Raw genomic sequence first — 57,671 nt, 5'->3', positions numbered from 1 at the left:
TCAAGATGGCACAGCTATCACTTACGGCATTGACGGCTCAGCTATTATCGATGAAGAAGCAACAAAATATGAAACAACAAATGGTATTGCCAAAGCCAGGCTACGTGGCGCAGCGCTCGCTCAAATTGATAACACCTTGACGATACAAGTTAATGATATACAACAATCAGTGCCATTTATTGTTAAGCCACTAACAGTAGAAATTGACCCCTTACCTCAATCTGTTGAACAAGAGGAACTGCTTTTAGTTACGGCTCGCGTACTTGATGATGAATCAAATTTAGTTGAAGGCATTGAAGTTGATATCAGCTCTACTTTTGGCAGAGTGACCGAACAAATTGCGATAACCAATCAACAAGGTGAAGTACAAGTTGCAATCCATACTGGGTTTTATCCCAATGATAATGCTCAAATTGTTGCAACAGTGGGTTTATCCTCGTTGCAAACTGCTCAAACTATTGTCAATAAAAAGCCAGGGCAAATTGTAAGCACTCACGACACCCTAATAGTGGGAGACCAAGCCCAAGCTGGGCAAGCACAGTTACAACGTTTTGATGGTTTAAACGTAGGTATGGATTACGCCATTTCTAGAACAATAGACATACCAGGGATACAAGGACAAAGCCATACATTAACCTTAGGTAGTTTGCTAGAGCCTAACTTAGTACCTGTCGCCAGTTGGGGATTGCACGAACTAGATGAAGAGAAAACGTACGCCCTAGAGCATAACAACTTACATCTGGCCCTAATTAATTATGCAGAGCATACCCGAGTGCACCCGAATGGCGTAGGCAAAAGCCTCTACTTTAATCGAAATGCCCACCTAAAATCTGAAAATAAAGACACAGGCGAAAAAATTTACCTACCTTCGAGCTTATCTGTATTAAATCAATCACAACTGCGACCTGATAATGGCTTAGGCATTCGTTTAGATATGCGCCCGGGCTTACTAAAAGATGAAAGTTCGAATGATACCTTTATCCAAAAAGGCGGAATGCTAGTCGATATTGCGGGGGGGACACAAACCTTAAAGTTGAATGATGCCTTTGAGCTTGAATTCACAATACACAACAACACAGGTAAGCACCAAGTTAAATCAGCCCCCCTTAGTCATGATACTTGGTACAAAGTTGCCGCTCGTTACTACCAAGGTCAATTAACCTTGCAAGTTAACGACACAACATACGAACAAAGCACAGATGGTAGCAATCTTAATTACTCAGTCACCACCAAAGGTGTTGTAATTGGTGAAAATTTTACTGGCCACTTAAGCCGAGTAAAAATATACGATTGGCGCAGCCAGCCACTTGTTGCATTTGCCGATGGCAGTTACAGCAAAACATTAACATACACACAAAATGATACCCAAAGTGTTACCTTAGTCAGTTCAGGGCAACTGCACCAGCAAACAGGCAGCCAAATAAGCTTAGTTCGAGTGGGTTTTAATCAAAACCAATACCAAGGGTTTATCGGAGTAATGAGCCTTGCCCATTACGAAGCGGTAGGCACTCAAATGATAGCCAGCAAGATAATTAAAAACGCGCCAGAATATGCCTACTTTAATAAACAATACAATAGTAACCCGAACATACCTCAAATCCCTTTTATTGCTCAAGCCCATGCTAACTGGGTAGTTGATTGGGTGGTGGATAATGCGTATGACATTGTAGTGGGCACAATCGGCTTCTTAATTCCGTATGAAGAAACCATCAGCATGTTTAAACAAGTGTATTACTTGGCAACAGGCGATGAACAGTTTGATTCAATGCAACTATCCATGGATACCTTAGCTGTGATGACTGTATTTCCAGCAGCAAAAGTGTTTTCTCCTGTGATTAAGTCATTACGCAGTTTTATGAAAACCGCCAAATCGCTCAACCCCAAATTTGTCAATTCGCTGGGAGGGGTTATTGGAAAAATCGGCAAAAAGTTGATGAAAGGGGATATTGATGCCTTACTTAACATATTGCCAATGGTGATCATTATTGGAGATATGGTGAGTGATGAAGAATCACGGCAAGCATTGGCAATACTGATTAAGTCAGTGCAAAGTGATGAAGATATTTTTACTTGGGCGGAGTATTTGGGCTTACCAACAGATGGATGGGAGGGGGATGAAGTACCGCCTGTCGTGTTAAATCGCTATATTGAAAAAGATAGTTATCCAAGCTTTCCGCTTATGTCTGTCGCTTACGCTTCTAGAAAAAAGACAGATAAAGGCGGTTTAGTCGAAACAAGTAGGCTAACGAAATCACTTCGTTTAGCCGCTCAGCAACTGAGCAAAAATGGCTTAGTAGAAATTGATGGTAAAAAATTAGTATCTTCTATAAAAGGCGTGACAGAGGGTATCAAGAAAACTGATTGGCCAAGTGTACGTAAAATGGCACACTCTCCTATTACTTTAACTGGCGTGCTTTCTGCCGGTCGACAAGGCGCGCAGAGAATTCTTAGCAGATCACGAAATCTGCGCATGTCGCCTTTGTCGATAATGGCAATTTTAACCTACTTGGAAACGAGAAACGTTGACACATGCTCTAATCAAGACCCCATTTGTAAGCCTTTAGAACTTAGAGTAAGAGAAGAATTACCAAAACTATATGCTAGGGCTTTTACACCATCATTGGTGCAAGATGATAAAGAGTATGTGTCGGCCTATCGGGAATCCGGTTATTTGTTTCAGATTGCCATGTTAGCGGCTCGCCACTTACAATATGAAATTAGCGGGCTGCCTGAAGATAGAGTTGTGGCCATTGAAGCTCCTCGGCAAATTAATTTATTTAAATACAATCGAAGGGCAACCCTATTAGGAGTGGAATTCACTCGAAAAGTTGATATTGTTCTAGCTGGGAAGAACTCAAACTCCGTAGATGAAAATAATGTTTGGTTGGAGTTGAAATCTTATAAATATCAATCCAATAAAACGACCTTTAAATCGTATTGGAAGCAATGGAACATAAATAAAAGTACTTACAGTAACCATCGAGAATTTTTCTTTGATCGAGTGGGAACGACCGATAATGAGTTAAAAGGGGTTGAAGAAGAAGGAGTTGCTGTTGCTACAAACTTTGAATGGTATTTTCAGGATTTTAAACGTCGGACAATACGGGGTTATTCGAGTAAAGAGCTTGATAGTGTGGCTGAGTGGGTAAGAAGATTACCTAAAAGCAAAGAGGGTATACAGCATGCTAGCTTGGGCTACAGAGATGGAACAGAAAACCGTACTAAATTTACCCAAAAGGATGCGCGGAAAAAACTGAAACAGCACAATGTTAAAACGTGGCTTTTAGGCACAGCTAAAGGCGTATTACTTGCCAACGTGAATGATGAGTTAATTGAAGAGTTGATCACCAACAGCGATCAGTTTTAATTACAAGAGATATAAAATGAGTGAAAACACAAATAATACAGAAACCTTGCAACAGCGTAAAAAGCGCTGGAAAGAATTTGCCAAGTTAATAGATAAAATTGGTAGTAACAACCGTTACCATTACAAATATCTTGAGCAATTTTACTTAACAGGGGAACAAGATGCAGAACACCCGGTAGATTCTTTTCACGGAGCCCCATTAATTGAAATGTTACTTACGCCAGACCAGTCTATTTCCAATTTGTTGAAAATCAAAGAAAAATACACCCCGCACCCTAGATGGGGAGATGGGCACTGGAGCGATGCTGAACGCTACTATAAAGAGAGAGTGTCAACGTGGCGAGTTAAAGATAATTTTTTTAAAAATGGGTCGTTATTAGGTGGGGGGGATATTGAGTATGAATTATTTAAACTATTTTATCCCCAAAAGGTAGACCCAAATGAGTTTAACAACACTGAAGAATTTCAAATTTGGGTGGAGAAAAAGTGCGTCAATTTAGCATATGTTTTACTTGATTTTTTTGAATATAAAAATCCAAGTTCCAGCTTTTATATGAAATGGTGGTTACCTTACTGGTGTGATTGCATAAATTATGGCTTTAAAGAAGATGAAGTCTATGAATGGATGATCGAAGCTATGCTGGCAGTTCAAGCAAAACCTGATAAGTTTACGCCGCTACAAGTAGAGCTAGCGGATAAGATATTTGCGATTGCTGAAGATGATTCGATAAACCCAGAATTTAGGAAACACTTTGCGGACTGCAAAGCTGCGTTGAGCAAATAATAAATTTAAAGGACATAATGATGGAACATTACTTGAGTTTTTACGTAAAAACAGAACAATCGATTAACGCTATCAAACAAATACTATCGGTAACCACGGAGTGGGAAAAAAGAAACGTAAAGGCAGGCATTGTCAGTTTTGGTTTTATGTCAGGCTCAGATTACGAAATTTATATTGAAGATGTTTGTTGTGATTTAAAAGAGTTTGGCATTTCGTCTATACGAATAGCGGTAACGGGTGACGAAGACCCTTGGTTGGAACTAACGTCAATTGAAGGTGAGGAGCAAACAACCTGTCAAATTGAGTTTGGATTATTCGACCACCTTTCTGAATGTGAAGACGAAGACGAGTTAACACCAACATTGAAAAAAGCACTGGCGTTAGGTCCTGATGCTTATTACCACCCCATGTATCAACAATGGAAAAAAGGCTTTGAAAAAGCGAATTTTAAATCACTAGATGAAATCTATAAACAGATAATTGAAAGCTGTGAGGGTATTTAATTCAAAAAATTAGAAGTAAGTAGCTCAGTCATGCCGTAAAGTATGACTTTATAGCAACGCGCTGGTTGCAGCGGGTGAACAAAACCTCACTCAGCCAGAAACCCAATATCAATATCGTTAACAAAAATATTGAGCCCATATCCTTTTTAGGAGTTGGGCAGGCTATGACAATATAGTGGACGATGGCGCTATATATGTTATTACGCATGCCCACCTAAAATCTGAAAATATAGATACAGGCGAAAAAATTTACCTGCCTTCGAGCTTATCTGTATTAAATCAATCACAACTGCACCAGCAAACAGGCAGCCAAATAAACAATACAATAGTCACCCGAACATACCTAAAATGCCTTTTATTGCTCAAGCCCATGCTAACTGGGTAGTTGATTGGGTGGTGGATAATGCGTATGACATTGTAGTGGGCACAATCGGCTTCTTAATTCCGTATGAAGAAACCATCAGCATGTTTAAACAAGTGTATTACTTGGCAACAGGCGATGAACAGTTTGACTCAATGCAATTGACCTTAGATACCTGAGCTGTGATGACTGTTTTTCCAGCAGCAAAAGTATTTTCCCCTGTAATTAAGTCATTACGCAGTTTTATGGTGACCTTACGGCAACATAGCGCAAATAATTAAAATCAACTTGGCATACTTGATTGCAACCTAAACAAACCAAGGCGCAATCAAATGAACACCACCTTATCGTTAGAACAAACCAAAGCACAATTTGCCCACTGGCGCGACAACAAAGAAACTTTAGGCACAATCACACCAGATAAATTACGCAGGCAAGCTGTTGAGCTGACACAACACTATTCCACCACTAAAGTCGTGACAACTCTAGGATTAAGTGGCTCAGTGATTAAACGTTGGCAATCAGACTTAAAACTCACTCAAACAACCGACGCCCCCATTGACGCATTTGTTGCTTTGCCAAACAGCCAGGCGGTTTATTCAACTATTGCACAAGCATCAATTGTATTAAACGATGGCTCTAGCATTGTACTCAATGGCGGTGCCAGTACTCAGTTATTGTCCGTTATCGCACAAGCTTGTAACACTGCCAATCAACTTTAACAGGTGCGTTTATGTTACAACTCTCTGCTCAAACCGCCATATTGTTAGCCACCCAGCCGCAAGACTTCCGCAAAGGCATTGATGGCTTTGTTGCCGTATGTCGTGATTCATTACAACAAAACCCCAGGGCGGATATTCGCTTTGTGTTTATTAACAAAAGTCGAACCATGCTACGGGTATTAACCTATGATGGCAGTGGCTATTGGCTGATGACTAAACGTTTGTCTAAAGGACGCTTTCAAAACTGGCCAAATTCACAAAATAAAGTATCGCCCATGTTGGCGACTGAACTTAGGGTGCTGTTAAAGGGTGAAGCCAACCCAACTTATAAAAAAGTATAAAATAAATTGAACTAAATGAAATGCCTGTGATCTGATCTGGCAACTAAACAAAATAACCATGCAAAATAACCATGCAAAATAACCATGCAAAATAACAAGATAATGACTCAAACTTTTACCGACATCAGTAGCCAAGCATTGGATGCATTGATTGAGCGGGTGACACAAGCCAAAGAGCACCAATTAACACTTTCATCAGAAGATTGTGCATTACTCTTAGATGCCTTAGTCACCCTAGCCAGTATGCAAGAGCGGCTCAATGACAATGACATCACCATAAATAAGCTAAGAAAACTGGCAGGCATGGTTCAATCATCCGAGCGTTTAAAATCGAACTTAACGAAAAGCAAAAAACCTAAACAGCATGGGCGAAAAAACAAAGTCCAACCGACACAAATAAAACCAGAAGTGATTCACCACAAACACACCGATTTACAAAAGGGTGATAGCTGCCTTGAATGCCCAACGGGCAAACTATACAAATTTGAACCTGCAACCTTTTTAAGAATTACCGGACAAAGTCCATTCAAACCAGAGCAACACGTCATGGAGCGCCTGCGCTGTAATGCCTGTGGCGCTTATTTTACTGCCGCGGTCACTGACGATGTACTGGCCGATGGTGATGTACACCAAAAGTATGGTTACACCGCGCGCTCGTTAATGTGTCTATATAAATATTTTGCAGGCTCACCTTTTTATCGCCAAGGCAGCATGCAAGATTTATTAGGGGTCTCTATCAGCGCATCGACCATCTTTGACCAAATAGAGCATGTCGCGAATGCAATTTACCCAGTACACAAATATTTAACCGAGCTGGCAGCGACAGCCGAACATTACCATTTGGACGACACAACGAATCGAATTTTAAACCAAACCTCAGTGATGAAAAAATCACGAGATGGTAAAACCAGAGCGCGCACAGGCATTTATACATCAGGGTTAATTGCCAAAGTAGCAGAGTACAACATCGTGCTATTCCAAACCAACATAGGCCATGCTGGTGAATTTATCGATGAGATATTACAAAAACGGCCAAACGATTTAGCTGAGCCCATATTAATGAGTGATGCACTTTCGGCCAATCAACCGAGCAAAGTAAAAGTTAAAATGAGCTTGTGTAATAGTCATGCTAGGCGGCAATTTTATGATGTACACAGTCATTTTCCAGAAGAAGTGGCTTGGGTCATAGAAGAGTATGGCAAAATCTGGCATCACGAAAGCATAGTTCAACAACAGAACATGTCAGCACAACAACGGCTTGTTTATCACCAGCAACACTCGTTGCCAGTGATGTACAGTATTGCCAATTGGGGGAAAGCGCATTTAGACAAGGGCACAGTAGAAGCCAATAGTGGTTTAGGTAAAGCAATTAATTATTACTTAAAACATTTTGCTGGACTGAGTGCATTCTGCAGCACAGAAGGTGCACAACTAGACAACAACAAAATAGAAAACCAATTAAAGTTAATTATACGCGATAGAAAAAATGCGATGTTCAAAAAAACGCAAGTGGGCGCAGACATTGGTGATGTATTAACCTCACTCATTGCAACCTGTGTTGAAGCAGGCGCCAATGCGCTAGAGTATTTGACTGTGCTGCAGCGCGAAAGTGAACAAATTAGATTAACGCCAGAGCTTTACTTACCTTGGAATTATACGGCTCAAAACCAAAGCTCAGATTAAATTCTGGGCTTAAACACATTTCTACGGCTAAGTTGCGCTAACTTGCCGTAAGGTCACGTAGTAAAAGCAATCCACAACAGTCCTGACAGAGTACAAGCACGCCAAGCGTTTATTGACCAGTTATATCATGAATTAGAAACGCAAGAACTGGCGGACTATTTGGCGCATTGGTGGCATATCGCCAAAACCAGCAATTCATTAGCAGAAGCGCAAAAACGAGCAGAACCCGTATTTAAAGAGCCTGAACCAGAACCTGCACAAATTCCAGAAACGCCAAAAGAAAGAATGTTAAGGGAACGTGCAGAAAGAGAAACGCAAAAATTAGATCCAAGAAAAGCAAGAAGAAAAGCCAAACGAAAATTGGTGTAACACTACCAAAACTGGGCGGTTTGTGAGTCACTACGTAAGAAGCCAGCTAACCCATATCTTCATTTATTCTGCTTAACGTATACATTGATGTAATCTAAAACCTGTTTACATCCTTGTTCTGTGTTGATTAATTCAATCGGTTTCTCTCCATTTAAATATTCGCAAGGGGCTTCCATCCATTTAAATAGCATTCCTATTTTGGGTTTGACTGATTTTGCCGCTTCAATGATTTTTTGGAGTTCCATTGGGTAAGGATACCAAGAAATGGGTTTGCTATTTGCTTTTCGTTTTCCTTGTATAACTCTAGGTAATTGGCTTGATTGGAGTTCAGCATCAGTAATATAGGTTCGTTTCCAATCAGCTAAGTCAACAAGCTCTTTGTTAGGATTTCTTGTTTTGTCGCTTGGTATAATTAAGCCGATTTTGACATCGGTGTTTTGTTTTATCATTGACAGAGATGGTGCAATATCGGTGTCATTTGTGATAAAAACAGCATGGTCAATTTGGCCAGTAATTGAGTCATGATAGGCTTGTAACGACAAATTGACGTCAGATTTTTTTTCTTCAATCTTCCATATTTTGACTTTATTACAGTTTTTTGGCCATGTATCTTCGTCAATTGGGTCTACTTGCCAAGCTTCTGTTTTGGCTATTGAGTAATAGCCATTTATGATTTCTATATTGTTTTTTAGGTGATTACGTAAAGCAGAATGGTAAGTGGCTTGTGAGGATACAGAGTCTTTATCTCGCGCTGCTTTTTCTGAGATAACCGCAGTAAAATAGTTAATAGCTGGTTCATGTGCCTCAAAGGTACACTGGTGCTCACCTTCTCTAAGTAAGGCGCTTGGTAATATCTGGTTAAAAACAAGCGCATGTACATTTAGCCATTTAAATGGTGTGCCTTTTAGCCTTCCATAGTAAAGGTTATAACCATCAATATAAACTCTTGTTTTAAGCTTCAAGCTAATCCTTTGTGTCGAATAGGTATTCTAGAAACGAAAAAACCGACTTTCGTCGGCTTTTCCCCCCAATCTCAAGGCGGCTATTCCGCACCGAAGAATGGGTCAGTTGTTAATTGTAATTATAGGTTTTATGAAGTGATTTACAACCATTTTTTTCATCAACCCTGCATTTCAATACAGCCATTTATGTATTTCGCAGCGGCGATAGCTGATTACGGTTTTACTGGCAAATACCGCCCTAAACACTATGTACCCTTTAAAGTGCCGGTTTACGATGAAATACTCGACACCTACCGTAAAACCGAATACAACGCACTGGTTGCAGCGGGTGAACAAAACCTTACACCACCTGAAACCCAATACCAATATCGCTACCGCCCAGAGTATCAATTTAGCTTATTGGACTTTGAGCTAAAAAACTTCAAGCGACAAACGCAAGACCAACAAGTGGTCGAAATTAATAACGATAAAAGCAACATGATATCCAGCGATGATGTTGCATTAGATATCCTATTTAGCATTAGTGATTATCAAAATCAAAATATAGAGCCTTTACCCTTTTTAGGCGTTGGCCAACAATTAGTCATGGAAGTTGGCGGCAAAGAGGTTGAACTTACCTTAGGCCAAAACCAACAACTAACCTTTAACAACCCAGCCGATTTACACCAACTAGAAGGCGAAGACTTTCTATTTCTGCAGCTATACGACAACCAAGACCCAGATAATATTTTATGGGAATATGCGTTTCAAATGCTCACCGCCGATACACGTTGGGCAGGCTATGACAATATAGGGGAAGATGGCACTATATATGTGAGTGCGGATGAGTTGGAGGTGCCTCTACAAGGGCTGATTGTTGGATACGACGAAGACCAAGGCCCAGCTAACTTATCATGGAAAACAATAGGCGCTGGCGGTGGTGCCACCCAAGCCGATAGCCCAAACAGCGCCTCACTCGGTTATAGCGCTGCAACCTTCACCGCAGATTGTACCGCAGGTGCCAGCAACACCGCTGTTGTGCAATATGGAGACACTCAAGCCAGCGTTGGCCCCATTGAAACTGTGCCAGGCAAATCCAGTTTAGCCATTGTTAAACTAAATGGCACAGTGGTATCAGAAAGCACAACTGGTTTAAAAACCTATATTCAAGGCCATAAACCTTTATCGATAGAAGTTCAAGTTCAAGACCATTGCGGTAACTTAGTCAGTGACGGCACCAGTGTTGAGATAAGTGTTGAAGGCCAAGCCATCATCACAGTGGATGAACCCGGCACAGTAGATGGAAAAGTTTATGCAACGCTAATCGGCGCCTCGTTACCGAGTACAGATAACTACCTAGTGGTAAAAAGTGGTGAAGCACCACAAATTAAAGTGCCATTTGTGGTTAACCCATTAACAGTACAAATTAGCGACTACATAGTGTCAATGGAAGACAGAAGTGTACAACCTATCACAGTCATAGTGACTGATGATGAAGGAGACAAGGTTGTAGACCAAACAGTCACATTTGAAAGTAACGGCGGTAAATTTAAGCAAAACTTAGCAACTACTAACAGTGAAGGTATTGCCATAGGCTACCTGCACACAGGCTTTCACCCAATTGACGATTTGCAAATATCTGCAAGAGTGGGCTTAGCCTTTGGTGATACGGTAACGGCAAGCGTTACACCCAATACTCAAGATGGCAGCTACCTACAAGCCAGCAATGCAGTGGTGGTGGGAGACGAAACCCAAGCAGGGCACGCAGAATACACCCGCTACGATGGTGCCAATATCGCTTTAGCCTATGACACCCAAGCCGATTTAACCATTAACGGCACAATAGGGCAAAGCCATGAAATCACCTTAGGTACCTTAGCCGACCCCAACTTAATGCCATTGGCGGCATACCACTTAAACGAAGCGGCCGATGATGCAGACACCATCACCGAAGCCACAGGTACGCTAGCGACCAATGCCTATCATACCCAGTTATCAAACGACCACCCAAGTGCAGGTTACAGTACCTACTTTAATCAGCAACAAAGCAGTTATCTATCAGCCCCCCTAACGGACAGAATAAAGCCGACCGACGGCGTTAGCTTTAGGGTAGATATTAAACCGCAAACCCAAACCAATAATGCACAACAAACGGCCGATATTTTTAGTATGGCGGGCGGCGCACATAAGCTGACGCTCAACCAAGATAACACCTTAAGTTACACCTTATATAACGATGCAGGTGAACAAACGGTTACCTCAGCGCCTATTAACCAAAACCAATGGCACCAAGTGGCAGGGCAATACCATAATGGCCAGTTAACACTACAAGTAAATGGCACCCAATACCAACAAGCCACAGACAACAGCGCGTTAAACTACGGGATTACCAATAAAGGATTAACGGTAGGAGAAGGCTATACCGGACATATTAGTAGCTTAAAATTCTTTAACCCTAATAGTGCGCCGTTAGTCACCTTTGAGAACAATCAAACCACTCAAACAGTTAATTTAAACCAAACGAGCCAAAACTTAACACTAAAAAGTACCGGCTTACTGAATGCCAATAACCAACAACTTAACCAACTGCGTATAGGGGTAAACCACCAAGGGCAACAAACCTATGTGAGTGTGATTAGTAAATCACTGTTTACCCAACTCTCCAGCTATCAATTTAACGCCTTACAACCACAAGGTTACCCAACGGTTTATCAACGACAGCAATACCAAGGTATCCCGTTTATCCCCATGGCACACGCCAGCTTTTTTGATTTTAGCTGGGATGACGCCTTCGACAGTTTAAAAAGCGTGGCAGGGTTTATTTTACCGTTTGAAGCTATCGGGACCTTTTACGAACAAACCAACTACTTAATAGATGGCGACAGCCGCTTTGATGCGCTAGAGTTAAGCCTAGCTGGTATAGAAATACTCACAATTATACCGATAGCCAAACCGCTACTGGCGCTAACCAAACCGTTAAAGCTGTTTATTAGGCCACTGAAAAACAGTAATCCTAAATTCATTAAAGCACTGGGTGATGTAATTGGTAAACTGGGTGATGACATTGTTAAAGGCAAGTTTGATAAGGCGATAAATTTACTGCCAATGATGTTAATTATGGGAGAAATGCTCAGCGATGAAGAAGCACGGCAAGGGTTAATGGTGATGGTTAACTCAATAACCAGTGCCGATGATATCTTTGCGTGGGCGGATTATTTGAGTTTGCCAGCTGATGGTTGGGAGGGGGATGAGCCACCGCCTGTGGTATTTAATGCAACTTATGACAGCCCTGTAATGAATAGTTTGCCATTTATCAGCTCAGCATATGCACTACCAAAGAAAAACAAAAAAGGTGAAAAAGTCGACGGTAGTAAAATAGGTAAAATATTCGCGTCATTTGCTGACGATGTAAAAGATAACCCTGAATTACTTTCTAAGTTAGTTAAAGCCATTGGAGGTAGAAAAGGCAAACCTATCATTTCTGGTTTTAGGTCGCTTTTATACAACCGCACATTGTTAAAGTCGGGTATTGGTATACTCAACATTGTAGGAGCAAGGCATTTACGCGATTTGCTGCGCAATAAAAACACGACGCAGCGAGTCTCTGGCCTGACTATTATCGCTGTGATAGCTTACTTAGAAAGCCGTATTAATGGGGCTTGTGATGACTGTAAACCTATCGAGGATTTTAACGTCCAAACTCGAATTCGTGATCGCTATGGCAGTGCACTTGGCGAGTTTTTATCAGGTGGGAAAGGCTTTTTTGACCGTCATAGTGACAGCGCATTATTTGAACTACTAATGATAGCAGTTAAACACCTAGACTATGAGTTAGGTATAGGCGGTAAAATTCTAAATGTTAATGACCCCGTACAAATTACTCTATTGAAGTATGACGGTACTAATCGTTCGTCAGTGGAATCAACAGGAATTAAATTGGAGCGCCGACCTGATATTGTATTGCAATCGACCGATGTTCACGGCAAACAAGTATGGATTGAAGTCAAATCATACAAATCTCCCTATGATGGTCGTTCGTGGGCAACTTGGCATGCCAGGAAGCAAACCGGCGGTACAAATATGAAACAACTGTTGGTTGACCGAATTGCCAGTACGGATAACCAGTTGGATGGTGAAAGCGATCTGTTAGATGGAAATTTTCAAGCAGCGCGGTTTGAATGGTGGATGCATGACTTTGATAAATCGCCTACGTATCATAGTTTTACCGCTGCTGATTGGAAAAAGCTGCGTAATCAGTTTGGCCAATTAAAGGCGGGTGATAGTTATTCACATGCTTCTTTAGGTTACAAAAAAGCTAAAGACAATAAAACCTTTACCGACTATGTAAAAAATAAAGGCTGCATTAGGCCGTTTAATATTCAGAATTGGATTTTAAGCCCTGCTGCAAAAGATAAATTATTATCGGCGTTTAAAGATGAGTTAACCACATTTTATGGTTATGATTCTGCGCCAGAATTACCTAAATTGGATTTTACAAAACAATGTTAACACAAGAGCATCTAGATTTAGCCGATTGGCATCCTGGAGACAAAGAATGGCTGAAGCAACGCAAAGCTGAATGGGAAGTCATTGCACCAAAAGTTAAAAACTCAACTTGGATAAAAGCCAAAGAGCTGCCGAAGTTAAAAAAATATTTTTTGAAGGGTGAATTGCCTCAATATGGTGATATTTATTCATACAATCATGCTTGTTTTTTCTTTTTATTACTACATCCGGTACAAACTATGGATAATATTCATAGGTTAGCGATGTGTATGAATGAATATCAGTTTAATGAAATGAAGCGACCTTATTTTGAATGTTGCAATAATTTAATCACTGACGGTTCACTTAAGATTGATTTATCTGGAGATAATTTACAATACCCGCCGTTTGAAGTTATTGAAGCAGAGTTTGAGTTTGGTAAAGAAGGGATATTCAATGGTAATGGTGAAATTTATGCTAGGTTATTTTTCCGTAAGCCTTTTGAGAAAGCAGCATTGGATAAGGATGAGCAAGGCCGCTGGTATCACATGAAAAACACTAAAGAAGTAACAGGTGGCTTTGCATCTAGCGGTTTGCGGTTTGCTCTATATACGAACCTCACGAAAAAAGATACACCTATGCAGTTCATTCCTGATATCTGGTTATCAGCTCTACCATATGAGTGGAATACAGGTAAAGAGGGAAGAGCGTTAAAATCGGCAAAACAATTTTTACACTGTGTATATTATTATGATGTGCTTGACCCATTCCCCGGCCAAGATACTAAGCAACGTCGTTTTATCGAAAAAGTTCGAGAGTTGCTAAGCGATAAAGAAAACATCCATCCACCAGTTTATGAATTTTGGCAATGGTTGCATACAGACGAAGGCCGGTTAGATAAAGAGCTAATATCTTCTTACCCTAATTACATTATTGATAAGTTACAGTACGTAGAAGGCGCGGGAAAAATCTCAACTCTCGCAGCTTCGGCAGCAACAGCTAATAGCTTTTCGCCCGTAAAAGCAACTTCCCAAAAAAAGATAACTCAACCCGCAGTTGCCGGTAATGGGCTAACTGTATTATTTAAAAGCAAATTAGATGTGGCTGAGTTTAACGCATTAACCGAGCTAACATTAGACTGCTCAAATTTAGCTGAACAAGATGGTGTGTTTAGTTTTAACGCAGATGTTGATTCTGACTATCAAGAAGAGGTTGATCATATTATCGCAGAGCTTGCTCAACATGATATTACTTCTGTACGTTGTTGCTATATGGGTGATGACAGTTACGCGCACTTAATCAGTATTGAAGGTAATAAACAAACCAAAGTCGAAATTGACGACTCGTTGTTTTTACACCTGTCTGGTTGTAAACCAGCAGATTTAAGTGAGCGTGATAAACAAGCAAAAAAACTGGGAGCACAAGCGTATTTTACCCAGCATTATCAAACATGGTTGAAAGGCTATGAAGGAGTAAATTCGACAGAATTGGAAAGAGTCCTTCGCAGTACTATTGAATCCAGCTTGACGTATAAATAGAAGATTATTAGGCCGCAAACCAAAACCAATGGCACCAAGTTGCGGGTCAATACCATAATGGTCAGTTAACTGTCCCGTTATCCCGTTCATACCGTTTGGTCAATGCCCTGCTCATTATTTAGGCTGATTTTTAAAATAAATCAGCCTTTATTATTCAAAATGAACCGCCAATATTCGCAAATTGATCTCGAACTTTACAATGACATATTCCGGAGAGGCTAAAAATCAAACGACTTTCAAAACCTAGCCATGCGGATTCCTCGCAAACTACGAACACAACCAAAACTGGGCGGTTTGTAAGTCACTACGTAAGAAGCCAGCTAACCCATATCTTCATTTATTCTGCTTAACGTATACATTGATGTAATCTAAAACCTGTTTACATCCTTGTTCTGTGTTGATTAATTCAATCGGTTTCTCTCCATTTAAATATTCGCAAGGGGCTTCCATCCATTTAAATAGCATTCCTATTTTGGGTTTGACTGGTTTTGCCGCTTCAATGATTTTCTGGAGTTCCATTGGGTAAGGATACCAAGAAATGGGTTTGCTATTAGCTTTTCGTTTTCCTTGTATAACTCTAGGCAATTGGCTTGATTGGAGTTCAGCATCAGTAATATAGGTTCGTTTCCAATCAGCTAAGTCAACAAGCTCTTTGTTAGGATTTCTTGTTTTGTCGCTTGGTATAATTAAGCCGATTTTGACATCGGTGTTTTGTTTTATCATTGACAGAGATGGTGCAATATCGGTGTCATTTGTGATAAAAACAGCATGGTCAATTTGGCCAGTAATTGAGTCATGATAGGCTTGTAACGACAAATTGACGTCAGATTTTTTTTCTTCAATCTTCCATATTTTGACTTTATTACAGTTTTTTGGCCATGTATCTTCGTCAATAGGGTCTACTTGCCAAGCTTCTGTTTTGGCTATTGAGTAATAGCCATTTATGATTTCTATATTGTTTTTTAGGTGATTACGTAAAGCAGAATGGTAAGTGGCTTGTGAGGATACAGAGTCTTTATCTCGCGCTGCTTTTTCTGAGATAACCGCAGTAAAATAGTTAATAGCTGGTTCATGTGCCTCAAAGGTACACTGGTGCTCACCTTCTCTAAGTAAGACGCTTGGTAATATCTGGTTAAAAACAAGCGCATGTACATTTAGCCATTTAAATGGTGTGCCTTTTAGCCTTCCATAGTAAAGGTTATAACCATCAATATAAACTCTTGTTTTAAGCTTCAAGCTAATCCTTTGTGTTGAATAGGTATTCTAGAAACGAAAAAACCGACTTTCGTCGGCTTTTCCCCCCAATCTCAAGGCGGCTATTCCGCACCGAAGAATGGGTCAGTTGTTAATTGTAATTATAGGTTTCATGAAGTGATTTACAACCATTTTTTGCATCAACCTTGCATTTCAATAGCGACATTTATATATTTCGCAGTGGCAATGGCTGATCACGATGGATGTTATTTGGTGATCACGATGCGTGGTAATATGCACCCTTTTAAAGGTGTTGATGAAGAGCGCTATCAAGCTGCTTGGAACTTAGTCAATCAAGTACGCGAAAAATTACAAAGTGAAAACTTACCTGATGAATTAAAAACGCGCTGGCAATATGCACAAACGCCAGAAGGTAAAGCGCAAGAATATGAACACTTTCAAGAAAAGTACCCGTTGTTAAAACAATTAACTAAGAGCGAATCGGTTTAGAATGGAAAACTGGGGCTTTCTATATGCAGTGTTTATTGATAACACTGCATTAAATCAATTTTGTTGGTATATCGATAATGAAACTCGGCCAGCATTTGCTGAAGAGGTGCCAGATGGAGAACATAAGTTATTTGAGTTAATAGAGCCGTTAGAAATCCCAGAAAGTAAACAGCAACCGCATAAAAACGCGGTGTTGTATAGCTTCGAAATGATGGATGAAGTAGAAGATGATTATGCTGCATTGCTAAAAATTGCAACCATGTTAGGTGCGAAGACAGTAATTAGTCATTGGTTTAGCGAATATGAAACCGATGAGTTACAGGTGTATCACCAAGGAAAACAAAAGCGCTACACATCAGAAAACCAGCCATTTATCAAAGATGCTGCTTTAAGTGAATTAAATGACTTAGAAATCATAGCGTCGGTTATGGATAAATTGAACTCGCTCTAGAATAGTTTCACTCACTCTAAACTGACAAAAAGAGCTCAATATTTAGGCTGGTATTCAAAACAATCAGCCTTGCTTCTATAGCCCCGTATTGAAAATGTGCAAATACCCACAGACCATGAACACAGCGAAACCTGATTTAGAAGTTTATCCACCATATTACGATTAGAATTGAAAATAGCCTGACTTAGACAAAATTTTACAATTTTTTCCGTCTCTTGAAACTCATTTGGTTTATTAAAAATATTCCATTTATACTTTAAGTGTTAATTTGTGCTATATTTTAAACCGCTTGTTTGTTTAATTGGTTATATTCATACCTAGAGTGTTAAAATGTCATCAAAATTAAACTGGCTGGTGTCACACACTTCGCCAGGTTCATTGGTTTTACAAAAATGGTTAACTGAAAACAGTGTGAGCCATTCATTAGCTCAAAAATATGCTACTTCTGGTTGGTTATGTAAAATTGCATCCGGCGTTTATTATCGGCCAAGTGCCGATTCTCTAACCAAGCCAGGTTGGATTGAAGCGATGTACGCAATTGAAACACAGCTAAAGTTACCTGTGCATCTTGCCGGTTTAACAAGCTTAACTTATCAAGGCTTGAATCATTATGTTCAGGTAGCAAATGCGCAAGTTTGGCTAGGTGTTGAGCGCAAACAAAGTCTACCTAAATGGTTTCATGAGTTTAACGGGCAAAAGTGGTTATATTGCAGCAATAGTAAACTAACAAAAGCAGACAGCGACTATAAAACTATCGAAATAAAAAATAAGCTTATCACTGCAAGTACGCCAGAATTAGCAGCGTATGAAATAGTTGAAGCTATAGGTAAACATATTACTTTTGAGCATGTCGCTGAGCTGTTTCAAGGACTGGTCAATCTCAGTCCTAGGAAAGTGCAATCCATATTGGCGCGAAGCGTATCAATACAAACGAACCGAGTGTTTTTATTTTTAAGCCATTATTATCAACATCCATGGGTTAAGAGACTGGATGAATCACTTATAAACTTGGGCGCGGGCAAACGACAAGTTGTTAAGAATGGTTATTATGATGAACGCTATCAAATAACAGTGCCACACAGCCTACCAAAATCAGAAGAATCAAACTAATGGATAAAAGTAGCTCGTACTACAAGCAGGTTTCTTTATTGATAAAAATGTTGCCCGTTGTCGCGACTGAGCCAGTATTTGCGCTAAAAGGCGGGACAGCAATCAATTTATTTATACGGAACTTTCCACGTTTATCGGTTGATATTGATTTGGCTTATTTGCCGTTAGAACCAAGAGATGAAGCTTTAGCTAATGTGCGAGCTGCGTTAAAGCGAATTACCGACAGAATAAATGCTCAGCCGAAAATAAATGCTATCTTTCAGGACAACCGAAGTGATGAATTGCGCATTGTTGTTACTTCTGAATTGGCGACGATTAAAATTGAAATTTCTCCCGTAGCGAGAGGTACTTTGCACGAGCCTCAGCTTTTAGCTGTTCAGGAGTCGATTGAAGACGAATTCGGTTATGCAGAAGTCCCCGTGGTCAGTTTACCTGATTTATATGGCGGTAAATTATGTGCGGCTATGGATCGACAACATCCAAGAGATTTATTTGATGTTCGGCTTTTATTGCAGAATGAAGGGATCACAAGAGAAATTTTTATCGGTTTTTTGACTTATGTTTTGGGGCACCCTCGTCCAATAAATGAAGTTTTGTTACCTAATTGGCAACCACTAAAAGATAAGTTTAATTCTGAATTTTCGGGTATGACGATAGATCACGTTAAATTACAGGATTTAGAAGATACTCGCCAAGCCATGCTTGACGCATTAAAAGAGCAGTTTACAGAGCAAGATAGAGACTTTTTAATTTCCTTTAAAAAAGGAATCCCTGACTGGACTTTGTTTGATTACCCAAATGTTGCTGATTTACCAGCAGTACGATGGAAGCTGCTAAATTTGCAAAAGCTAATGGGCAGCAACAAAAATAAACATGATAAATTAATACTGAAATTGGATCAGGTAATGAGTAGTTGGTTAAAGGTAGGCTAAATTGAATGAAACGCCGCCTAAGGGGAAGATGGATTATATATGTTATTACGCATGCCCACCTAAAATCTGAAGATAAACTGTGACACAGGAAAGATATCGATCGTAACTATCTATACATCCATAAAATGACCAATAACCTTTATTATTGGACATAGTGGATTTGTCAATTTAGAATAGGTTTATCGTATTTTTTGTTTTCAGCTCATCATGACAATACCAAAAGCTATTCCTTTGTTTCCATCCTATCAAGAGCTTAAAGAATTCGATTGGAAAAACTATCCCCAATTAATTGAGTTTTTTAATGGTCATCCTGACTGGTATCGCCAGCACTGGAATTGGGCAAAAGACTATTTAATTTATCTCGGCCGCAACAAGTCTGAGCATACATACATTCGCTTTCGCTCTGATGTTGAAAAATTGCTTCTGTGGTGCTTTTTAGTTTCTCAGAAACAGCTTATTGATTGCCGTAAGTCAGACATACTCGATTACTCTGAGTTTTTCTTTAAACCACCACAATCTTGGATAGCTTTAGCCAACGTGGATAAGTTTATATTGACTTCAGGCTTCTTTAAAATCAATCCTCAGTGGAAACCTTTTCGGTATATATCTGATGGTGCAGACGCCGACAAAAAGAAATATAGACCTTCACAACAGTCCATACGTGCCATGTTCGCCGCTATCAGTGGATTTTATACCTATTTGATGGAGAATGAAATTTCACTCGGCAACCCTGTGTTGTTAGCTAAAAAAGACTGCAAGCGTTTAGTTAAAGATGCTCAGATAAAAGAAACAAAACGACTTGATCAAGCTCAATGGGCATTTTTATTACATACAGCTGAAAGTATGGCATCAGATGATGCGATATATGAGAGAAACTTATTCTTGATTGCGGCAATGAAAACCATGTTTTTGCGAATTTCAGAGCTTGCAGAGCGCGACGATTGGATCCCAACTATGAATCATTTTTGGCAAGATGATGATAAAAACTGGTGGTTAAAAATATTTGGTAAAGGTAAAAAAATTCGCGACATTTCAGTACCGGATAGTTTTCTACCTTATCTGGGACGTTACCGCCTGTGGCGTGGATTGCCCGCTTACCCGGGGCGTCAAGAGAAACAACCGATCGTGGAAAAAATCCGCGGCGTTGGTGGCATGAGTGGACGTCAATTAGCTCGATTAGTTCATCAAGTACTGGATACAACGTATGATATTGCAAAATCTAAATATGGCGAAAAACATGCTCAAATCTATAAAGATGTTTCACCACATTGGTTAAGACATACAGGTGCAAGCATGGAGATTGAAAGAGGTCGAGCTTTGAAAGATGTGTCTGAGGATTTAGGTCACTCAAGCATGGCAACCACAGATTCAGTTTATATACAAAGCAGTGCCAAAAAGCGAGCTGAAAGTGGTAAATTTAGAAATGTATAGCTAAATAGTTTAACTTTTCAACTAAACAGTGATGAACCACGAAAATCTCAGATTGTATTCAAAGGCTGTCCCTGCATATAAACCACGATATTGAGGGGATTGTTAGCTAATAGTAAAGGCTATTCACAGGAGATCATTATATCCACACAATTATTGACTTAAATCCAAAATTTGACAATGACACACCTTTTTGCTTTTTAGATTGTGAAGCTTCAGCACTGAAAAACGGGTATCCGATTGAAATTGCATGGGGAGATCAGAACGGTCGATTTGATAGTTTTTTAATTTGCCCTTGCGCTGAATGGTCTATCGCTAAGCGTTGGTCGGTTGAGTCGGAAGTAATTCATAAGATCTTGCCGTCGGATCTTGAATTCGGGCTTTCTATCAGGGATGCCGCGATACGATTAAACTCAGATTTGTCTGGAAAATTGGTTATGTGTGATTCGGTTTTATACGATGGTGCGTGGTTAAATTTGTTATTTACTTCAGCTCAGATCCCGCCAAAGTTTACATTGACTGATATTCGATACTGGTATCAAGTAATAGGATCAAAAAACTCGATACTTTTTCAAGATTATCTAAACGAGAGCCAGCCAACTCACAGAGCCTTGGGTGATGTATTGCGGTATGTTAGAGCTGCCAAAAAATATATAGACGCATGTTCAGGTTGAAAAAAAATCTAAGATTGTGGTTATCTATTTACTGGTAGTATTTCTGCTTCGAACGAGCCTTCTGTCGAAACAGGATTTTATTTTTACAGAGCGTTTTTTGGCTTCAAAATAATTTTTTTCAATTTCTAGAGTAGATATTTTGTCGTATAAAAAGCGCACGTTAACGATTGCTTTGCCTGTTGGGTTTATTTTTAAATAAACTCGGGGGATATACCAACCCTGTAAACCTATCTGCAATGGAAACGGTAGGTCACCATGTTTATCGATCATATGTTGCCAGACAATAGTCTCTGCAGCATATCCGAATAACGCATATAAAACGGACATACGTTTCACGTAACCATGATAAGATTTTTTATAGGTGTGGTTACGTAACTCAAACACCAAGATACGATAACTTGGAATTACATAGTCAAAAGGCCTACAGTGTACCCTTTCATTTCTCGGGATCCAGACTAATCCCCCATCGGATGAAAGATGTAGCTTTTCAATATCAAGGTAATGTACAATCTGCTGCTCAAATAGTGTTTTAGACCTTATCAATAGGTCCTTTGAAAGTTCTAAACCGCTTATTTGATAAAACCACTTTCGCCGTGAGTGAAATAATTTACTCCAAGATCTGAGTAAACTTTGAACTAAAATTTTAGGTTTATTGTCTGAGACTTTTTGCCGGTAACAATAGTCAAATGAATTATTAATGACTAGTGGTTGCTCGATACCTTTTGAATAGTAGTGAACCAATGCTTCTACCTTTTCTATGTCTCTTGTGTGATTTAAATACGCATCTGGTATTAGAACTAATGTTGATTTTCTAGCTTTCAAAAATTGCACTCTGTTTTTGAGTATTTCGTAATGCTCGAAGCTATATCGCTCGAACATTTTAGTCGGCTCAAGCATTTTCTGGGGTATACAAAGTAGAGAACCACATTTTGAGCATCCATAACCATGATTGATTGTTTTGAAATTTATAGTTGTTTCAATAGTTGACCCACAAGTTGGACAGTGACATTCTAGGTCGACATTGTGTATTGGGCACTGATTGTTGTTTAATAGTTGGAAATAAATTGAATGGTAACTGTGCTGTAAACAGATAGGACAAAATCTGAGTGTTTTCTTCTTTGTGATAGTTAAGGGCCCTTCGATTTCTCTAATAGCACGAGATGGAAGTTCTTTAACCATTAGTATTGATGATAATAATGTTAAATACATTGAGTCTTGAGGATCTGGAAGCAATATCGGATTTATTTGACGCATACGGGGAATATCTCTGCCTATAAGCTGCTTCCATTCCTCTAACGAGGGTAAGTTTATGTAAATGAAGCGGTTTAATATGGACCAAAGTGATTCTTCTGATCTAACAAATTTTTCGCACCATACAAACCTCTTGGGGATCGCGTAATTGTAACGAACATTAGTTTTCATTATTCTTTACCACAGGATTTACCTAAACATAGTGGACATATATGAATAGAATTGGGTGTGTTGAATCGCTTCTTTAACTTGTTTAGAGTTGAAAACTACTGATTCAGCGTTTTGTGCTTGGTATGTTCTAAAAAGATAGTTAATTGCTTTACCAATATGCTCCATTGATACTTCAAGCTTTTTTACAGTATTAATTTGCGCATAAATATCCTGATATTCTTGCCAAAATAGTTCCGCGTAATCTTTTAACCTGAATCCTCGCTTAAATGCAGCGGTGAAGAAGTGTTCAGTATAAGATATCTTTGAATTAATGGGCCACTCACTATACTCATCATAATTTGTAAAGATATATTCCAATTCCTCCAATGTCCTCACACCACTAAACCTATAGTCATACAATAGAAAGCGGCCGATAATATGTGTCTCGTTTGCTGAGCAATACATAGTTTTTAGAGCATTCAATTCTTCTGTTCCAACTAGCACATAAGTCAGTCTACAACCGAAATCATCAAGCATATTCTGTATGTTGGTTAGCCATTTAAACTCATTGTCTTTTAGGTTTTGAGCTTCATCAATAACAAATAAAGCTTGTACAGATTTTAAGTTTCTTAATTCAGTTGCCATGTGGTTATAAACCAGGTCGTATCTTTTTGCCTTTGAATTGGTATTTGATATTTTTACGTACTGTCCTTTAAGCGCAACAATGATCTCATCCAAAAATCCGTTTTCTGATAACGCTGCGCTATTTTTTTTGATTAAACGAAATACTTTGACTTTTTGTCCTGTTGAGTTGTTGAAGTGATTGACTAGCCAATATTTCATGGCACGTGATTTACCAACTCTAGGGATTCCATACACATAAGCACCCGGCACCATGTTATTTACCCAAATTGACAACTGATGTAGAAAATTTTCAGTTTCAACAGTAAAAATTGCGTAATCGTCTCGCAAGATTGGGTGTATATGTTGATTCATTGTTATTTAAACCTAGCTATTTTGGGGGGGGCAACGGTTTATTGGGTTCGATTTTATCGAGTGTTTTGGTATTATGTTTTATCAGCTGATCATGTGCTTGTTTTGTGTTTGTGAGTTCATTTACATATAATTCTGAATAACGGCGGGCTTGCAAATAATTGTTGTTTTCGATGAGAGTCTGTTTAGATGTTTTTTCAATGTATTTCAAATATTCTTCGATTGGGTTAGTATTATTTCCTAGAATGATTTTTTTTTGTTTTATTAATGAGTAAATAGCCTTACGCAGGGTTATTGAATGTGGTACGTTGTTCCAAGGAAAGCTAGCTTTCAGTTTCCCAATAGGTTCTCCATTATGGTAGGCCGAGACGACTCTCAAATCTTCTTCGTCAAATTCGATTGTGATCTTTTTGTTTAAAAATTTATATGAGCTTCTTAGGACATCTGAATGATATTTAGTGTAACAAAAGTTTATATATGGGCGTACCCCCTTATTTAAATTACCTTTTACGGTAACTTCCTGAGATTGTGTGCTTAACACAGTTCCATAGTTTTCTGGAACTTTTTCCGGAAGTTTATTTGCAGACTCCATCAAAAATTGAAAATATTCCAATGGCGTGCGCATCCCAATACCTTGGTGTTCACTTGCGTTATAACCTGCAATGATTGTGTCGATTAAATAATTTAAGTCATCCACTTGTATATAATACTTTATCGCTGCTTTTTCTGGTAGGTTTCGCAACGGGTCGCTTGTTTTGGAGCCGGTTGTATTAGGCAACTTATGAAAGCTGGTTTGTTCAAGTGTTAAAAAAAATCTCTCCACAAACGGGCGATCATCTTTATTGTGACGTTTTCCAACCTTAGGAGTTATACCCATCAATCGGTGTAACTTGTTTGCAGTTGTTGCACATGTGTTTGCTAGTGCTCCATCCACTTTAAATTCTTTCCAACAAAGCCCTGCGTAACACTGGGAGAGCGCAGAAGGAAATCCCGCGTTTTGGGAATACCCTTGATATTTTCCCTCGAGTTTTTGCCAAGGCGTCAATGCATGTTTAATGCATTTCAGGACGTCACTAGACGTTACTTCTTGATTTAGAGATAAGTGATATCCGAGTATTGCGCGTGAGCAAATGTCCTCTATGGTTATTAGCCAAAGTCTTTTACAGATATAAGGCTCAACTCCACCGAAGGGATTGGGAACTAATACACAAAATATTGCATCAATTAAGTGTGCGTCACACTCTACACTATCGAGTAACATTAGTTGCTTCCTACCTGTACCGTCTGTAATTGCTAGTTTTTGCTTCGCTGACTTGCCAACTAGCTTGTAAAGATTGGGAGTGCTTGAGTTGCACTTTATTGATAGTATGTAGCTACATAGAGAACGGTAGCCAAGTGATATAGTATTAAACGGATATTGAAGCCCATTATCTAACCCAAGTTCTCTACATTTCGCAATGAACTTGAGATGAATTTCTCGATTGCTCAAGCATTTCTTACTCAAATTTTTTTTGGTAACATTCCTGAATACAAGCTCATCTACTAATTCAGCTATGTCGGGATAATTAGATAATAGTTTAGTAAAAGCACCGCTGAGACCTCGACAAACTAGCGGTTGTATATTTGTAGTCGATTGCCGTCGATATTTTTTTACCCTAAAGTATGGTAATAGTGCACAAAATCCATATATGTTGCCGTCGTCATCAACTTGTAAGCACTTCTTGACCAACCTCACAACATATGCGTTTTCAATACCTGTGGAAGATTTAATATCTGCGAGTGGCACATCACGAAAATACATGGATACTGCTTGTGCTTTCATATTGAAAGTTGATAATTGCGCGTCACTAAATCTACCATTGTCAATTGCCGGATACGGCCAATAGTTTATGTCTTGATACTTATCTGGTAGCTGTTGTCTAAAGAATTTGCTACGCGGCATCATCCCACCCGAATTTGAACACTCCTACATGAGTAAAGTCGAATCTTTCGATATGTCAATTTTTTAAGCTTAAAGATATGTAGATTTTACTTTAATATATGAGAGCTGCTTCAACCTGCTGTTATATCCAGCTGGAAACAATACTTTTGTTACATAGCGCCCTATTCGCTTGATCATGCTAAAACCAGGTTAAAGCACGCTTGTAACAAGCAATAATTGATTAAATTACTTCACAAGATCAATATTTGACTAATTTACTTCCCATTGAAATGAAGAAAATTAGTCAAATATCAGTCCCTAGAGCTTTATTCTTCTGTCTAAATATTAGACAGATTTACTTCATGGCACGATGGATAAACTGTCGTAAACGCATTACGTCTTTTACTGCATCCGGTAACCAGATCACTTCTCTGGGCATGGTTTCTCCTGCTCTGCACCCCAACCATTTAGCCAGTCTATAACTGATTGATTACTAATAAATTCCCCATTTTTTGGTTGAGTTTTACCATTAAAGGTTTTGTACATACTGTCTCGATTTAAACCCGCCTTTTCAGCAACGCTAGTAACACCATGTAGTTTAACTAATTGCCCAAGTGCAGTTACAAACGTGTTTGGGTCATCATCTTGGTAACACTCTAATAGAAATTGGTTGATTTCTTCTTGAGTTTCCATAAATTCAAATGGATTAAATTCCGTTAATTGCTCAGCCACAACCAATCCTCCAGTTCACTTAGCAACTTTTTAGCTTTTTCAACGTCTCCGACATAAGGCGTGTTGTAAGATTTATACTCTGTGCCACAGGTTGGATAATGGTGTTGTATTTTCGCTAACTATAACTTTTGTTTTTCTGGTCATTTTTATAGTAAGCGCCTAATGAACTAACGTTCTTACTTTCGAGATCTCAGAGCCGCATAATTTCCTCATCATTCACGCGAGGAAATAACATGCTCACCGCTAAACAAGAATACTGGCAAACACATATCGAACAATGGCAAGCATCAGGGCTTACTCAAGCGGCTTATTGTCGTCAGCATAATTTATGTCAAAACGGCTTAAGCTATCATAAGCATAAATTGGCTAACTTACCCAGCCATGTTAATTCCGTGACCAACGGATTTGCTCGTGTCCAAGTCATGGAAAGCTATACAACCAGTCAACCACTGAGCGTTCATCTGAATAACGGCCTCAAGGTCAGTGGTATTACACACCAAAACCTTGAGCTGGTTAAACAGTTGGCCCAGGTGTTGTCATGAACCAAGTGATGCGCCCCAACATCTCACTGACACAAGTCTACCTTTATTGTCAGCCCGTTGATTTTAGAAAATCCTTTCGCGGGTTATCTGCCATTATTGAATGTGAGCTTGGCCACAATCCATTTGAAGGTCACTTATACGCCTTCACCAATCGCCAGCGTAATAAAATAAAGTGCCTCTTTTGGGAAAACAACGGTTTCGTGCTCTATTACAAGAGTTTAGCCGAAGAAAAATTCCAGTGGCCACGCAACAATGAAGAGATGATAACTTTAACCGGACAGCAGATAAATTGGTTACTCGATGGCTATGATATTAGTGCTATGCAAGGCCATAAAAAACTTCATTATGAGGCTGTTTTTTAGGGCTTTTTGACGCTCACTTTGCTATAATACCCGCCATGAAAATGTCGCCCAAAGCTCAATCAAATCAAGCTTCTACATCTGTCGAAACTACGACTGAGATGGCAGCCTTGCTGTCTGAAAAAGACGACATTATCGACAAAAAATCAGAAGTGATTGCTTGGCAACAACAGCGTATCGCTTTGTTAGAAGAATACCTCAACCTTGCTAACCAAAAACGTTTTGGGTCTAGCAGTGAACAAACCACAGCTGAGCAAGGTAACTTGTTTAACGAAGCTGAAATCACCGCAGAGCCAGAGCAAGAAGAACTGCTTTTACCTGATACCGCTTCAAAAACCAAAACAGGGCGTAAACCTTTCTCTGATAAATTACCACGCGAACAAGTATTCGCTTATTTATCTGAAAAAGACAAAGCCGGTGCCATTGATACCTTCTTTGTAAAAGTCCGAGAAGAGCTAGACATCATCCCTGCTCAAGTGCGTGTGCTGGAATACATGCAAGAAAAAGCCGTGTTTAAAGATGAACAAGACAAGCGCATTATCAAAGCCGCTGAAGTCACATTACACCCTGTAGCCAAAGCGATGGGCAGTGTGAACTTAATGACCTACGTGATTGTGTCGAAATACGCGGATGGTATGCCACTGTATCGTTTAGAAAATATCATCCGCCGTTATGGTGGTGATATCTCAAGGGCGACCTTAGCGAATTGGGTTATCGCGTTGGCAAGGCAAGTTCAACCACTTATTCATTTACTCCGTGAGTATCAACATAACGGCCCACTGATAATGGCGGATGAAACTCGCATTCAGGTACTCAAAGAACCAGGCGCTTCCCCAACGGGTGATAAATACATGTGGGTCACTCTAGGCGGAGAGCCTAATCGACAATCAGTGCTGTTTGAATATGATCCTTCGCGTAGTCAGGAGGTACCCTTGCGCCTGCTGGATGGATTCACGGGAGGTTACCTGCAATCTGATGGATATGCTGGATATAATGCGGTCTGCAAAGAATATAAACTGACCTCATTAGGGTGTTGGGATCATGCAAGGCGTAAATTTAAAGAAGCTCAGATCGTGCAACCGAAAAGTAAAAAGACCAAAGTCAGTAAAGCGGATATGGCACTCAGCTATATCAACAAGTTGTATGTGATAGAGCGTAATATAAAATCATTGAGTGCTGATGGGAAATACCAAGCGCGTCAAGCGCAAAGCGTGCCTGTTCTGAACAAGTTGAAAAAGTGGTTAGACGTGCAGCGCCCCAAAGTAGTCAAAGACAGTTTAACGGGCACAGCAATGACTTACTTACACAACCAATGGGACAAATTAACGGTTTACTGTAAAGATGGCCGATTAAATATCAGCAATATCCTAGCAGAAAATGCGATCCGCCCGTTTGCTGTTGGCAGAAAAGCTTGGTTATTTGCAGATAGTCCCGCTGGTGCGCATGCGAGTGGAATACACTATAGCTTGATAGAAACGGCTAAGCTTAATGGACTTGAGCCGTATCACTATTTAAATGCGGTATTCAAAGCCTTACCATACGCAGATACGGTTGAAAAGTTAGAAAGGCTCCTGCCATGGAATTTTAAAGCCGAAAATAAAGAAAGCTAGCCCCGTAGGTTCATTGAGCGCTTACTTTTTATACCTTTAAGGTTTCGCTAATTGTAAGCTATAAATCTCTACAGTTGTATTAGACCATTACAAATTCATATGACGCACTAAAAGCCTGGCATTGAAGCTGGCCTTAATGATGTTAAAGCTGGCAAAGTGACCTGGGTTAATCAACATAATATGGTTGCGTTGTTAGATGAAATAGTCGCAAAAGCAAAGCAACTATAGAAATGAAGAGGACACAAAAAAAGATCATTGATTCTTTTTGGAGGGCTTAGATTTTTCTCAAAACAAGATTTTTCATCTGAGCACTGTTTAAAATATGCGCGATATGTACCGCATCTTGAGTTTCATCATAGCGGTAATACACATTGTATTTTTGATATGGAAAACAACGAATATCAAGTTTACCCGTCAACGGAAAGGCATATGGAAAAGATGCAATTGAGTCGTAGCAATGTTGCAACAGCTCTTCAATATAGCTTCGAGCCCTGCTTGGGTTATCTTCTGCAATATATTTTTCAATTGCATCCAAATCTCGCCTCGCTTTCAACGAAAGTACTATTTTTGCCATGCGTCTAAAGGCTTATCAAGTACAGATTTAATATTATCAGGGGTGATTTCCATGGCGCGCCCAGCTTCAATGTCGGCTAAACCTTCATCAATGCTATCGCTGATCTTCTGTTTAACCAGTGCTTCAAACGCTTCATAAATCACATCCTCAGGCGATTTATACCCACCTAAAGACATTTCATTTTGGATCATTTCTGCTGCTGTGCCGTGAATGGTAATATCCATTGTGCCACCTTGTTGATTACTTACTCTCATATTGAATAGTTTAACAGCTAAAGTCATACGCTTCTATCTAACTCAGATGCGCTAAAAATCAAATAATGAAATTAATACCGTTCTGGTAACGTGAACGTGCCCATCATTGTCGTAAGCACCGTGAATACCACTAAATCCACGCTTACCGCTTCCGCCTGACGAGCCAGTGTCATCTGATATATCCCCAAATACGACACCTTCTTCTTCATAAACTTTTTGAATGGCTAGTTTTTTCGTTGTGTCATCAGCATTACTATTCTGGATTTCTTGGATTTTTGCAGCAGCCTTGCTACTACTATCCGATTTCATCCCCTCAACAATGCTATTGCCCAATGCATTGCCAAATTAGTCAGTCACCTGTTTTCTGTATTTAAATAGCGCGAATGAACAATATATAAACAATGACCAATGCAAATTCTTTCCAGTATGAATGATTGCGCAAAAAAGAGTGTTTATTTAAACGCTCTGGTATACTGCTTTTGGGTACTCGGAAACAACACAATCCATAAGCTATGACCAACGATAATATAAGGGTCAACAACACAAACCCTGAATTTACTATTCCCTTATGTGTTTTTATTTTTCCTAAAATGTGCAACAAGTATTCATAGAATGCTGTCGCTGTTGTCGGAAAGAAATAACTATACAGATCATATATAAGCAGTAGTTGTAATGAAATATGGAGAAAAGAAACAACAAAAATCCCCATAACCCCATCATGTTTTTTTTTATTCTTATCAACTAAATTTCTTCTATCTCGCATGCCAGCCCAATAATATAGGTAGATGTAATAACTACGTATAAATGACAACATCCCAACTCCAATTACCAATGGTAAATACTGTTTGGTCGAATAAGTTCTTCACCACTATCGAGTAGATCAACATACTGATCGACTTCTCGTTGGTATGCATTGTGCCACCCACCCTCAATTGCTTCGCCTTTATAAGGGCCGTGTTTTGCTGTATAAACAGGTAAGAAACTGTAGGCCAAATCTAACACCCCATACCCTGCAGTCAAAGGTGCTGCAGGAGTAAGTGCAACAAATGCCATTGCGGCATCAACTCTAACCTTATTATCATAAACGCTTTGTTGAATACCTGTTCCAGTAGTGGCATTTCCATAATCTTCTGCCGCAACATAAGACAGAACTGGAGCAATAAAATTCAGGCCTTTACCAGTTTTGTCAGCAATATTGTTAATGCCTGATACAAGGGGAGTCGAATTCATCAATTTATCGGAATTAGAAGCTATCGACGCATCGAAACGCCAACCCTCTATCATGGGAGTAACGTTAATATCAAGCCCACCAAGAACTTTAATGTTCCCTAAATACAGAGAGTTCGGTGCACCATATTCTAAGAAGTCGGCTAAACGGCCTGCTCCACCAACTGATTGTTGCGCGCTACCGATCCATCCATTAGTTTTCTGCCCACCAAATATAAATTCATCACGCCAAGGGCCAGGAGTTGCAGCGTAGCTCATATCAGTCCAATCCGTACCCAAGAATATGCTGCTTTCTAGATCAAATCCGTTTTTCAGCATATCAGGCAGTGGAATTTCTGGCTTAAACGTATTTTGGTATACCCACTCATCAAGCAAAGGGACTCCAACTTTTTTCGTGCCCAAATCTGTATCTAAGCTTTGTTTATACGAAACTGTATCACTTCGTCTTTGGCTTTCTTTTTGCTCTCTAACAACCTGAGCCACTTCAAAATCAGCATCAAATTTGTCTCGTTGCGCTCGGCCAGTTTTGTTGATGCTGTTTGTTGATTCTTTTTCCGCGCCAGCAGTCGTAGTTTTTGCGATATCTGCCATTGGCTCATCAATATTACCGAGCTTATCTAAATTGATTAACTTATTAGCTTTGTCACTAATGGCTTTTTGCTCTGCTGCCGTTAAATCTTTTTCAGCACTCATCCCCTCAACAATACTATTCCCCAATGCATTGCCAAATGCATAATCTATTGATTTTATTGTTCTTTAAGTATGCCTGTTACAGATTACCTGCCTTTTTTTCTTGACGCTGGTTTCCTTCTCTTGCGGCGTACATTTGCACTATTTTTGGGTTCCGTTGGAACTTCAATGTTTTTATCGGGATAATAGATAGCAACAGGTTTAGGTTTTAATCCACCTGGGGCTGTTCCGTTTGATAAATCTACAAAATAAATTGGTAAAGCTTTACCAGCACCTTCTATACCTCTCCTATACAATTTCAGATAAAGGTCGGTATATCCCATTAAACGCTGATCAATAGAAAATTTATAACCATCTTTAAAGTGAAGCTTGTATTTAGGTACAGGCATACCATATTGAGAAACAGGCAAGGGGGGGATGTCAACTTTGTCTATTTCCCCCCACTTATAATACTTGCCATTTGATAGTCGAACTCCGTTATCATCAATCTCAAGCCTAATTTTGCCACCCTCATACCAAAACTTAGTTCTTTCTAACATAAAAGCAAGAATACCAATAAAGCCTATAAAAACCTCTAGATAGCCAGTTTTTACATAGACGACAACCATAAATAAGAATAAGGCAATAATCATGACCGTAAACGGTAGGTCAGTAAAAAAACATTGCCACCATGTGAATCGGTGTAGTCTATATTGGTTTGTACTTTTTGTTGTGGATTCAATCTTTGGTTTAACAAACATGGCGCTTACCAATAACCTGAAAATATGTTATTCGAATAGTTACCCCATAGGTTACTTACCCAATCATCGGCTGATGCACCTAAATTTTTTGGCACCCAATTTGAATTGGAAAACAGCTTACTCGCGCCATGGCCAGCAATAGAACCAAAACCTCCAGCTAAAACAATATCGCGACCACTATAACGGTTCTCTTCATATTTTATCGAGTCCCAACTTTGATCAAAAAATTCAGTAAAGCCACTCCCCAATAGACCACCAAGAGCTGGATTAGTAGTTCTCCCACCTATCATTCCGCCCAAAAATCCAGTCGTGAAAGATTTGAACGGATTTGCGCCATCTAAACCTCGGTGATAGAGCACATCAGCCGCAAGGTTAGTCGCTCCATTGACGCTGCCTGATTGCATCATTGAAATAAATGTCTCTTTTGCCGCCAAGTTCCCGAGTTGGGTATTGAGTGATCCTGCCGCACCTGTTAATCCAACTCTAGCATTTTGACCTGCTTGTAACGCAACTTTTCTTAATGCAACTTTTGTTATTTCAGTTTGAGCTAAGCTCAATGGATTAGCCTGCCAAATCGCGCTTCTTGCGTAAGTGCCTGCATGTAAAACCATATCATCGGCAAGATTTACGCTGGCTCTGCCCAATGTCATTAACCCATGCCCGACTTGAGGTACCAAATTGACCATTCCACGAAGCGCCAAGTTTCCTAAAGCACCAATGCCCGTCACCAAACTCGGTAGTGTTGCAATTCCACCAACCAACTGTAATGAAACGGCTTGCAACTCGCGTGTTGTTTTCATCCCTTCATTTCGTGCAAAGGCCATTCGTGTAGCAGAATCATTCATATCAATGATATTGCCTGTAGTAACCCGGTTAGCTTTGCCGACGTTGTAGTTATGAATTCCTCTGGCTATGCCTGCTTGATAGGACGCTTCAATTCGTTGATTGCCTTGAACACTAGTAAACGCAAATTTATAGGCAAGTCCTGCTGCAGGACTGCCTTTCAAGAAATCAGCCACATGGTTAAGCACACCATCACCGTAGTTGAAAAAGGCATTGTCTGAACCATTGGATAAATAAAACCCTTTGGTTTCATCAACTCCAACAATACTTCCGTTTAATTTAGGGCCGCTACCTGACGACCCCGAACCGCCTGAGTTACTGTTGCCACCTGAACCACCATTCGAAATTGTGCCACCGTTTTGTTCAGCAACCGCTTTAGCCGCTGCATAGGTTGCCTCTTTTTCTGAAGCACCCGATTGAATCGCATTTGTGTATGCTTCTTCAGCAGTTTTTTTAGCTTGAGTTTTAGAAGTTGGTTTAGCACTCATCCCCTCAACAATGCTATTCCCCAATGCATTGCCAAAGGCATAATCTTTAATTTAGCCAATTTCTATAGGCGCTTTTTCGATTTATTTAATAGCTAGATAACATAAATAGTGTTAACAAAAACACATAAGGGAGGCATAGCTTCCACCAAGAAAACTGTCTTAAAAAACTATACTGTTCTAACCGCTCGGGTATGCTGGAAAATTTGATTTTGTAGCAACATAACAAATAAGAAAACAATATTGCTATTATCAAATGTACACTTAGCATAGCAACGTTTACATAACCTTTATGTGTTTTTAGCCTCCCTCCAATTTCCAAAAAATACACATAAAACTCATCACTTTCATTGGGATAAAAGCGCCCAAACCACATAAAGGGCACTACGCCAAGAAGAATAAAAATTAAAACCGGCCCCCCAAAACCTGCAGAACGAGAACCTTCCTCCCCATGTTGTTTGGCGTGTTTAATTGTGAACCAATAGTAAATGTATAAAAAATAGCACCGAATAAACGAAAACATATCCTATTTCACTCTCGTTTTATCGAAAAATGAATGTTGAGTGTACTGCGTCTGCCCTTTCATCATTAAGTCCATATTATTATCTAATGCTCTAGCCGTAATATTATGCCACGGCTCTTTCCAACATCTTCATCTGTTGAAGATGATGCACCTGTTCCATGCTGATGAGCTTTTACAATACTGCCATCAACAAAGAGCCAATCAAAGTCATCATCTTTTGCTAACTCATTAAAAATATTAAGTAAAATACCTTTGGCAGACCACAGGTTAAATCGTCGAAATACGGTACTCCAATCGCCAAACTCTATGGGTAAATCACGCCAAGGAACACCTGTTCGCATTCGATAAATAATCCCTTCTACAGTCATTCTATGTTCTGGTTTATCATAAATTCGACCAGTATTAAGCATTGCTCGGTGCAGGATTTTCCAGCGTTCATCTGTTGTAACATTAGTCTTGGCATAGAAAGTTGTATTTTTTAGTTTTTGGCGAAGCAAATTATACCAGCTCGTTGTGCTGTTTAAAAAACATACACGAAAGATCAACAGCTCCTAGAAGGTATATACATTTTATGTATGGGCTTACTCTATAAGTAAAAAGTTAACATTCATGGCTTTACCATGTAATCACTTAAACACCTCTATGGAGTAAGAATGGCAAAAACATTCCCGCAAAAAAAATTAACATTGCAATTACCGCAGGTGTAAGCAAATATTTTTGATCATATTTATCTAAATTTTTATTGTTTATTTCAGGATACATTTGCGGATATTTCAAAAAACGTTTGCTTCTTATACTGTAAAAATAATAAGCAATCATAGTCAATAAATAATTTACAAATAGAATGGGTATTCCAAAAGTAGAGCCAATCATAAACAAACTAAACAGAGGCAAATCCAACACCACACCAATTAGACAGAAAAATCCAGTAAAAAAAAGAAAACCATGTATACCCATGCCGAGCAAAGTAATATGCGCAAGTAGTGTTGGTGATGTATGCCTATTCTCATTTTTTTTAACGCGCAAATACCCAACATAAAACATTAAGTCTAGTAATCGAGTCATCATTTACCTTTCTATTGTCCCTAAACGGGGCTCGTATGGCTTTAATGTTTCGGTATCCCATGGGCTAATCCAGCTATCACCACCAAAATTGGTCGCTGCAAAATAACCGATAGATACAACTGCTCCAACTGGACCACCAAATACACCTATATAAGTCATTGCGATATCGGTGGCCAATTTAGCACTGTTGTACCCTAAAGTAGTTCCGCTTAAATTACCTGTGGATTGGTATTCATTGTTAAGATTTGTACCAAAGTCTATTGTTGACAGCACCACCCCACCACTAGCTACGGCTCTTCCACCCCACTTTCCCGCCGTATGCAATGCAACTATGACCTTGGTTATAACTTACCAACGTTCGGCTATTTGTAGCTTCACTGTAAGGGACTAAATCAGAGCTTACAATTGAAAATGGTCTAGTCCAACCACTGCTAGCGTTATTCGCCCAATGTGTTTTAAATTGCCAAGAATTAGATGCACCGCTCAACCCGAAAGCATTCGGATTAAGCCCAAACTTACTTGAGAAACTAAAACTTGGAATGTGTTCAGCAAATGCTAGGTACGGGGAAGCCGTAGTCATCAATTCATTGTATGGGGTCATCCATCCTGTTCCTATTAGATTTGACTGAGCTGGGGTTTGGTACGGAGAAACGTAACCACTTTTCCACGGACCAGGTGAAGTATTAATAGCCCAAGGACCAGGAAACCCGAATGCGTTTGTAACCGGGCTAACATTGTTTGCTGAGTTTAAATATTTCAACGACCAAGGACCAGCAACTCCAGCTCCATTCCTAACAGGATCTAACGTCATGGAGGGAAAATTGCCCCCATCCGCCAAATTAACCTCTATGAAGCTAGAATTACCGCCACCTAACTCGCGGAATTTACGCTGAGTTTCTTCATACGCTACATCTTTTTGATGTGCATATGTTGAGGCTTGTTTACTATACAAATCGTCGGTTAAAGTTGCATTTCTCGTTACAGCATTCTCTCGATAAGTGGCAGCTTTTTGCTCTCTAACAACCTGAGCCACTTCAAAATCTGTATCAAATTTTTCTCGTTGCGCTCGGCCAGTTTTGTTGATGCTGTTTGTTGATTCTTTTTCCGCGCCAGCAGTCGTATTTTTTGCAATTTCAGCCATTGGCTCATCAATATTGCCGAGCTTATCTAAATTGATTAACTTGTTGGCTTTGTCACTAATGGCTTTTTGTTCTGCCGCCGTTAAATCTTTTTCGGCACTCATCCCCTCAACAATCGAGTTCCCCAATGCATTGCCAAATGCATAATCTATTGATTTTATTGTTCTTTAAGTATGCCTGTTACAGATTACCTGCCTTTTTTTCTTGACGCTGGTTTCCTTCTCTTGCGGCGTACATTTGCACTATTTTTGGGTTCCGTTGGAACTTCAATGTCTTTATCGGAATAATAGATAGCAACAGGTTTAGGTTTTAACCCGCCTGGAGCCATACCGTTCTGAAGCTCAACTTCATACATGGGTAATGGCTTTTCAGCTCCGCTTATCTTACGTTTGTATAACTCATGATATAAACCTGTGTATTTTTCAAGTCGTTGGTCTATCGGAAAGCTACGGCCATCTTTAAAATGGATTCGATATTTAGGAACAGGCATTCCATATGGGCTAACGGGTAAAGGCGGAATCTCAACCGAAGCCACCTCATGCCAATCGTAGTCTTTTCCGTTGTTTAGCCGGATGCAGGTATCACTTGTAGCCAACAACACCTGACCACTTTCGAGCCAGTCTTTTGTTCGTAACACTACAAACAAGCCTAAAATACCAAGCCAAACTAACGCAAAATTAGTACCTAACTTGGAAAAATAGGATAATAGGGTCAATACAATACAGAATATATAACGAGCGTAATCCATCCAAGAGCTAACAAAACATTGCCACCAACTAAACTTATAATGTTTGTATAAATTCAATTGAGCATTTTCACTTAGTGCTGACGTGCCGATACGATTATTTGTGAACATCAAAATGACCAATTTGAAAACACATTGTTGCCATAATTTCCAATGAAACTATCAAAACTTTCATCAGCAAAAGCTCCAAAATTCTTGGGCACCCAATTGGACGAAGAGAAATATTTATTCAGTCCAAAACCAGCCGTTCCGCCTGCAATAGTAGCCAACACTAAATGATCACCATTGAAACTGCCTCGTCCCATCAGCACATCCCAGCTTTGATCTAGGGATTCAGTACTCAGACTAGCACCAGAGCCCGCAATTACGGAGTTCCTAACTCCACCAAACATAGCTCCACCGATAAAACCAGTTGTAAATGATTTAAATGGGTTCGCACCATCAACTCCGTTAAAAGCCAAATCTGCGGCTAGGTTTGTTGCACCATTAACACCACCTTGTTGAATAACCGATTGGAACGTTTTATTCGCCGCCAAGTTCCCGAGTTGGGTATTGAGTGATCCTGCCGCACCTGTTAATCCAACTCTAGCATTTTGACCTGCTTGTAACGCAACTTTTCTTAATGCAACTTTTGTTATTTCAGTTTGAGCTAAGCTCAATGGATTAGCCTGCCAAATCGCGCTTCTTGCGTAAGTGCCTGCATGTAAAACCATATCATCGGCAAGATTTACGCTGGCTCTGCCCAATGTCATTAACCCATGCCCGACTTGAGGTACCAAATTGACCATTCCACGAAGCGCCAAGTTTCCTAAAGCACCAATGCCCGTCACCAAACTCGGTAGTGTTGCAATTCCACCAACCAACTGTAATGAAACGGCTTGCAACTCGCGTGTTGTTTTCATCCCTTCATTTCGTGCAAAGGCCATTCGTGTAGCAGAATCATTCATATCAATGATATTGCCTGTAGTAACCCGGTTAGCTTTGCCGACGTTGTAGTTATGAATTCCTCTGGCTATGCCTGCTTGATAGGACGCTTCAATTCGTTGATTGCCTTGAACACTAGTAAACGCAAATTTATAGGCAAGTCCTGCTGCAGGACTGCCTTTCAAGAAATCAGCCACATGGTTAAGCACACCATCACCGTAGTTGAAAAAGGCATTGTCTGAACCATTGGATAAATAAAACCCTTTGGTTTCATCAACTCCAACAATACTTCCGTTTAATTTAGGGCCGCTACCTGACGACCCCGAACCGCCTGAGTTACTGTTGCCACCTGAACCACCATTCGAAATTGTGCCACCGTTTTGTTCAGCAACCGCTTTAGCCGCTGCATAGGTTGCCTCTTTTTCTGAAGCACCCGATTGAATCGCATTTGTGTATGCTTCTTCAGCAGTCTTTTTAGCTTGAGTTTTAGAAGTTGGTTTAACACTCATCCCCTCAATAATACTATTCCCCAATGCATTGCCAAAGGCATTTAATGCAACTTGAGCATAATTAGCATTTTGCCCACCATTCCACTGGTGGTCAAGTTTCGCTGTTGTAGCTCCAGCACCAAAGCTAGATAAACTTGCACGACCTATTCCAGCTGCACTTATTGGATCTGCTGAGCCATATTTTGAGTTTAATCCTTCAGCAATACCATGTCCAGCTAACGAGCCTGCAACTTGAGCCGCCATACCTTTCCAACTAAAACTAACATCATTATTTCCAACGTAAGCGCTCAATGAACCTACGGGGCTAGCTTTCTTTATTTTCGGCTTTAAAATTCCATGGCAGGAGCCTTTCTAACTTTTCAACCGTATCTGCGTATGGTAAGGCTTTGAATACCGCATTTAAATAGTGATACGGCTCAAGTCCATTAAGCTTAGCCGTTTCTATCAAGCTATAGTGTATTCCACTCGCATGCGCACCAGCGGGACTATCTGCAAATAACCAAGCTTTTCTGCCAACAGCAAACGGGCGGATCGCATTTTCTGCTAGGATATTGCTGATATTTAATCGGCCATCTTTACAGTAAACCGTTAATTTGTCCCATTGGTTGTGTAAGTAAGTCATTGCTGTGCCCGTTAAACTGTCTTTGACTACTTTGGGGCGCTGCACGTCTAACCACTTTTTCAACTTGTTCAGAACAGGCACGCTTTGCGCTTGACGCGCTTGGTATTTCCCATCAGCACTCAATGATTTTATATTACGCTCTATCACATACAACTTGTTGATATAGCTGAGTGCCATATCCGCTTTACTGACTTTGGTCTTTTTACTTTTCGGTTGCACGATCTGAGCTTCTTTAAATTTACGCCTTGCATGATCCCAACACCCTAATGAGGTCAGTTTATATTCTTTGCAGACCGCATTATATCCAGCATATCCATCAGATTGCAGGTAACCTCCCGTGAATCCATCCAGCAGGCGCAAGGGTACCTCCTGACTACGCGAAGGATCATATTCAAACAGCACTGATTGTCGATTAGGCTCTCCGCCTAGAGTGACCCACATGTATTTATCACCCGTTGGGGAAGCGCCTGGTTCTTTGAGTACCTGAATGCGAGTTTCATCCGCCATTATCAGTGGGCCGTTATGTTGATACTCACGGAGTAAATGAATAAGTGGTTGAACTTGCCTTGCCAACGCGATAACCCAATTCGCTAAGGTCGCCCTTGAGATATCACCACCATAACGGCGGATGATATTTTCTAAACGATACAGTGGCATACCATCCGCGTATTTCGACACAATCACGTAGGTCATTAAGTTCACACTGCCCATCGCTTTGGCTACAGGGTGTAATGTGACTTCAGCGGCTTTGATAATGCGCTTGTCTTGTTCATCTTTAAACACGGCTTTTTCTTGCATGTATTCCAGCACACGCACTTGAGCAGGGATGATGTCTAGCTCTTCTCGGACTTTTACAAAGAAGGTATCAATGGCACCGGCTTTGTCTTTTTCAGATAAATAAGCGAATACTTGTTCGCGTGGTAATTTATCAGAGAAAGGTTTACGCCCTGTTTTGGTTTTTGAAGCGGTATCAGGTAAAAGCAGTTCTTCTTGCTCTGGCTCTGCGGTGATTTCAGCTTCGTTAAACAAGTTACCTTGCTCAGCTGTGGTTTGTTCACTGCTAGACCCAAAACGTTTTTGGTTAGCAAGGTTGAGGTATTCTTCTAACAAAGCGATACGCTGTTGTTGCCAAGCAATCACTTCTGATTTTTTGTCGATAATGTCGTCTTTTTCAGACAGCAAGGCTGCCATCTCAGTCGTAGTTTCGACAGATGTAGAAGCTTGATTTGATTGAGCTTTGGGCGACATTTTCATGGCGGGTATTATAGCAAAGTGAGCGTCAAAAAGCCCTAAAAAACAGCCTCATAATGAAGTTTTTTATGGCCTTGCATAGCACTAATATCATAGCCATCGAGTAACCAATTTATCTGCTGTCCGGTTAAAGTTATCATCTCTTCATTGTTGCGTGGCCACTGGAATTTTTCTTCGGCTAAACTCTTGTAATAGAGCACGAAACCGTTGTTTTCCCAAAAGAGGCACTTTATTTTATTACGCTGGCGATTGGTGAAGGCGTATAAGTGACCTTCAAATGGATTGTGGCCAAGCTCACATTCAATAATGGCAGATAACCCGCGAAAGGATTTTCTAAAATCAACGGGCTGACAATAAAGGTAGACTTGTGTCAGTGAGATGTTGGGGCGCATCACTTGGTTCATGACAACACCTGGGCCAACTGTTTAACCAGCTCAAGGTTTTGGTGTGTAATACCACTGACCTTGAGGCCGTTATTCAGATGAACGCTCAGTGGTTGACTGGTTGTATAGCTTTCCATGACTTGGACACGAGCAAATCCGTTGGTCACGGAATTAACATGGCTGGGTAAGTTAGCCAATTTATGCTTATGATAGCTTAAGCCGTTTTGACATAAATTATGCTGACGACAATAAGCCGCTTGAGTAAGCCCTGATGCTTGCCATTGTTCGATATGTGTTTGCCAGTATTCTTGTTTAGCGGTGAGCATGTTATTTCCTCGCGTGAATGATGAGGAAATTATGCGGCTCTGAGATCTCGAAAGTAAGAACGTTAGTTCATTAGGCGCTTACTTTCCAACTAATTTGTTCGCAGCAATGTTAGCTACATAACTACCGGCGGCCATAGTCGCAGCGCCGTATGCGTCTAATGACGCCTTAGCACCTTTTTTCGCAGAGTTAAGTTTTGTAAAAGTATCAGCAGTATCTGCTCCAACCCCCATAGCGGCGCCCATACCCGCAGTCGCAACAGAGGTTAAACCTGACGATAACGCATTTTTAAGGCTAAAACTTTCAACAACGCCCATTTCTTTACCAACCACTTGTGACGCGACACTACCCATAAATCCACCGACAAAGGCTGCTGCGCCAACGGCAACACCAAACCCAGCCGCTCCAGAGAGTACAGCTGCGCCAGCAGCCATATAGCTACCACTAGCTATTGTTCTGGTCTAATGATAACGGACACTTAATTTGAGATAATACAATCATAAAATTAAGAGGTCGTTATGAGCTTACAAAAATCACATAAAAGTTACCCGCAGGAATTTAAAGATGAAGCGGTCCTAATGGTTACTGAGCAAGGCTATAGTGTTTCAGAGGCTGCAAAATCGCTAGGCATAGGTACAAGCCTTTTGTACAAATGGAAAGATAAGTATGATGCGCAACACATAGGGTGTGATAATCATTCTATTCTAAAATCGAAGATTTTTAGGGTCTAAAAACAAGCAAAGCAGCCAATGGCTGCTTTCATACATTTACTCAACTTGAGCCAATAAACCTTCCACATATTGAAGATAAATTTCGACCCCACCTGTCGTATTTTGTATAGAAGATAACCTTTTCTGTTCATTTTCTAATAAAGATTTAATATCACGTTTCTTATTTGCATGCCATGAAACTGCCGCAACAAAAAACGGATGTTTCATGTAAGGCAATAAATCCTCAACTTTTGTAATAGCATCTAAATAAGGTAATGCTTTATCTAGGAGCGCTGGTTTGGCATCATTTTGGAAATTCCGAATAAACCCTTCTTCATATTTACAACGATATTTATGCTCACGAAAGTGAACACCATGCTTTGGATGTAGCGCACTACATACATCACTCGGTATCCCCAATGTATCAGGAAAACGCATCTCAAAGGCTGGATCAATGACGGGAGATGTCACAAACACTCTAATTATAAAACTAGAGCCATCTCTACTTAAAATAGGCATAATAATGTCGCACAAATCCCCCCTCATACGAGAAAAAGTACAATACTCACTATCTTTTGAACTAAAACCATATGGAGTTAGTACGTCACCAAAATAGGTTAACGCGAGTTGCTTAAACTCTTTAGTATTCATAGGCGTTTAAATATCTCCTCAACAGAAACCCCAATTCTTTTGGTTAAATCTGCCTGCCTATTTTGAGCAATCAACTTTTCAATACCACCGTGGGTTTTCAAATCAAGCGCCTTAATAATATTCCCATTGTCAAATATCTCGATGTCAGCACCGATTGTTCCAGGTAATCGTACATTGTTACCAACAAGCGCACCATTATTATCTCTGAATGGTTCGACCTGAAGAGAAAATGGGCTATCTGCATCACTTAATCGCATATTAAGTCTATCATTTAATCTTTCAAAGTATTTATGAGCTCTTGTTCCAAATGCTTGCGCTGTATTATTAATTCGCCCTCTCGCTAGAGCTCGATGCGTTAGCTCCATCGCAATATCAGCATTGCGATTAATCTCATGCAACACACCACCTACAGTACTCAGATCCGTTGCTCTGTCAGCAATTCTTGCCATCCTTGATGCATCAACGGCCTTCCCAACTAAGGGGATCATTGCCAATAAAGAAAGTCCAGCCGCCAAGTAATCACCCTTGGATAGTGAAATACCTGCACTCCCTATATCGGCTAGCTGAGAGACGACTGGAACCTCACTCATTCCCACAGCATCCAAGCCCATTTGAATAGTAACCAGTCTGGACATACCTGCGTTAGGCGTTTGGATTCTGGAAGCTATCGCTATCGCTAACGCTTCATTATGATTTTGCTGAAATGCAATTCTATCTCTGGCATGGTAACTCGCTGAAGCCATACCACGATTCATACCATTAATATATGCCACAGATTTGTGAATAGGCGTATCAATAACATCTTGGATTGCTCTTCCCTGTGCTTCCATAAACCCTATATTTAGAGCTCGTCCAAGGCTTGTACCATCCCATGCGTTACCAAAATGTGTTCTGGTCTAATGATAACGGACACTTAATTTGAGATAATACAATCATAAAATTAAGAGGTCGTTATGAGCTTAAAAAAATCACATAAAAGTTACCCGCAGGAATTTAAAGATGAAGCGGTCCTAATGGTTACTGAGCAAGGCTATAGTGTTTCAGAGGCTGCAAAATCGCTAGGTATAGGTACAAGCCTTTTGTACAAATGGAAAGATAAGTATGATGCGCAACAACAAGGTATCTCATTAGACGAATCAGAGCGTGAAGAATTAAAACGTTTGCGTAAAGAAAACAAGACCTTACGTATGGAGAAGGAGATCTTAAAAAAGGCCAGCGCCTTCTTTGCAAAAGAAATGAAGTAAGATATCGTTTCATTAAGAAACAAGCTGGTCAGTACCCTGTGGTTTTACTTTGCCGTGTTATGGAAGTAAGTAAATCCGGTTATTACGACTGGCTGAATCGGCCTGCAAAGCTGATAGATATCAACACATTGAAGCTTTACCGGCGTGTCCGGGACTTGTTTAAAAAAAGCCGAGGAAGCTTAGGCAACCGGGAAATGGTAAAGCGATTACGTAAAGAAGGCTATAAAGTTGGTCGGTATTTTGTGCGAAAAATTATGCACCGTTTGCGCCTTAAGGTGACCCAGAGAGTTGCTTATAAGGTTACAACCAAACGCAAACATACTGATACAGTCGCTGATAACCTTTTGAACATGAATTTCAATCCAACAGCTGCGAACCAGGTGTGGGCTGGAGATGTGAGCTATTTAAAAACCGGTGAAGGCTGGATGTATTTAGCTGTCGTTATGGACTTATATTCACGACGAATTGTCGGCTGGCACATAGACAAACGTATGACCGTTGATCTAGTGTTTAAAGCCTTGAAGAAAGCGCATAACTTACGTCAACCACCCAAAGGGGTGATTTTTCATAGTGATAGAGGCTCGCAATACACGAGCAAAGACTATCAAAAATTGTTGGGGCGCTATGGGATGCGGGCCAGCATGGGAGATGTGGGTGCGTGTTGGGATAATGCAGTGGTTGAGCGATTCTTCGGTAGTTTGAAGCATGATTGGATATTAAAGATCAACCAACCGACAAGGGCGTTTATAAAGCAGGATGTTACTGTTTACATTAAATATTACAACTTAGAAAGGCTGCATTCAGCTAACGGTGACTTGTCACCAATTGAGTTTGAAAATTCTAAACAAAATGTGTCCGATATTGCTTGACCAGTACAATGATCAGCTAAAGAATTTCTAGCCGTAGACAGACTGGAATAGCTATCTAATTGTGATAAATCAACTGTAGCGTTAGTAAAACCATCTCCGCCTATGATGAGTTTACTTCCGTCACGATCAACGTTTAAGTTGATCGCTCCACTCGATTTTGTAATGGTCAACTTTTCCTATAGAAATTCTAAGCGGCATTTTTCATTTCAATATACTTTTGGAGTGGCGTCATATAACCAAGGGCTGAATGCCTTCTTTTGTAATTATAAAACGCAATGTATTTTTCAACTTCACACACACAACAGATTCATGGTTAATAAAACTAATATTATTTAATCGTTCAGTTTTTAAACTTCTAAAAAACCTTTCCATTACAGCATTGTCCAAACAATTTCCGCGTCTGCTCATACTTTGGGTTATCTTTAACGTTTTGAGCCTTTTTCTGAACGCGCCAGCAGAATATTGCACTCCTTGATCCGAGTGAAATATCAATTTAGATGTATCGGGTTGTTGGCGTTGAACTGCATCATCCAATGCAGCTTTTGTTAGCAGAGCATCAGGACTGGTCGATAGTGCATAACCAACAATTTCCTTAGTGGCTAAATCAAGTACACAAGCCAAGTAACTCCAGCCTCTATGATGCTTTATATACGTTATATCACCGACATAATGAGTGTTATAAGTTTCAGGCACAAATTTACGCTTAATTAAATTTGGTGCATATTTATGCTCTGTGCCTGAGGTTGGATAATGGTGTCGTGTTTTGGGTCTTATTGCCTTTAATCTTTGATTTCTCATGACTTTAGATATTTTGTATAAGCCAACATGACATCCAATACCGAGCAGTTCGGCTTGTATTCTTCGTTTGCCATAAGTGTACCCTGATTCGTTAAAAATCAGCTTAACCAATATATTTAATACTTCGTCTGCTTCAGATGGCGTTTTAGCATCGTAGTAAAAACTACTGCTGCAAACACCAAGTGCATTACATAATTCAGTGACGCTAAAGTCTGGGTGCGCTTTCTTCATTTGCTTCACGACTTGTGGTTTGGATTGTCCAGTATGAAGAAAGCGGCTGCTTTTTTTAATATGTCATTATCCCTTTGTGCGCGTTTTAGTTGAGCTTCTAATTCTTGTATGCGTCGCTGTTCGGGTGTTAATGCTTTTGAGCTTGTTGGGGTTTCACCTTTGAGCTCTGCAATATATTGTTGCTTCCAACGTGATACTGCTGACTTGCCTGCGCCTGATATTTCTTCTATCTGCCGGTTGCTGTAACCTTCATCAACCATGAGCTTGGCGTATTCTAATTTTTGTTTTGCACTTAATGTAACTTTTGTTTTTCTGGTCATTTTTATACCTTTAAGATTTTGCTAATTGTAAGCTATAAATCTCTACAGTTGTATTAGACCATTACACTTTAATTTGGGTGTTTCCCCATGCGGTATGTTCTCGCACTTGTTTACGGCTAAAACGATAATCACTTTGTTTTAATGCTGTGGTCGTGCATGTGTGTTGCACCATTTGATATATCAATTCTAATAATTGTCGAGCCTTTTCAAGCAAGTGATGGGATGAATGAGTTAAGACGACGTATTATTCACCACTAAGAAGCTCTGATACTTGGCACTATAAAAAAATCAAAATCCCTGCATTGGGGTCTAATTAATTTCGGTTATAGTTTTAAGATTTTATATATAAATTTACGTGAAGGCACTTGCATTCTTTCAAATTAATCAACATACTTGTAACAATAAATTGTTGTCAATATTGAGGTGCTCTTATGCTTCTAAGTAAAGCGGGTAAAACCGGATTATTGGCGCTATTTAAAGGACTATCTGCGCTTTGTTTTGTAATTATTAGCTTCAAAGCTTTTGCTAATAACCCTGTATCTGATTATGTAATCGAAGGTAAACCGATTAAGCCGTGGAAATTATCGGTTGGTAATGCATTTGAATGGGGTATTCCGATTGAAGACCAGCAAGGTAAAACGAAACGTGCTAATCTGATTGTTTCACCAATTGAAATTAACAAACCAAATGATGCAATAAACGTTAAATGGCGTGGAAAAGATAAAGCTGCTTGGTTTTCTAATATCACGTTAAATGGCAACAAAATTGATTTATCGAGTGTAGAAGATAAAGCAGCGCTCAATCTGGAAATCAGAATTCACCGAGAACCTACGTCTATTGCAAAAATAACGATGCGTTGTAATTGGAAAAATGATTGCCAGGGCGAATTACCGCTAAACCCTTTATTAAGCCAGTTACCCCAAGATGAATGGACGGCCCTAACCTTGCCTTTAAATTGTTTTAATCAAGAGGGGCAATTCGATTTCAAAAATGTCACGGATATCTTTGCGATTTCAACACAAGGTAAAATGGAATTGGATATCGCGAATGTATATCTAGTTGCTTTACCCGAAGGTAACAAAGGCTGTAAAAAATAACCTTAGGAAAATCATGAGTTTCATATTAATCACAGGTGCAAATCGAGGAATCGGTTTGCATCTTTGTCGTCATTATTTGTCCCAAGGTCAAAATATTATAGCCTTGGCTCGAAGCCACAGTTCCGCTTTAGAGGCATTGCAAACGCATTATCAAACCGATCAGCAACCTGATCAATCAGGTCAATTCAAAGTATACCAATGTGATTTAAACCAAGAAGAATCAATTCAGCAAGTTGCTGAATCAATTAAACTACAAGGTATAGAGCTTGAGCTGGTAATTCACAACGCTGGTGTAAGCATTAATGAATCCTTCGGTAATTGGACTCAAAAGGCGTTTATCGATAACTATAGAGTCAATGCCGTCGCACCTGCATTGTTAACGCAAGCTTTGTTTTCGCAATTCGCGCACAAAGCAAAAATCATTCTTTTTTCGTCTGGTGTTGCCTCATTATCTGAGGCTAAAGATGTGAGAAAAAGTGCTTTAGACAGTTATGCAATGAGTAAAGTCGCTTTAAATATGCTTGCAGTTAAATTAAGTAACGCCTGTGATGGGGTTAATGCGATATGTTGTGCGATTAACCCCGGTTGGGTTAGAACGGATATGGGCGGCCAAGACGCAACGCAAAGTCCAGAGGAAACTGTGATAAGCTTAACGCAAACGATTGCGAATTTATCGGAAGAAAAAAATGCAAGTTTCCTATCTTTGGCGGGTGAACCAATTTCATGGTGATTGCCAGTGAGTTTAGATATATGGCTCGCCTTTTTTGCTGCATGTTGGGTTATTAGTCTATCTCCGGGGGCTGGTGCAATCGCGTCAATGACAAGTGGCCTGAAATTTGGTTTCTGGCAGGGTTATTGGAACGTTATTGGTATGCAATTGGCGATTTTATTGCATTTTGTCATGGTGGCAACCGGTATAGGGGCGATTATTGCATCTTCTGCCTTGTTATTTAACTTGATCAAATGGTTTGGTGTTTTGTATTTAGTTTATTTAGGATATAGGCAATGGTCGCAGTCATCGAAATTAACGGCACATACAGAAGATTACAAATTATCTGCGAAACAACTTATTGCCCGTGGTTTTTTGGTTAATATCACTAATCCTAAAGCAATCATTTTTATGCTGGCGATTATTCCGCAGTTTTTAAACCCCGAAAAACCTTTAGCTCAGCAATATGGCGTTTTATCCATCACTATGGTTTCAGTTGATCTACTGGTAATGGGCTGTTACACCGGTTTTGCGGCGCGAGCGATGAAATTTTTAATATCTGAAAAACAACTTCACACTGTTAACCGTATATTTGCTACGTTGTTTATTGTAGCCGCGATATTGCTGGCGTATTTCTAACTCAGCTGTTTATCTTTTAACAAAAATAAACGTAATTGAGTAATGTAAATTTATAAAAACTGGATATTACAAATCAGTCTATTAAACTAACGCCAACTAATAAGACGAAGAAACAGAGGAATTTTGATGCTAACCTCCCCACAAGCAGCCACTATGTTGGCTTTGCAAGATAAAATGAACGCCAAAGTAAACCCTGATTGGGTCGCAGTTAAGTCACCTTTTTTACGCGCAGTGGTCATAGAAGCTGCAGAAGCAATTGAACATCACGGTTGGAAATGGTGGAAGAAGCAAGATTGTGATTTAGAGCAATTACAGATGGAGTTGGTTGATATCTGGCATTTTATTTTGTCAGCTATTTTAATAAAACATGAAGGGAATCAAGAAAAAGCGTTGCAAGACGTTTTTGCTGATTTAGAAACCTTAAGTTTACAATTTGATGGTCAAAGTTATGTATACCAAGAATTAAGCTTACTGCAAAAATTAGAGTTGATGATTGGTTTAGCAGCAGCAAAACGTTACGATTTGGGCTTGTTTTCAGCCTTACTTGCAGATTGCCAAATGCAATGGGATGATCTATATGCGCAGTATGTCAGTAAAAATGTGCTTAATTTTTTCCGCCAAGACAACGGATATAAAGAAGGCACTTACGTAAAAATCTGGAGCGGTCGTGAAGATAACGAACATTTGGTTGAAATTATGAGCAAACTTGATGTTAAGTCTGAAAATTATCAGACAGATCTGTATAACGAGCTCAATGCGCGCTACCAAATGTTAGACATGGCTTAGTTTATATAAGATAAGGTGCTATGACTATTTCGCGTGCTGCACCTTGTCTGCTCCGCCTTTTCGGAATTTTCCCGGCGGAATGCCAACTGATTTTTTAAATCGTTTAGAAAAATTAAACACATCTGTATAACCAACTTGCTCTGCGATATGTTCTATTGTCCAAGCGGTATTAATCAGCAAATATTTGGCGCGTTCCATTCTTAAAAAGATTAAATGTTGAATTGGACTTCTAGAAAAATACTTTTGAAAAAGCCTGTGAAGGTGTGGCGCTGAATAATTCACGAGTTTACTCATTTCCTCCACAGTCCAATTGCAATGCAAACGCTTTTCTATATCTCTGATAAGCTGAGTTAAACGCTGAGATTCAATTGTTTCTGATGTCGGTGCGCATAAGGTATCATTTAGGTAATGAGATAGTTGATTTATTATTGGCTTTCGCAGTTGCGGGTCTCTTTCATAATAAATTATGCTAAGTGCATGAAATAATTGTTTAGCACTATCGCAACAGGTCACTGCGGGTCTATCAGCGATCAAAGTGCGCCACTTTTCAATATCCTCTAAAGCAAACCAAACCATGGTCCAGCTTGGCTGAACTAATTCCATTAAAAATGGTTTGTGAGCAGGTAAGGTCATCAAATTACATTTACCAACATCTTGTATGCCTGTTTCGTTATGTAGTCTAATTGAGCCATCGACACAATATAAAACGGTGTGATAATCGGGGTTTACCCGGCCCACACAATATTTTCCAGCTAAATTAGAGACACCCGAAATCGGAATATGAAATTGCGCCATTTCTGGCACTTTGTTGTAGTCTACGAATCGCTCGTTACATTCAGAGCCAATTTCGAAAACCTCCTGCCATCTGTTCTTTGGTTTACTCATAGACTGCTCATACCTTTGTTGTGATAGTTTTGAACATTTTTAAGATAGCTTATTCCATACAAAATTAACATCACTCACGAGATAATAACCTCAACATCCCCCTGTGTCAGGATAGATGTCGCCTCTAACTTTAATTAGAGGCAAATAAAAATGAGTTATAAATTTACTGAAGAATTTAAAATCCAAGCGGTCGAAAAAGCTTTGAATCGCCGAAGTGATGTTAATTTAAAAGATATCGCACTTGAGCTAAATGTTGGCTATTCAACATTGCAAAAATGGATTGTACTTGCTAAAAACCATCAACTGGAATTTACCGACAACGGCAATAAAATGAAAAAAGAAAAACGACCTCAAGATTGGAGCGCAGAAGCTCGATTAAACGCCATCATTGCCTGTGCGTCATTAGACGATGAAGGTCTCAATCAATATTGCCGTGCCCAAGGGATATACCCACATCATATACAGCAGTGGAAACAAGATATAACCCAAAGAAACTTGCCAAGCACCACGAAAGCGTCTGCCACGCACACAAAGCAATTAAAAAACGAAATTAAACAACTGCAAAAAGAATTGAATCGCAAAGATAAAGCCTTAGCAGAAACAGCTGCATTATTGGTACTCAAAAAAAAAGTGGATGCCATTTGGGGTTCCAGCGAGGACGATTAACACCAATGGAAGAGCGCAGACAGTTAATCAAATGGGTTCAGGAAGCCCAATCTTCCGGAGCCAGTCAGGCCAAAGCCTGTCGTTTACTGGGGTTGAGTGAAAAAAGCATACAACGGTGGATAAAAAATGAAAATATGCAAGATGGCCGGATAGAGGCAATTAAAACGCCTGCTAATCGACTGACTGACATTGAATGCCAGAAAATAATACAGATAGCAAACAGTGATGAATATGCAGATTTATCCGCCAGTAAAATTGTGCCGAAACTGTTAGATAAAGGCATTTGGATTGCATCGGTGAGTTCATTTAACCGGGTCATGAAAAACCATAACCTACTGACGCACCGAGAAAAAAGCAAGCCAGCAAAAACAGTCGCTAAACCTCAGGCTTTAACAGCGACACAGGCAAATGAGATATACACTTGGGACATCACCTACTTACCGACCCAGGTGAAAGGACTGTTTTTATACTTGTACTTAGTGATGGATATTTATAGCCGAAAAATAGTGGGTTGGCAGATACATGAAACCGAGTTGAGCGAATTAGCAGCTGATTTAATGACGGATATTTGTCAAAGAGAACAAATTAAGCGTGACCAAGTCACATTGCATTCGGACAATGGCAGCCCGATGAAAGGAGCGACTATGCTGGCGACACTGCAAGAACTGGGGATTATGCCCTCGTTTAGCCGCCCGTCAGTGAGTAACGATAATCCTTATTCTGAGTCGTTGTTTAAGACATTGAAATATAGACCGGAATACCCAGAAAAAGCATTTGAAAGTATAACGACAGCTAGAGCGTGGGTGAGTGGATTTGTAAACTGGTACAACGATGAACATTTGCACAGTGGAATTAAGTTTGTCACACCCAATCAGCGCCACGCTGGATTGGATAAAGAGATACTGGCTCATCGCCATAAAATTAATACAGAAGCTAAGATGAAGCACCCGACTCGTTGGTCAGGCAAAACACGAGACTGGTCTGCCATCGAACAGGTACATTTAAACCCGACAAAAAATGAAGATGAGAAGGCAGCATAAAATTTAACTTTAGGCGACAACTATCTTGAAAAACACCGACATATAAGACAGTAAGTTGTGAGGGTTTATTATGAGCAATATAGAAATTTTAGGTTTTGTCTCGGCTTTTTTAACCACGTTTTCGTTTTTACCACAAGCCATACAAGTGATAAAAACACGAGATACTAGCTCTCTATCATTAGCGATGTACAGTATATTTACCGTTGGGGTTGCCTCTTGGATGAGCTATGGATTTATGATTGGCGATAAAGCTGTGATAGTCGCTAATATGATAACGTTAATATTTTCCGCAACCATTTTAGCAATCAAGTTATACAATGAATTTTTCAATAAAAACTTGCATGAAAAAGTGAGTAAACATCCTGTCTAGGTTTGCTGGTAAGCGCTAGATAAAGATGTGTGGCTTTTTCTCAGGAACAGCAGGCTCCGGGTTTTTATGAGAAAAAGCCACACAATTCGTTGGTAGTCAAACGCTAGGTATTGGTTGCGTTAAGTTTACTACCCTGTTCTTTTGGGGCGAAACCATCAGAAGCTTCACCTTTGTCATGTCCACCAATGAGCTCTTCAATTTCTTCAATAGTTTTACCCTTGGTTTCTGGCGTAATTTTCGCCATAACAAGTAAACCGACTACACAGAAACTGGCATAAGCGAGGAAAGTTGCTGCAGCGCCTAAGTTTTCGAGTTGCCAAGGGAATAATGTAGGTACAATAATCCCGCCAAAAATGGTCGCAACTAATGCACAAGAAGTGATCGCAACAGCGCGAACCTTAGTTGGAAATATCTCAGAGAACAAGATCCACAAAATAGGCCCAAGTGAAAAATTGTAAGAACAGACAAATACAATGATACCAAAAAGTACCAAGCTACTATTCATACTTGTTGCTGCTAACAGTAATTCACTTTCAATTAAAGCGAAGTTGTTTAAACCAATGCTACCGACCACTGCCTCTTTAAATGAAATATCACTGTAATACTCTACGCCCACAATTGAAGTGAGAGCACTGCTGTCAATTGTCGATCCTAATGCGATTAAGGTATCAGCATCAATAACATAACTGGCATTGAAAAAACCATATGTCACTATTGCCATGCTACTTGCGCAAACCACTAAGCCACCTAATAATATTTTTCGGCGGCCTAATTTATCAATTAATACAAGTGCTAGGATGGTAAAGAAAGTACCAATCAAACTAACCCAAATAGACTGTAGGAATGCGGAATCACCGCCACCGACTTGTTGGAATATCATTGGCATAAACGCTAATACTGCGTTCATACCTGAGAGAGCTTGGATCATTGCCATAAATACGCCAATCAACAGCGCCATTCTCATATTTTTACTAAATAAGACTTTAAGCTGTTCGCCATAACTTAAAGTGTGCTCCGTGTTTTTAAGACTATCGGTAATTTGCGCAAATTCAGCCTCGACCCGGTTGGCAGGAACAAGCTTTTCAATAACAGAGCGTGATTTTGCGGCGCTGTGATTTAACATTAACCAACGCGGGCTTTCTGGGATAAGCATTAATAAACCAAACCAAATGACGGCGGGTAGTATTTCAACACCTAGCATCCAACGCCAAACATTGCCTTCGTTTAAACCAATTGCTGCGGTCCACTCTAGATCTGCTGCAATCCATTCAACCAAGAAATAATTTAATATAGTCGCGGCCAATATACCGAAAACGATATTTAACTGGTTAAGGCCCACCAGCTTGCCCCGCATATGGGCGGGTGCTATTTCACCTATGTACATAGAAGCTAGGCTAAGTGAAGTGAATGCTAATCCGCCGACAAGACGCGCCATGAACAATGCAAAGTAACTAGGCGCAAAAGCTGAACCTAAAGCTGAGATAATATATAACGCGGCAATAATCATTAGGGTTTTTTTACGGCCTAACTTATCGCAAAAATAGCCAGCGACAAGTAAAGCCAGTAATGCCCCGTAGTTCGGAGCTGCTGCAATATTCCCCTTTTCAATGGCGGTTAAACCAAATTCTACCGTCGTGTATTGAAAGGTTCCGGATATCAACATGATATCTAAACCGAATATAAACCCGCCTATAGATACAATAAAAGCATATAGGAGCGCGTTTCGATTTGTCTGATTCATTCTTAACTTCTCATCATTAACACTTAGTAAAACGGATTAAAAATCAGTTCGACTAATAAATTTACTCTATTGTTAATTAAAAGTAGCAAAATGACAATCATTTTTGAAGGCAATTTTATGTTAATTGTATGCAATATTGTTTTTCTAGCCCAATTTCTTAGTTACAAACTTGAAGAATTATATGTGCTTAGGTGTTATCTGTAACATATTCAACGCAGTTAAAATAATATAAACTAACACCTATCTATTCTCAATTTTGTGTACAGCGATGCAAAAACTTTCCAAAGATCAACGGTGGCATGAATATGTAACCAGTCATGATTTTGATGATCTCAAATCTGAAGTATTGGCTGCCGGTTATCAAATACAAGAGCTTGAGGACGCCCTTAAACTAGATTATAAAGACGCTCAATTGAAACTTAAATCAATTCTACCAATGCAAAGTTTTAAGCGTTTAAATGGCCGTTTTAGAGCGTATGTTCATAGACTTCAAACTCAAAAAACAACAATAACCGTTGATTCATTTATTTTAACTCGACTTGATGCATTAAAAGCTAAAATGGAATTAGATTCTTATGCCGATCTATTAGAGTATTTAATCAAACCAGACGGACAGTATGCGAAAGAAATTAAGGATTTTTTAAACTCAAATAGAGATTACGCCTCAGGATCGTTGCAGGCATCTATTCAAGCCTTGTTAAGCGTACTCTATTACGAACATCAGGTGCTGATAAAGAAACTCATGACTGAACAATTTGAACGCGGCTGGCATGCTTGCAAGAGCGCGAAAACAAAATCAACAAAAACCTTGTTAGCAAAACAACAGGAATCTATAGATGAGTGGTTTAAATAAACCATCTAATACCGAATATCTTCCCAACATACAAATATATGAACACATACAAAAACCTTAAGCTCCTGCGTCACTGAAAAATCTAGTTTCCCAACACCTCTACCACCAATTTATCAACATAAGAAAACAATATTTGTATGTTGGGAAGCATTGTCTATAATAAGGAAAACAGAAAATCTTAAAAGCCCATGCAAAACAAAATTAAATTAATAGAAAAGTATAAAGAATTAACTGAATCAATACTGGATTTTAATGAAATAATAAAGCCAAGTTATGCTCAAGTTTATCAGCTTGGTGCATTGGATTTGCGGACAAAATCCCCCAAAATATTAAAAGAAGGAGAAGCTGAACTGGCAAAAGAAGCTTACCAACATTTTAAATTGGATGCTGGCGATACTGTTAAACATGTTATTCGCTATCCAGGTATATTAGCCATAGATGATCAAAACCATTTTAATCAGATAAAAATTGCGAGTGCTAAAATCAACTTACTTAAAAAAGATTTAAAGTTATTTCTTAAAAAGAACGGAAAGCCTGCTTACTTTATTAATCAATTAGGCGAGCAAATATATGCGGCAAATGACCTACTCTTCAAAACATTGCCTATGGTGAACCAATTGATGACTACACGGCAAATAGATTGCCTAGAAGAGCCCGTAAAAAATTACTCTTTTTCTTGGAATATCGATTTTATCCACCAGAAAGTCGAAAACTTTGAAGATTACAAAATAAAAATACTAAAAAAATTCTACGAGCCACCTGCAGATATCCATCATACTGAATGGCAAAGAGAGCTTGAGAATTTTTTAAAAAAAATCGATGAGTATCGACAGAAAAATATAGAGCTTAGAATCATACGGCCAAAACCAATCGAACCTGCAATTTATATCTCTTATTTTAGTCAAAAACCAATCACACTTAAGCCAAAACTACCTATCATTATATATGTATCTGAAAACGTGAAGTTACAACAAAAACAACTTAAACCCGCCCCTCACCATCCAGACACAATGACACATGGGCGAAAATATCGTTATGAAAAGTTATCCAAGCATTTTTACCTATACGCGTGCCATAAAATATAAACAGATCAAATGTTACAGATAACAAATCTAAAACGCCACGAATGGTTGTGAGTAAGTAAAAAGCGATAGCACTTAATATTGATCTGTATAGCAACAGATATTGATTTAATAGTACCTAAAAGCGATCCTCTTTCGACTTTATTGTGGATAAAATATAAAAAAATAGAGATTATTAGTACCTAATTTAAGTCGTCTAAAAATCAGTTGTGTGAATAATCTGTGCATAAGATAAGAGAGCCAGATTTTAATAGCACCTAATATTGATCTGGTTTAATACCTTTTAACAGCAGTCGATAGTACTTTATACAACCAAAAATTATATAAAAAGCTACCTAATAGTGATCTGAATTTAAATTAACTTATTGTTTTTAATATAAAAAATACTATCTCTCCTAATTCCATAACACCTTTAAAGATCCCTAAAAAAGAACCTAATTACCTATAAGATAACTTGAAGAAAGAAATAAATAGTGACGGTACTAATTAGGCACTATTATCTCAAAATCAATTTTTCACGGTAGATTTTAGGTACTAAAACATAGTTCTAATGATGCGGCGGGGCAAAATAGGTAGTATTTAGCAAAAAAAAGTATCCAAACAACTCAAACCTAAGCAAATTCCTAAAATACTGAAATATTCACGTAACGTATTAGGTACTAAAGACATAAATATTTACGTTTGGCGGTACATTTTAGGTAGTAAAAACAATCTCACGTGACATTCTAGGTAGTATTAAAACGAATGTAACGGTATCACGGGGCATTTTAGGCACTATTAATTGTATATAAATCATCCACGGTACAAATCAGGTAGTAATGATCGCTTATATTGTGTACGACGGTAGATTTTAGGTACTATAACCACAATATATTGTGTTTGATCTAGCAAAAAAAACCATAAAATCAGTACATCACAGCACAATTTAGGTAGTAAAAAACCAAATCAATGGGATGATCACTAAAAATTATTCAACATTTATTTTTAATGGTACTAACTAGGTAGTATTAGTTGAGTTAATTTTGCACATTATTTACGCTGACGGTACTAATAAGGTAGTAAAAAATAAATTAGATCAGTATTAGGTAGTAAACAGATCAATATTAGGGTCTATACATGACTAGCCATCCGTTAAAAAACAGTTATTATGCCAAAAACCTTTAGCTATCATTAATTGAGTATTAACATGGATAAATCAGACATCGAAAATGATGAACTCGCAGAAATCAAAGAAAGTCGCCAACTCTCTTTGTTCAAACTGCTAGACGAAGCTGAGTTAACCAATAGTAATAAACATTTAGAATACACAAACTCAATTGGTAGTATTGATATTATTCCAAGATTTTGGCGAGGCAAGAACTCAGCATTTAGCAAAGATGAAGCCACTAAACGAGCGATCACCTGTACAAACACCTACACTTTCAGTAATCGAAAATTCAAAGCTGTTATCTCTCCAGCAATTCTAACGCGTACAAATGATAAAGGCCAAGAAGAAGAATATTTTGCCTACCCTGGCGATAGAGAAGAGCTCATTGAAAAAGTTTTATTTTTGATAGCAACGAAAGATGGATTACATTCTATTCGCAATGGCAATCAAGTTCGTTATGGTGTTTTCTTTTCCCTATACCGCGTCCGAGAAGAATTAAAAAAAATAAACAAAACCCGTAGTTATGATGCTATCAAAGAATCATTGATGATTTTAAAAGATAGCCGAATCAAAATTACATCTGA

At 39.4% G+C, this 57,671-nt stretch carries 55 protein-coding genes and 3 pseudogenes (2 of these 58 only partly in view); 30 read left to right on the top strand and 28 right to left on the bottom strand.

Annotation, left to right across the window (positions count from 1 at the left end):
• The 8 genes from FNT16_RS19325 to FNT16_RS19290 all read left to right on the top strand — a co-directional run.
• Nucleotides 1–3,367, top strand: the 3' portion of a protein-coding gene (locus FNT16_RS19325; RefSeq protein WP_143873594.1) for a hypothetical protein. It extends 1,766 nt beyond the left edge of the window; only the last 3,367 of its 5,133 coding nucleotides appear in the window; its start codon lies beyond the left edge, outside the window; its stop codon occupies nucleotides 3,365–3,367.
• Nucleotides 3,368–3,383: 16 nt separating this feature from the next.
• Nucleotides 3,384–4,151, top strand: a complete 768-nt coding sequence (locus tag FNT16_RS19320) for a hypothetical protein (RefSeq protein WP_143873592.1) — start codon at nucleotides 3,384–3,386, stop codon at nucleotides 4,149–4,151.
• Between the two features lie 17 nt (nucleotides 4,152–4,168).
• Nucleotides 4,169–4,654 carry a hypothetical protein gene (locus FNT16_RS19315; RefSeq protein ID WP_143873590.1) on the top strand — a complete coding sequence of 162 codons (486 nt, stop codon included), beginning with the start codon at nucleotides 4,169–4,171 and terminating at the stop codon, nucleotides 4,652–4,654.
• A gap of 348 nt (nucleotides 4,655–5,002) precedes the next feature.
• On the top strand, nucleotides 5,003–5,194 hold the full coding sequence (locus tag FNT16_RS19310; RefSeq protein WP_143873588.1) for a hypothetical protein: 192 nt from the start codon (nucleotides 5,003–5,005) through the stop codon (nucleotides 5,192–5,194).
• A gap of 153 nt (nucleotides 5,195–5,347) precedes the next feature.
• Entirely contained in the window at nucleotides 5,348–5,737 is a 390-nt protein-coding gene (locus FNT16_RS19305; protein ID WP_143871824.1) for a hypothetical protein, read from the top strand.
• A gap of 11 nt (nucleotides 5,738–5,748) precedes the next feature.
• A complete protein-coding gene (tnpB, locus tag FNT16_RS19300) occupies nucleotides 5,749–6,078 on the top strand; it encodes an IS66 family insertion sequence element accessory protein TnpB (RefSeq protein WP_143871825.1) in 330 nt (109 codons plus the stop codon).
• Between the two features lie 84 nt (nucleotides 6,079–6,162).
• Nucleotides 6,163–7,761, top strand: coding sequence for an IS66 family transposase (gene tnpC, locus FNT16_RS19295; protein ID WP_221935025.1), 1,599 nt, complete (start codon nucleotides 6,163–6,165; stop codon nucleotides 7,759–7,761).
• Between the two features lie 159 nt (nucleotides 7,762–7,920).
• Nucleotides 7,921–8,130, top strand: coding sequence for a hypothetical protein (locus FNT16_RS19290; RefSeq protein WP_143873586.1), 210 nt, complete (start codon nucleotides 7,921–7,923; stop codon nucleotides 8,128–8,130).
• 59 nt (nucleotides 8,131–8,189) lie between these two features.
• Here FNT16_RS19290 and FNT16_RS19285 read toward each other — a convergent pair whose 3' ends face one another.
• The gene (locus FNT16_RS19285; protein WP_246072544.1) at nucleotides 8,190–9,092 is read right to left on the bottom strand and encodes an antitoxin Xre/MbcA/ParS toxin-binding domain-containing protein; all 903 of its coding nucleotides are present in this window, start codon (nucleotides 9,090–9,092) and stop codon (nucleotides 8,190–8,192) included.
• A 186-nt stretch (nucleotides 9,093–9,278) separates the two neighbouring features.
• On the opposite strand from FNT16_RS19285, the gene FNT16_RS19280 reads away from it, so the two are divergent.
• Nucleotides 9,279–13,580, top strand: a complete 4,302-nt coding sequence (locus tag FNT16_RS19280; protein WP_143873581.1) for a LamG-like jellyroll fold domain-containing protein — start codon at nucleotides 9,279–9,281, stop codon at nucleotides 13,578–13,580.
• On the top strand, nucleotides 13,574–15,094 hold the full coding sequence (locus FNT16_RS19275) for a hypothetical protein (protein WP_143873578.1): 1,521 nt from the start codon (nucleotides 13,574–13,576) through the stop codon (nucleotides 15,092–15,094). The genes FNT16_RS19280 and FNT16_RS19275 overlap by 7 nt, the downstream gene beginning before the upstream one ends.
• A 333-nt stretch (nucleotides 15,095–15,427) precedes the next feature.
• Here the strand turns inward: FNT16_RS19275 and FNT16_RS19270 are convergent, their stop codons facing one another.
• Nucleotides 15,428–16,330 (bottom strand): antitoxin Xre/MbcA/ParS toxin-binding domain-containing protein, encoded by a 903-nt coding sequence (locus FNT16_RS19270; protein ID WP_246072543.1) that lies wholly within the window; start codon nucleotides 16,328–16,330, stop codon nucleotides 15,428–15,430.
• Between the two features lie 204 nt (nucleotides 16,331–16,534).
• Here FNT16_RS19270 and FNT16_RS19265 point away from each other — a divergent pair, with 204 nt between their 5' ends.
• From FNT16_RS19265 to FNT16_RS20475, 6 genes are all read left to right on the top strand, one after another.
• Nucleotides 16,535–16,798 (top strand): hypothetical protein, encoded by a 264-nt coding sequence (locus FNT16_RS19265; RefSeq protein WP_143873573.1) that lies wholly within the window; start codon nucleotides 16,535–16,537, stop codon nucleotides 16,796–16,798.
• A 1-nt stretch (nucleotide 16,799) separates the two neighbouring features.
• Nucleotides 16,800–17,249 carry a hypothetical protein gene (locus FNT16_RS19260; protein WP_143873570.1) on the top strand — a complete coding sequence of 150 codons (450 nt, stop codon included), beginning with the start codon at nucleotides 16,800–16,802 and terminating at the stop codon, nucleotides 17,247–17,249.
• A 330-nt stretch (nucleotides 17,250–17,579) separates the two neighbouring features.
• A complete protein-coding gene (locus FNT16_RS19255; RefSeq protein WP_143873569.1) occupies nucleotides 17,580–18,359 on the top strand; it encodes a type IV toxin-antitoxin system AbiEi family antitoxin in 780 nt (259 codons plus the stop codon).
• Nucleotides 18,359–19,291 (top strand): nucleotidyl transferase AbiEii/AbiGii toxin family protein, encoded by a 933-nt coding sequence (locus FNT16_RS19250; RefSeq protein WP_143873566.1) that lies wholly within the window; start codon nucleotides 18,359–18,361, stop codon nucleotides 19,289–19,291. Before FNT16_RS19255 ends, FNT16_RS19250 begins: the two co-directional genes overlap by 1 nt.
• A 207-nt stretch (nucleotides 19,292–19,498) precedes the next feature.
• Nucleotides 19,499–20,722, top strand: coding sequence for a tyrosine-type recombinase/integrase (locus FNT16_RS19245; protein WP_143873564.1), 1,224 nt, complete (start codon nucleotides 19,499–19,501; stop codon nucleotides 20,720–20,722).
• A gap of 434 nt (nucleotides 20,723–21,156) precedes the next feature.
• Complete coding sequence (locus FNT16_RS20475) at nucleotides 21,157–21,393, top strand: hypothetical protein (RefSeq protein ID WP_185976769.1); 237 nt, start codon at nucleotides 21,157–21,159, stop codon at nucleotides 21,391–21,393.
• Between the two features lie 24 nt (nucleotides 21,394–21,417).
• Here the strand turns inward: FNT16_RS20475 and FNT16_RS19240 are convergent, their stop codons facing one another.
• The 4 genes from FNT16_RS19240 to FNT16_RS19225 form a co-directional block, all read right to left on the bottom strand.
• Nucleotides 21,418–22,215, bottom strand: a complete 798-nt coding sequence (locus tag FNT16_RS19240; RefSeq protein WP_143873561.1) for a hypothetical protein — start codon at nucleotides 22,213–22,215, stop codon at nucleotides 21,418–21,420.
• 618 nt (nucleotides 22,216–22,833) lie between these two features.
• Complete coding sequence (locus FNT16_RS19235; protein WP_143873559.1) at nucleotides 22,834–23,790, bottom strand: ATP-binding protein; 957 nt, start codon at nucleotides 23,788–23,790, stop codon at nucleotides 22,834–22,836.
• Between the two features lie 16 nt (nucleotides 23,791–23,806).
• Entirely contained in the window at nucleotides 23,807–25,732 is a 1,926-nt protein-coding gene (locus FNT16_RS19230) for a hypothetical protein (protein WP_143873557.1), read from the bottom strand.
• Between the two features lie 399 nt (nucleotides 25,733–26,131).
• On the bottom strand, nucleotides 26,132–26,440 hold the full coding sequence (locus FNT16_RS19225; RefSeq protein ID WP_143873554.1) for an addiction module antidote protein: 309 nt from the start codon (nucleotides 26,438–26,440) through the stop codon (nucleotides 26,132–26,134).
• Nucleotides 26,441–26,673: 233 nt separating this feature from the next.
• Here FNT16_RS19225 and tnpA (FNT16_RS19220) point away from each other — a divergent pair, with 233 nt between their 5' ends.
• The 3 genes from tnpA (FNT16_RS19220) to tnpC (FNT16_RS19210) are packed head-to-tail and all read left to right on the top strand — an operon-like array spanning nucleotide 26,674 to nucleotide 28,951.
• Nucleotides 26,674–26,982: an IS66 family insertion sequence element accessory protein TnpA gene (gene tnpA / locus FNT16_RS19220; protein ID WP_143869686.1), complete on the top strand. Its 309-nt coding sequence runs from the start codon at nucleotides 26,674–26,676 to the stop codon at nucleotides 26,980–26,982.
• Nucleotides 26,979–27,344, top strand: a complete 366-nt coding sequence (gene tnpB, locus FNT16_RS19215; protein WP_143869685.1) for an IS66 family insertion sequence element accessory protein TnpB — start codon at nucleotides 26,979–26,981, stop codon at nucleotides 27,342–27,344. Before tnpA (FNT16_RS19220) ends, tnpB (FNT16_RS19215) begins: the two co-directional genes overlap by 4 nt.
• A 35-nt stretch (nucleotides 27,345–27,379) precedes the next feature.
• Nucleotides 27,380–28,951 (top strand): IS66 family transposase, encoded by a 1,572-nt coding sequence (gene tnpC / locus FNT16_RS19210; RefSeq protein ID WP_143869684.1) that lies wholly within the window; start codon nucleotides 27,380–27,382, stop codon nucleotides 28,949–28,951.
• Nucleotides 28,952–29,225: 274 nt separating this feature from the next.
• Here the strand turns inward: tnpC (FNT16_RS19210) and FNT16_RS19205 are convergent, their stop codons facing one another.
• The 17 genes and pseudogenes from FNT16_RS19205 to FNT16_RS19125 form a co-directional block, all read right to left on the bottom strand.
• A complete protein-coding gene (locus tag FNT16_RS19205) occupies nucleotides 29,226–29,525 on the bottom strand; it encodes a type II toxin-antitoxin system RelE/ParE family toxin (protein WP_143873551.1) in 300 nt (99 codons plus the stop codon).
• Nucleotides 29,513–29,806, bottom strand: a complete 294-nt coding sequence (locus FNT16_RS19200) for a hypothetical protein (protein ID WP_185976768.1) — start codon at nucleotides 29,804–29,806, stop codon at nucleotides 29,513–29,515. The genes FNT16_RS19205 and FNT16_RS19200 overlap by 13 nt, the downstream gene beginning before the upstream one ends.
• A 24-nt stretch (nucleotides 29,807–29,830) precedes the next feature.
• On the bottom strand, nucleotides 29,831–30,088 hold the full coding sequence (locus FNT16_RS19195; protein ID WP_143873546.1) for a hypothetical protein: 258 nt from the start codon (nucleotides 30,086–30,088) through the stop codon (nucleotides 29,831–29,833).
• Between the two features lie 61 nt (nucleotides 30,089–30,149).
• Nucleotides 30,150–30,542 carry a hypothetical protein gene (locus FNT16_RS19190; protein WP_143873545.1) on the bottom strand — a complete coding sequence of 131 codons (393 nt, stop codon included), beginning with the start codon at nucleotides 30,540–30,542 and terminating at the stop codon, nucleotides 30,150–30,152.
• A 62-nt stretch (nucleotides 30,543–30,604) separates the two neighbouring features.
• A complete protein-coding gene (locus tag FNT16_RS19185; protein WP_185976767.1) occupies nucleotides 30,605–31,723 on the bottom strand; it encodes a hypothetical protein in 1,119 nt (372 codons plus the stop codon).
• Between the two features lie 59 nt (nucleotides 31,724–31,782).
• Nucleotides 31,783–32,436 carry a hypothetical protein gene (locus FNT16_RS19180; protein WP_143873540.1) on the bottom strand — a complete coding sequence of 218 codons (654 nt, stop codon included), beginning with the start codon at nucleotides 32,434–32,436 and terminating at the stop codon, nucleotides 31,783–31,785.
• Nucleotides 32,437–32,441: 5 nt separating this feature from the next.
• A complete protein-coding gene (locus FNT16_RS19175) occupies nucleotides 32,442–33,767 on the bottom strand; it encodes a hypothetical protein (RefSeq protein ID WP_143873539.1) in 1,326 nt (441 codons plus the stop codon).
• A 627-nt stretch (nucleotides 33,768–34,394) separates the two neighbouring features.
• Nucleotides 34,395–34,750 (bottom strand): annotated as a pseudogene (locus FNT16_RS19170) (IS5 family transposase); the annotation flags it as partial.
• Nucleotides 34,751–34,917: 167 nt separating this feature from the next.
• Nucleotides 34,918–35,355 carry a hypothetical protein gene (locus FNT16_RS19165; RefSeq protein ID WP_143873534.1) on the bottom strand — a complete coding sequence of 146 codons (438 nt, stop codon included), beginning with the start codon at nucleotides 35,353–35,355 and terminating at the stop codon, nucleotides 34,918–34,920.
• Nucleotides 35,356–35,625 (bottom strand): hypothetical protein, encoded by a 270-nt coding sequence (locus FNT16_RS19160; protein ID WP_143873531.1) that lies wholly within the window; start codon nucleotides 35,623–35,625, stop codon nucleotides 35,356–35,358.
• Between the two features lie 10 nt (nucleotides 35,626–35,635).
• Nucleotides 35,636–36,619, bottom strand: coding sequence for a hypothetical protein (locus tag FNT16_RS19155; RefSeq protein WP_185976766.1), 984 nt, complete (start codon nucleotides 36,617–36,619; stop codon nucleotides 35,636–35,638).
• A 59-nt stretch (nucleotides 36,620–36,678) separates the two neighbouring features.
• Nucleotides 36,679–37,347 carry a hypothetical protein gene (locus FNT16_RS19150; protein WP_143873526.1) on the bottom strand — a complete coding sequence of 223 codons (669 nt, stop codon included), beginning with the start codon at nucleotides 37,345–37,347 and terminating at the stop codon, nucleotides 36,679–36,681.
• On the bottom strand, nucleotides 37,347–38,912 hold the full coding sequence (locus FNT16_RS19145; RefSeq protein WP_143873524.1) for a hypothetical protein: 1,566 nt from the start codon (nucleotides 38,910–38,912) through the stop codon (nucleotides 37,347–37,349). Before FNT16_RS19145 ends, FNT16_RS19150 begins: the two co-directional genes overlap by 1 nt.
• Nucleotides 38,913–38,973: 61 nt before the next feature.
• A complete protein-coding gene (tnpC, locus tag FNT16_RS19140) occupies nucleotides 38,974–40,545 on the bottom strand; it encodes an IS66 family transposase (RefSeq protein ID WP_143869684.1) in 1,572 nt (523 codons plus the stop codon).
• Nucleotides 40,546–40,580: 35 nt separating this feature from the next.
• A complete protein-coding gene (tnpB, locus tag FNT16_RS19135; protein ID WP_143869685.1) occupies nucleotides 40,581–40,946 on the bottom strand; it encodes an IS66 family insertion sequence element accessory protein TnpB in 366 nt (121 codons plus the stop codon).
• On the bottom strand, nucleotides 40,943–41,251 hold the full coding sequence (gene tnpA / locus FNT16_RS19130) for an IS66 family insertion sequence element accessory protein TnpA (RefSeq protein WP_143869686.1): 309 nt from the start codon (nucleotides 41,249–41,251) through the stop codon (nucleotides 40,943–40,945). The genes tnpB (FNT16_RS19135) and tnpA (FNT16_RS19130) overlap by 4 nt, the downstream gene beginning before the upstream one ends.
• 78 nt (nucleotides 41,252–41,329) lie before the next feature.
• The gene (locus FNT16_RS19125; protein ID WP_143873521.1) at nucleotides 41,330–41,683 is read right to left on the bottom strand and encodes a hypothetical protein; all 354 of its coding nucleotides are present in this window, start codon (nucleotides 41,681–41,683) and stop codon (nucleotides 41,330–41,332) included.
• Between the two features lie 84 nt (nucleotides 41,684–41,767).
• On the opposite strand from FNT16_RS19125, the pseudogene FNT16_RS19120 reads away from it, so the two are divergent.
• A pseudogene (locus tag FNT16_RS19120) lies at nucleotides 41,768–41,935 on the top strand (transposase); the annotation flags it as partial.
• An 81-nt stretch (nucleotides 41,936–42,016) separates the two neighbouring features.
• Here the strand turns inward: FNT16_RS19120 and FNT16_RS19115 are convergent.
• Nucleotides 42,017–42,610 (bottom strand): hypothetical protein, encoded by a 594-nt coding sequence (locus FNT16_RS19115; RefSeq protein WP_143873519.1) that lies wholly within the window; start codon nucleotides 42,608–42,610, stop codon nucleotides 42,017–42,019.
• Nucleotides 42,607–43,440: a hypothetical protein gene (locus tag FNT16_RS19110; RefSeq protein ID WP_143873516.1), complete on the bottom strand. Its 834-nt coding sequence runs from the start codon at nucleotides 43,438–43,440 to the stop codon at nucleotides 42,607–42,609. Before FNT16_RS19110 ends, FNT16_RS19115 begins: the two co-directional genes overlap by 4 nt.
• 123 nt (nucleotides 43,441–43,563) lie before the next feature.
• On the opposite strand from FNT16_RS19110, the gene FNT16_RS19105 reads away from it, so the two are divergent.
• A protein-coding gene (locus FNT16_RS19105) for an IS3 family transposase (protein ID WP_143873513.1) occupies nucleotides 43,564–44,723 on the top strand; the annotation gives its coding sequence in 2 pieces (ribosomal slippage) (nucleotides 43,564–43,810 and nucleotides 43,810–44,723; 1,161 coding nt in all).
• A gap of 187 nt (nucleotides 44,724–44,910) precedes the next feature.
• On the opposite strand, the pseudogene FNT16_RS19100 reads toward FNT16_RS19105, so the two are convergent.
• Nucleotides 44,911–46,072: pseudogene (locus FNT16_RS19100) on the bottom strand (IS3 family transposase).
• A gap of 431 nt (nucleotides 46,073–46,503) precedes the next feature.
• Here FNT16_RS19100 and FNT16_RS19095 point away from each other — a divergent pair.
• The 4 genes from FNT16_RS19095 to FNT16_RS19080 all read left to right on the top strand — a co-directional run bounded on the left by FNT16_RS19095 (nucleotide 46,504) and on the right by FNT16_RS19080 (nucleotide 49,303).
• Nucleotides 46,504–47,169 (top strand): putative glycoside hydrolase, encoded by a 666-nt coding sequence (locus FNT16_RS19095; RefSeq protein WP_143873512.1) that lies wholly within the window; start codon nucleotides 46,504–46,506, stop codon nucleotides 47,167–47,169.
• Nucleotides 47,170–47,182: 13 nt separating this feature from the next.
• Nucleotides 47,183–47,899: an SDR family NAD(P)-dependent oxidoreductase gene (locus FNT16_RS19090; protein ID WP_143873509.1), complete on the top strand. Its 717-nt coding sequence runs from the start codon at nucleotides 47,183–47,185 to the stop codon at nucleotides 47,897–47,899.
• Between the two features lie 6 nt (nucleotides 47,900–47,905).
• Entirely contained in the window at nucleotides 47,906–48,517 is a 612-nt protein-coding gene (locus FNT16_RS19085; protein WP_143873508.1) for a LysE family transporter, read from the top strand.
• A gap of 126 nt (nucleotides 48,518–48,643) precedes the next feature.
• Nucleotides 48,644–49,303: a dUTP diphosphatase gene (locus FNT16_RS19080; protein WP_143873506.1), complete on the top strand. Its 660-nt coding sequence runs from the start codon at nucleotides 48,644–48,646 to the stop codon at nucleotides 49,301–49,303.
• Between the two features lie 24 nt (nucleotides 49,304–49,327).
• Here FNT16_RS19080 and FNT16_RS19075 read toward each other — a convergent pair whose 3' ends face one another.
• On the bottom strand, nucleotides 49,328–50,188 hold the full coding sequence (locus FNT16_RS19075; protein WP_143873505.1) for a helix-turn-helix transcriptional regulator: 861 nt from the start codon (nucleotides 50,186–50,188) through the stop codon (nucleotides 49,328–49,330).
• A gap of 150 nt (nucleotides 50,189–50,338) precedes the next feature.
• On the opposite strand from FNT16_RS19075, the gene FNT16_RS19070 reads away from it, so the two are divergent.
• A protein-coding gene (locus FNT16_RS19070) for an IS3 family transposase (RefSeq protein ID WP_143873502.1) occupies nucleotides 50,339–51,894 on the top strand; the annotation gives its coding sequence in 2 pieces (ribosomal slippage) (nucleotides 50,339–50,807 and nucleotides 50,807–51,894; 1,557 coding nt in all).
• 70 nt (nucleotides 51,895–51,964) lie between these two features.
• Nucleotides 51,965–52,264, top strand: a complete 300-nt coding sequence (locus FNT16_RS19065) for a SemiSWEET family sugar transporter (RefSeq protein WP_143873500.1) — start codon at nucleotides 51,965–51,967, stop codon at nucleotides 52,262–52,264.
• Nucleotides 52,265–52,367: 103 nt separating this feature from the next.
• On the opposite strand, the gene FNT16_RS19060 is transcribed toward FNT16_RS19065, so the two are convergent.
• Entirely contained in the window at nucleotides 52,368–54,005 is a 1,638-nt protein-coding gene (locus FNT16_RS19060; RefSeq protein WP_143873498.1) for a sugar porter family MFS transporter, read from the bottom strand.
• A gap of 268 nt (nucleotides 54,006–54,273) precedes the next feature.
• Between FNT16_RS19060 and FNT16_RS19055 the strand changes: the two genes are divergently transcribed.
• The 3 genes from FNT16_RS19055 to FNT16_RS19045 all read left to right on the top strand — a co-directional run.
• Nucleotides 54,274–54,858, top strand: a complete 585-nt coding sequence (locus FNT16_RS19055; protein WP_143873496.1) for a hypothetical protein — start codon at nucleotides 54,274–54,276, stop codon at nucleotides 54,856–54,858.
• A gap of 188 nt (nucleotides 54,859–55,046) precedes the next feature.
• Complete coding sequence (locus FNT16_RS19050; RefSeq protein ID WP_143873493.1) at nucleotides 55,047–55,943, top strand: hypothetical protein; 897 nt, start codon at nucleotides 55,047–55,049, stop codon at nucleotides 55,941–55,943.
• A gap of 1,183 nt (nucleotides 55,944–57,126) precedes the next feature.
• Nucleotides 57,127–57,671 carry the 5' end (the start) of a hypothetical protein gene (locus FNT16_RS19045; protein WP_143873491.1) on the top strand. 571 nt of this gene lie beyond the right edge of the window, so the window shows 545 of its 1,116 coding nt (coding positions 1–545); the start codon lies at nucleotides 57,127–57,129; the stop codon falls past the right edge of the window.

The sequence above is a fragment of the Catenovulum sediminis genome (genome assembly GCF_007289895.1).
In the GTDB taxonomy this organism is placed as follows: Bacteria; Pseudomonadota; Gammaproteobacteria; order Enterobacterales; family Alteromonadaceae; genus Catenovulum; species Catenovulum sediminis.
This window is presented reverse-complemented; position numbering and strand designations above follow the sequence as displayed.

Coding starts and splice junctions, on each gene's coding strand:
- FNT16_RS19055 (WP_143873496.1), top strand. CDS start 54,274: ATGCAAAAACTTTCCAAAGATCAACGGTGGCATGAATATGTAACCAGT.
- FNT16_RS19115 (WP_143873519.1), bottom strand. CDS start 42,610: ATGAATACTAAAGAGTTTAAGCAACTCGCGTTAACCTATTTTGGTGAC.
- tnpA (WP_143869686.1), top strand. CDS start 26,674: ATGCTCACCGCTAAACAAGAATACTGGCAAACACATATCGAACAATGG.
- FNT16_RS20475 (WP_185976769.1), top strand. CDS start 21,157: ATGTGTGATTCGGTTTTATACGATGGTGCGTGGTTAAATTTGTTATTT.
- FNT16_RS19145 (WP_143873524.1), bottom strand. CDS start 38,912: ATGGCGGCTCAAGTTGCAGGCTCGTTAGCTGGACATGGTATTGCTGAA.
- FNT16_RS19075 (WP_143873505.1), bottom strand. CDS start 50,188: ATGAGTAAACCAAAGAACAGATGGCAGGAGGTTTTCGAAATTGGCTCT.
- FNT16_RS19165 (WP_143873534.1), bottom strand. CDS start 35,355: ATGATGACTCGATTACTAGACTTAATGTTTTATGTTGGGTATTTGCGC.
- FNT16_RS19305 (WP_143871824.1), top strand. CDS start 5,348: ATGAACACCACCTTATCGTTAGAACAAACCAAAGCACAATTTGCCCAC.
- tnpB (WP_143869685.1), bottom strand. CDS start 40,946: ATGAACCAAGTGATGCGCCCCAACATCTCACTGACACAAGTCTACCTT.
- FNT16_RS19080 (WP_143873506.1), top strand. CDS start 48,644: ATGCTAACCTCCCCACAAGCAGCCACTATGTTGGCTTTGCAAGATAAA.
- FNT16_RS19260 (WP_143873570.1), top strand. CDS start 16,800: ATGGAAAACTGGGGCTTTCTATATGCAGTGTTTATTGATAACACTGCA.
- FNT16_RS19195 (WP_143873546.1), bottom strand. CDS start 30,088: ATGAAATCGGATAGTAGTAGCAAGGCTGCTGCAAAAATCCAAGAAATC.
- FNT16_RS19255 (WP_143873569.1), top strand. CDS start 17,580: ATGTCATCAAAATTAAACTGGCTGGTGTCACACACTTCGCCAGGTTCA.
- FNT16_RS19250 (WP_143873566.1), top strand. CDS start 18,359: ATGGATAAAAGTAGCTCGTACTACAAGCAGGTTTCTTTATTGATAAAA.
- FNT16_RS19110 (WP_143873516.1), bottom strand. CDS start 43,440: ATGGAAGCACAGGGAAGAGCAATCCAAGATGTTATTGATACGCCTATT.
- FNT16_RS19320 (WP_143873592.1), top strand. CDS start 3,384: ATGAGTGAAAACACAAATAATACAGAAACCTTGCAACAGCGTAAAAAG.
- FNT16_RS19230 (WP_143873557.1), bottom strand. CDS start 25,732: ATGATGCCGCGTAGCAAATTCTTTAGACAACAGCTACCAGATAAGTAT.
- tnpB (WP_143869685.1), top strand. CDS start 26,979: ATGAACCAAGTGATGCGCCCCAACATCTCACTGACACAAGTCTACCTT.
- tnpA (WP_143869686.1), bottom strand. CDS start 41,251: ATGCTCACCGCTAAACAAGAATACTGGCAAACACATATCGAACAATGG.
- tnpC (WP_221935025.1), top strand. CDS start 6,163: ATGCAAAATAACAAGATAATGACTCAAACTTTTACCGACATCAGTAGC.
- FNT16_RS19190 (WP_143873545.1), bottom strand. CDS start 30,542: ATGCGAGATAGAAGAAATTTAGTTGATAAGAATAAAAAAAAACATGAT.
- FNT16_RS19200 (WP_185976768.1), bottom strand. CDS start 29,806: ATGACTTTAGCTGTTAAACTATTCAATATGAGAGTAAGTAATCAACAA.
- FNT16_RS19175 (WP_143873539.1), bottom strand. CDS start 33,767: ATGAGTGCTAAACCAACTTCTAAAACTCAAGCTAAAAAAACTGCTGAA.
- FNT16_RS19280 (WP_143873581.1), top strand. CDS start 9,279: ATGTATTTCGCAGCGGCGATAGCTGATTACGGTTTTACTGGCAAATAC.
- tnpB (WP_143871825.1), top strand. CDS start 5,749: ATGTTACAACTCTCTGCTCAAACCGCCATATTGTTAGCCACCCAGCCG.
- FNT16_RS19065 (WP_143873500.1), top strand. CDS start 51,965: ATGAGCAATATAGAAATTTTAGGTTTTGTCTCGGCTTTTTTAACCACG.
- FNT16_RS19275 (WP_143873578.1), top strand. CDS start 13,574: ATGTTAACACAAGAGCATCTAGATTTAGCCGATTGGCATCCTGGAGAC.
- FNT16_RS19050 (WP_143873493.1), top strand. CDS start 55,047: ATGCAAAACAAAATTAAATTAATAGAAAAGTATAAAGAATTAACTGAA.
- FNT16_RS19235 (WP_143873559.1), bottom strand. CDS start 23,790: ATGAATCAACATATACACCCAATCTTGCGAGACGATTACGCAATTTTT.
- FNT16_RS19315 (WP_143873590.1), top strand. CDS start 4,169: ATGATGGAACATTACTTGAGTTTTTACGTAAAAACAGAACAATCGATT.
- FNT16_RS19090 (WP_143873509.1), top strand. CDS start 47,183: ATGAGTTTCATATTAATCACAGGTGCAAATCGAGGAATCGGTTTGCAT.
- FNT16_RS19310 (WP_143873588.1), top strand. CDS start 5,003: ATGCCTTTTATTGCTCAAGCCCATGCTAACTGGGTAGTTGATTGGGTG.
- FNT16_RS19125 (WP_143873521.1), bottom strand. CDS start 41,683: ATGGCTGCTGGCGCAGCTGTACTCTCTGGAGCGGCTGGGTTTGGTGTT.
- FNT16_RS19205 (WP_143873551.1), bottom strand. CDS start 29,525: ATGGCAAAAATAGTACTTTCGTTGAAAGCGAGGCGAGATTTGGATGCA.
- FNT16_RS19150 (WP_143873526.1), bottom strand. CDS start 37,347: ATGTTCACAAATAATCGTATCGGCACGTCAGCACTAAGTGAAAATGCT.
- FNT16_RS19180 (WP_143873540.1), bottom strand. CDS start 32,436: ATGTTTGTTAAACCAAAGATTGAATCCACAACAAAAAGTACAAACCAA.
- FNT16_RS19095 (WP_143873512.1), top strand. CDS start 46,504: ATGCTTCTAAGTAAAGCGGGTAAAACCGGATTATTGGCGCTATTTAAA.
- tnpC (WP_143869684.1), bottom strand. CDS start 40,545: ATGAAAATGTCGCCCAAAGCTCAATCAAATCAAGCTTCTACATCTGTC.
- FNT16_RS19245 (WP_143873564.1), top strand. CDS start 19,499: ATGACAATACCAAAAGCTATTCCTTTGTTTCCATCCTATCAAGAGCTT.
- FNT16_RS19265 (WP_143873573.1), top strand. CDS start 16,535: ATGGCTGATCACGATGGATGTTATTTGGTGATCACGATGCGTGGTAAT.
- FNT16_RS19060 (WP_143873498.1), bottom strand. CDS start 54,005: ATGAATCAGACAAATCGAAACGCGCTCCTATATGCTTTTATTGTATCT.
- tnpC (WP_143869684.1), top strand. CDS start 27,380: ATGAAAATGTCGCCCAAAGCTCAATCAAATCAAGCTTCTACATCTGTC.